This is a genomic window from Rickettsia aeschlimannii (genome assembly GCF_047973405.1).
Classification (GTDB): domain Bacteria; phylum Pseudomonadota; class Alphaproteobacteria; order Rickettsiales; family Rickettsiaceae; genus Rickettsia; species Rickettsia rickettsii.
In genome coordinates, this window is the sequence record NZ_JBFQGO010000005.1 from 1 (window position 1) to 57,671 (window position 57,671).

Sequence of the window (57,671 nt, forward strand, 5' to 3'; positions counted from 1 at the left end):
ACACTCGTAACCTAGTGATTATCAGCTATACAACGCCTTTATTAATACGAAACTCATGTTATATGGAAGAAAAAGCGGCAGAATATAAACTACAGCAAGAAGCAGAAGCAAAAAAGTTAGATAAAGCTGAATGATGCAAGCTATAATATTTCAGCAATTCTCAAATAATCTTGAGGGGCAAGATTTTCAGCACGATAATTATCATTGATTTTCAACTGAGTTAATATTTCATGTATATTAGGTACAAGATTTTTCAATGATGATTTGATCATTTTCCGTCGTCCTGCAAAAGCAAGCTTTGTTATTTGCTCAACTTTATTTATCAGAGCAATAGACGGCAGATTTTCTAAAGGTATTAGTTTAACTATCGCAGAATATACTTTAGGAGGTGGATAGAAAGCAGTTGGCACTACGTCAAAGCACTTTTCCACTTTAGCTATTAGCTGACATATTACCGATAATCTGCCATATGCTTTAGTTGAGGGCATAGCACAAATACGTTCTACTACTTCCTTTTGTAACATTAGCGTCATACTAGTAATTAACTGTGCTTCTTTCAGCCATCTAATTACTAACTCAGTACCTATATGATACGGTAAATTAGAGATTATAGTTACTTTATAGTCAATTGATTTGGACTCGCCTACATCGTTACTCGTCGCTCTCCTATTAGTTATAGGCTTTGCTTCTAGCTTCTTGTATGCAAATCCAACTGAATTGACTATATCATAGCTTAAATCGGTTAAATTTATTTTAAGAGCATCTTGTTTAATAATATTTAGATTAGGATAATATTCTTTAATCTCATTAAGGAGCGGGAGGCATCTCTCATCTGTTTCTATAACAGTTAAGGATTCAGGATTTTTCTGCAATATTGACCTAGTTAACCCTCCTGTGCCGGGCCCTATTTCTAATACTCGGCTATTTTCTGCCAGGTTACTTGCACGTACGATTTTATCACATAGACTACTGTCAAAAATAAAATTTTGTCCGTGCTTTTTAAGAGGATTAACTTGATGTAAAGCTGCGTGTTTTGCAATTGAAGGAAGCATAGGGTATGTCATTCCCGTGAAAGCTGGAATCCAGTAAAACATATAAAAACTTGTTTTTATATGTTTGTTTTTATCAAATATAATTCTGTATTAATAATCAAGGTTATTTTTCTGGATTCCCGACTACGTGGGAATAACATAGAATAACGCACACTAAGACGACAGCATTATTTTTATAGCTGCTTTCTTACGCATATTTTCAAACATTTTTTGTGCTTTTTGCGAAATCTTTTTATTGGTTAGGAAATTTACTACATAATTATTTTCATCTTCATTAACATTTAAGATTTTTTTGCTGCACACTAATGTTATTTCAAATTTGTTATTTACTTCAAAAACATTACTTGCTTTATCAGGAGTTAAGTCCTTTACAATAGTTTGTTTTACGCCTTCTATCTTGCTAAGCTTATCGGTAATAATTTGCATAGTAGCAAAATTATCATAAAGCGATTTTTTAACATCTGCACATTTTTTTAGTCGATTTCTCAAATTATTCATCTGCGTAAACGCTTTATTGCCACCATCTTTAGATGTAAATACTTGCATTGAAATTTCTACGTCTTTTTGATCGCTAGATAAAATTGCGACATCTATTTCTTTATTACTTACTTGTACCGATCTTGATAGACTTGATAAAATATTCATTTTAATCAACTCGGATTTAATTTGGGAAATAAAACTATTAGGATTAACCGATCTGCTTTTTAGATACTGAAGAAGAGAACCGTGAGGCATTTTATTACGATCTTCAATAGACTTAATAGCGTTATCTATCTCTTCTTGCGGAATTTCTCTATCTCCTGCATATTGAAAAAGCAAAGATTCGTCAATTAAGCTCTTGAGTGCTAAGTCACTTAGCTGCTTATCTTGAGCAGGCGTTAGACTTTCAACATTATTTAGTGCCATAATCATTTTTTTTCTAGCACGGAACTCATTAAGAGTAATAGGTTCATCATTTACGGATGCTACTATATTCGGTAATGATGCTTGTGCTACATTAAAAGTAAAAAAAACGGTAATGATTAATAATAATTTTCTCATGTGATACTCTGAATAAGTGACCAGTAAGTAGACGAAGTTTTATTTGGAAAAGAGCAAGGAGTCTACAAGTCAAGGAGCGGAGCGTACATATTTAGTACGTGAGCACCGCAGAACTTATAAGACGACGTAGCCAATTTTTCAAATAAAACAAGTATACTCACATGTTTAAAACTTTTAAACCGATAGAAATAGTCGGCGAAGAGGTAGTCTTTTTGATTCCTCTACTTCCATCGGCTAGATAATCGGAATAAATCTTTGCAGTAATTCTAACACAATCTTTAGCATATGTCATCCTAATAGTTCGAGTAAGTAAATTTGGAGATCGTCTAGAGAGATCAATGCGTGCACCAAAGCCTATAGTCCAATTTTCCACTAGCTGATAATTTATGTCTCCATAAAATTGTCGTACTCTATTATTTGGAACCTTTACACTTTCTACGGAATAATATTTGTTAAGATCGGTAAGCTGAATAAAACTACCTAGAAAGTTAATCTTATCATAGTTAAAATTTCCTCCCACTTCATCTCTAATAGGTCTGAAATATCTATTTTTCCGAAAACTATAAAACACTTCTAAATTATTAGAAAGATTACCTAGTATCTGTCCTACATTTTCCGTATCATCAGCCGGCAAATCTATACTATATCTTGTATTACGGGATTGTCCTAAAAATAATTTTAAATAATTTTCTTCTTTAGCAATACTAGTATTTAAGCCGTAACTTAATCTATTACCGAAATCATGGCAATCAATACCGCTATAACGGTTGGATAAAAAGATATTTTTTTCGGATAATTCATATTTAGCAGGATCAATTATAACAAATTTTTTATCTTTCTTAGATAGTTTACGTCCCATAGTAAAAGAAACTACCGGCTCAATAAGTAAATTTATCGTTTTTGTTATATTGCCTACTAACGGATAACGCCATAAAGTTTGCAATTCCGGTATATTCCTTTGAAATGATTTACTTTCTCTCGGCTTATCTACATAAGCCTGTCTAGCAAGATAAAAATCGCCTCTATTTTTAGCAGCAAAATCAAAAATTTGTCCTGAAGCAGTCAACACATTATGCAGAAAGGATAGTTGCAAAGAGGTTCTAGCAACTTGTTTTTCTATTCTTTCTTTGTACATTAACGTATTATTTTCAACAACGATATGGCTGTTGTCATTATCATTCAAATTTATCACGTTTTTTGTATTGAGTTTTGGTAATACTAGAGGATCGCTATATTTACAATCATTACTACCTAAGCCTTGAAAACTTAATCCTTCCGCCGAAAAATAATCAGCCTCATGAATTTTATTTAAGAATATTTTAGAAGTTAAATATGAAGCGTAGTTATTATAATAATTTTTTAAATAAGCTTTATCCGATGTACGCTCCACCCTGAAACCGTAATCATAAACTTTATCGGTACTAATAAAATTACTGCTTGCTATACAATGATAAGAAGAAACTTTTTTATTTTTCACTATACTTCCGTCTTTTTCTAGAAAATACGGTAATTTACCGTAACTAACTTGAAAATTCATATTATCGGTATCATTCAGGCGATAACGTGCTTCTAGCTCATAAGTTTGATATTTATTAAAAATTCTTGGAGTGAGAGTAAAATCCATATTAGGTTTTGCATGTAGATATAGGGGGATGCCAAACCCTTTATTTTTGACGTCAGGTACCAATAATCCAGAAGTTGCAGGGGCCGTAGGAGTCGGATGGAAAAAATACGGTAAGTAAAAAATCGGTATACCGTATACTTCAAAAAACACGTTTTTATAAACTACTCTATGCTGTGCGGAATGAATATAAGTATCCTTAGCAGCAATTTGCCAAATAGGGTTTCTATTACAAGTAACATCACAAGGGGTAAACTCGGCATGGTGCAGCTTAAGATTATTTTCATCTATTCTTTCGGCAAGTTTAGCAATTAAAAGATTATTATCACCGAAAAGCAAAATGAATTCCGATATGATACCTTTCTTAAATTCATCTTTTAAAACCGCTTTATCTCCCTCTATTATCCGATTTTGTTTATCCTTAATTCGGATATTACCTTCTACCCATAAAATATCGTTTTTTATATCATAAAGTAAATTATCTGCCGTTAATAAATACTCATCCGTGATAATTCTTATATTACCTTTAGCATATATCAAATCCTGATTTCCATTATACTCTACGAAGTCAGATATAATATTGCTTATTTTAATATTTTGACCATTCTTAGAAAGAGCGGCAAAACTTACCAAAGAAAATATTATGATAATAAGCAAACATATTATTCGCAGTAGCATTTATATTAATAAATATATTTTAATAGTAAAAAATAATAGCAAGCTATTAGCAATATATCAAATAATAAAAAATTTTGCTTGCTCTTTTGTAGTGCAAGGTTATTCTATGGAGATGATAACCGGTCATTGCGAGGAGATGCATAGCATCGACGTGGCAATCTCATGAAGTAGGATAAACTCCTGAAATTGCTTCGTCAAAACTTATAGTTTCTCCTAGTAATGACGAGTAATGTGCTACCCTCAGCGCAAAAAACCAAGTACTAATAAAATGCTAGACAATTTCATTGCGCATCAAGCAACCAAAGAGTTTTCAGTTAGTGAGATTTCTAATAAAATCAAAGAGCTATTAGAAAATAATTTTGGTTATATTAAGGTAAAAGGCGAAATTTCAGGCTTAAAAATAGCAAGCTCAGGTCATGCTTATTTTAACTTAAAAGAAAATACCGCCATTTTAGCCTGTACTTGCTGGCGTCCTATTCTTGCTAAAATCAAATTTCCTTTAAATGACGGCATGGAAGTAGTAATTAGCGGTAAACTCTCAAGTTATGCAGGTAATTCACGTTATCAATTATCGGTAGATAATTTGCAACCAGCAGGGCTTGGAGCTATGCTGCAAATTCTAAATGAGCGTAAAGCAAGGCTCGAGAAAGAAGGCTTATTTAATAAAATACGTATTCCTATACCCTTTTTACCTGATAAAATAGGCGTTATCACTTCAATAACAGGTGCCGTTATTAAAGATATTATTCATCGTATTCGCGAACGTTTTCCGACTCGGATAATAATATGGCCGGTTAGCGTACAAGGCGAAAATTCCGGCAATGAAATTGCTGAAGCAATTGAAGGATTTAACAATTTAGAAGAGGTAAATAAACCACGTGTTATAATCGTTGCTAGAGGTGGCGGTTCTATAGAAGATCTTTGGTCATTTAACGATGAGATATTAGTACGTGCTGCTTATAACTCAAAAATTCCTATTATTTCCGCAGTAGGTCATGAAGTGGATTATACTTTAATAGATTTAGCAGCCGATAAAAGAGCTCCAACACCGACTGCTGCCGCAGAATTTGCCGTACCGGTACGATCTATTTTAAATAATACGCTACAATCTTATGAAAAAATATTATTGAATAATACTAGCCGGTTAATTAAATATCACGAACAAAATATAGTAAATTACGATAAAATACACAGATATCTCTCTCACTATATAAATAATAGGCAGCAATTACTGGACGAAACCGGTTTTAATTTACTAGATTCTTTACCGCACTTTATTGAACTACAAGAAACAAAGATTAAATCTTTTTCTAAAGAAAGAGTTAACCCTGCTAAAATAATCAATTACAAAACATTAGAATTAACACATCAAACAGCTTATCTATCAAAATCGGCAAATAATACTTTGAAAAACTTTGAGTATAAATTAGAATTAAATAGTACGTTACTTGCAAGCCTTGATTATCACAACGTATTAAAACGAGGTTTTGCTATAGTTAAAGGAGAAACTGGTAATTTTTTATCTTCTAAAATTACTGCTGCGAATGAAAAAATTTTTAATATTAAATTTTCTGACGGTGAAATTAAAGTAGTGCGTGATTAGAGGCTTTGGTTTTTATCGTCATTGCAAGCAGCCGTAGGCTGCGTGAAAATCTCATGAAATAATGATAAGCTCCTGAGATTGCTTCGTCGCATTACTGCGTAATTCTTCTTGCAATGACGATAAAATATTGCTACGGGATGATATTTTAATTCTAAAAAATACAGACCATGAAAATTTTAAAGCTTTTTATTTTTATACTTCTCATTTCTAAAAATTTGTGTGCTTTAAGCATAGGCACGAACGAACAACAAGCAATTTTAGAATGCGAATGGACAGCTGATAAAAAAACTTTGATAAATGCATGGTATGTAAATGAGCCTTATCAATACTTAATTGCTGCTTCAAACGGTCATACTACCATTTCCGGTATGGATATAGAATTAATTAACGCTATTGCTGCAAAAATAGGTATCAATATTGAGTACAATCAAGGTAGCTGGTATCAAGATCAATTAGATATTCAAAGTGGCAATGCCGACATGACAGCAGGAGCTACTTATACTACTACTGAGAGCAGTAACTAGGCTTATTTTTCAAAGCCTTATCGTCTTAAAGAATTATCATTATTTATTATTGAACCACTTGCTAAAAAGTTAAATTTCCAAAATGTTAATGAACTAACAACACAAATACGTCTATTTAATCTTCAGTTAGGAATGGTGAAAGGTACTATATACAGAGATCCTAAATTTACAGAGTTTTTATATAATGAGAAAAATCAAGATATAATTAGAATATATCAAAATAATATGGAATTGATAAACTGGATAATCAAGAAAGAAATTGACGGTTTCATTAGTGATCGAATTGTCGGTGCCGTTAATATTTTAGGAAGAACAATAGACAGGAATATATTAGAAGTTCCCTTAAATATTAAAACTCCTCTACATTTAATGTTTAGCAAAAAAACCATATCTTTAAATATAGTTGAACAATTTAATTTTGCTATAGATGATTTTCTTGCAAGTAACAAGTATAAAAAAATTATTAAGACATACATACATCATATTCTATTGCCTAAATCTATAGATTCTCGTTGGTGCCATGTTATAGGCTTACTTGGTTGCCTTGCTTTTGCTTTTTCGGGAATTATTTTGAGTAGCAGAAAAAATAGTACTTTATTTGGTACATTTTTATTTGCGGTATTACGTCTGTTTAAGTAGCTGTATAATGGCTAGATTTAATAGTAAAACATGATACTGGACATTTAAACTTCTATTTTACTCCTTCTTATTTCTATTATATATTTGTAGTAGTTTTACTCGGTTTTACAATTATTAAATTATTCAGCTATTATAATAATAAACAGATTGCTGAAGATAATTATTGAGAACAATCATTATAGTAGCAATTTGCGATTCATTTGGACAAGCAACTTTTATAATTATAGGAGTTGCAATGGTTATTATTTACAAAATTGAGCCTCTAAGTTTTTGGGAACCGTTTTTTGCTTTCATTACGGCTAATTGCAGTGCAATATTATGAGATTTTATTATGAAAGAAAATTCAACTAAGAGGATACTAAGAGGAGTTAGTATTGAAATCACCGTATTATGTGGTATAGCTTTTAGCGTATTATTAGATATGTACAGTAGTAATCCAAATTATCATACAATAAAATATTCAATGAGTATAGTAATTTTTGGAGCATTTATTACTAGTCTCTTAGTTTATCATTTTGGTTTTCTTGAGTGGCGATTCCGTAATAAAAAATTAGAAGATATAGAAAAACAAACATGAAGATAGCTACTTGGAATATTAATTCCATAAAAACAAGACTTAATTTATTGCGTAATTTTTTATCTAAAGAAAATCCGGATATTTTATTATTGCAAGAAATAAAATGCGAAACCACAAAATTTCCTTTTGATGCATTATCCGATCTACCTTATAATTCTTATGTTCACGGACAAAAATCATATAACGGCGTTGCTATAATTTCAAAATTTCCTGCCGATGAAATAATTAAGGATTTTCCCAATAATTACTGCAGTGATCAAGCAAGATTCTTAGAAATAAAATTATCATTACCTATAGGGTTTTGTAATATAATCTCGCTCTATGCTCCTAACGGTTCATTTGTCGGTAGCGATAAATTTGCAGCAAAACTAGCATTTTATGATAATTTTATCAATTATCTATCAACTAAAAAATCTTTTGACGAAAAAACTATCATAGGCGGTGATTTCAATATTGCACCGTTCGATATAGATGTATATTCACCTAAGCTACTGGCTGAAACTACTTGTTTTACTGAGGTTGAACAAAAAAAATTACGCACTATTCTAAATTCCGGATTTGAGGATTTGTACAGATTAATGCATCCGAGTAAACAAGAATTTTCATGGTGGGATTATAGAGCCGGATGTTTTGAACAAAATAAAGGTATGAGGATTGATATGATTCTTGGTTGTAATAATACTATTGACTATTTAGAAAATTGCTATATGGATTATAATTTAAGGACTCAAGAAAAACCTTCAGATCATATACCGGTAATTGCGAGTTTTAAGGGATAGTCAATGTGGTGTGGGATATTGCTATCTTAGGATGCCGTATGTCATTCCCGCATAGGCGGGAGCCCCAAAAAATAGCTTTAATATTGATATAGAAGTTACATAATTTGATAAAATAACCATATAAAAACAAGTTTTTATATGATTTTAATGGATTCCCGCTTTCGCGGGAATGACATAGACCACTTTTTAAAAATAAATATATGTTTCCAAAATTCATGACATTTTACGAAAAATATATGACGATTGTCGGTACAATCGGCAATTTTATGTTTTATGTACAGGCTCATAAGATTTTCACCTGCCAATCTTCGGCTTCTGTTTCTATGCCCGCCTTTACTATAAGTGCTATTGCTCTTTGTAGTTGGCTTATATACGGCATATTAATAAAAAATACACCTATTATAATAGCAAATATAGTAGGTTTTATCGGGGCATTATTAGTTCTCTTAACCATAATAATATATTAATAATGACTAAGAAAATCATTACTTTAGTTGGTCGTCCGAACGTAGGCAAATCAACGCTTTTCAATAGATTAAGCATACGTAAAAAAGCTATCGTTCACGATTTGCCAGGCGTTACTAGAGATAGAAAATATACAGACGGCAAAATCGGCTCTTTTGAATTTTTGTTAATTGATACCCCAGGACTTGATGAGAATCCTAATAGTATGGGAGAAAGGTTAATAGAGCAGACTACTAAAGCAATTTTAGAGGCAGATTTAATTTGCTTTATGGTTGACGGTAGAAGCGGAATATTACCTGATGATAAGCTACTTAGTAGTTTTATTAGAAAATATAATAAGCCTGCTATATTGGTAATTAATAAATGCGAGAAAGCTTTTGATTTTGATAAAGAGTACTACAAATTAGGGTTTGATAGTATGATGGCTATCTCTGCCGAGCATGGCACCGGCTTAATTGATTTATATGACGAAATTATTGCCAAGTTACCTGAAGAAGAAGCAATCGAGACAAATATAGCCGATCCAATTAAAGGAGATTGTTTGCAGATAGTAGTTAGTGGCAGACCTAACGCCGGGAAATCTACTTTTATAAACGCTCTTATTAATGATGAAAGATTATTAACCGGTCCTGAAGCCGGCATTACTCGTGAATCAATTGAAATTGATTGGCAATATAAAAATAATCATATTAAATTAATTGATACGGCAGGACTCCGCAAGAAATCTACTATTACAGAGTCTTTAGAAAAATTATCGGCATCGGATACTATTAACAGTATTAAATTTGCTAATACCGTAATCTTAATGATTGATGTTTTAGCTCCTTTAAAACAGCAAGATTTAAATATTGCAAGCCATGTGGTAAATGAAGGAAGAAGTATAGTTATAGTAGTGAATAAATGGGATTTAGTTAAAGAATCCGAAAAAGAAGCATTTCAGGAAGAATTTTATTATCAGATAAATACTCATCTGCCTCAGGTTAAAGGTATCCCCGTTCTATTCATTTCAGCAATAAATAAACAAAATATTGAACAAGTGCTAGATACTTGTCTTAAAATTTATAAAATTTGGAATAAGAAAATAACTACTAGCAAACTAAATGAATGGCTTAATTTTACTACGGAAGCACATCCGCTGCCTTTACAAAAAGGTGGCAGAAGAGTGCGTGTAAAATATATGACTCAAACAAAAACCCGCCCCCCTACTTTCAAGCTATTCTCCAATAATCCGGAAAAAATTACCGATAGCTATACTAGGTATTTAGTAAACAATATGCGTGAGGCTTTTAACATGCCGGGCGTTCCTATTAGATTCATTTACGTAAAAACTAAAAACCCGTATGTGTAGTTTAAAATTAATTAATAACAGTTTAGTTATTAGCACCGAAAAATCTGAATTAGATATATTACTAGATAATATTACTGATTCTAATTGTCATCATGAATTATTAAGTAATGATAAGACTAAAGGTAATGAAATATGGTAACTTATATACTTTAACCAAGCTGTAAATTAGATAAGTTCGCTATTCCAACTACACTTATTTTTTCTGTTTTTTCATATATTCCCGGCGGTAACAATATATAAATGTTCTAACTGCAAATCGGCAAGAACGGTATGCATTAATTTAGTAATACTAGGAGCATCAGCATTTTTTACTTCAAAGCCGTATTTCTTACCATTCTTAATAATTAATAAATCTAATTCTGCTCCTGTTTGCGTTCACCCCCAAAAAAATACTCTGCATCCGTTTTAAATTTACGTATTAACTTCGCTATTACAAACCCTTCAAATGAAAGACCGCGTTTTGGATGAACATACCAATCATGTTCATGAATCCCTAATAATGCATGTAGTATTCCGCTATCTCGTATATAGACTTTCGGTGCTTTCACTTGACATTTTGAAATATTTTCATACCAAGGTTTTAATAACCGAATCATAAAAGTTTGCTCTAATATTTCAGTATAATGTTTGATAGTCACATCCGTTAAACCGAGCGACCTTCCAAGCTCGCTATAATTTAATAATTGCCCATGATTATGAGTAAGCATCATCCATAACTGCCTCATGACACGTGCATTAAGAGATATTCCTAAACTAGACAAATCACGCTCGATAAAACTAGTGATGTAGCTATTACGCCATCTAAGACTTTGGACATAATTTTTTGCTAAATATGATTTAGGAAAACCACATCTTAACTATAACTCCCTAAAATCATTTATCTCTATTAAATTGAACGGAGTAAGCTCCGTATATTCAATACGGCCAGCTAATGATTCTGAAGATTGTCGCAATAATTCTCCAGAAGCACTACCTAATATTAAAAATTTTTTGTTTGAATAGTCAGCAAGAACTCTTAAATAAGGAAAAATTTCAGGTTGTCTTTGAATTTCATCAATTACTATTAAAACCGTTTAAAGGCTCAAGAGTTGTTTTAAGATTCTTAAATTGATCTAAGTGAGCCTGATCCTCAAGGTCAAAAAAGTAGTTCTTTTCATCTTCTTTAAGCTGTTTAATATAAGCGTAAGCTAAAGTAGTTTACCACATTGCCTCGGACCGAGAATGGCACAAATAGGGAATATCTCAAGGGCACCTGTGATATGTGTTAAATAATAATTTCTTTCTATCATCCTTGTAATTTCATAATGACACTTTGAATTTACAATATAATTTTAATCAAATAATAGCAAGATGTTTCTAGGTCCTGTGCACTTTTGATTAATGATATGATTATTCTATTAAAAGTGCACAGGACTTAGGCTCCTCTACCGGATTTTCCTATCTCTCTTTGTCTTTCTTCTAATACCTTACTTGTATGCGGTCCTACCGCTTCTTTATCTTTACTAAATTTACTTTTTCCTAAATTAACTATAGTTTCTGCTACTACTCCTAGCACTTTTGGATCTGATAATAATTTTAACGCCAGCAATATAATTTTACCGTATTCATGTTTACTAAATTTATCGGCAATTTGAATTAATTCAGGTGCATGTTGTTTACCGGCTATCTTTACTAATTTTTCACCGTCTAATCTTAATTTTTGACCCTTAGGCATTTTATTTCAAAACTCATCTACAATTGTATCAAAGGACTAATCAATTCCTTTACCTCTTTTACCTTTTCTTCTTTTGATTTCTCTTCCTTTGGAAGTGGCTTAATTAACTGAAATTTTTGTATTATATCAGCAACTTTATCGCTATCGGAAAAAGCGAGGCTTGCAAGTTTAGTAATTGACGGCAGAGCATCTTTTAAAAAAGGCGTAGATGCATCTCATGCCTTATGTATAAACTCCCGATCTTTCCCTTGTGATTCTATTCTTTCCGTTACTTTAGGATGTTTTAAAACATCTAATATATCCTATTTATTACTATCTAAATATCGCGGTAATTCTTTTTCTAAAACAGGAGATAAATTATCAATAATTTTTTTGGCATTTTCAACTAACTCTACTATTGGAGATTTTTTGCCTTTTAATAACTCTTTTTTAGTTTCAGTATCTAAAACCCTTCCATATTTAGGTTAATTTTAGTCCAACGTTGATTTTCTTTAAGCTGACTATAAGCTTTTATAGCTGAAGGAGTACTTTCAATTAATTTTTCGCTAGAATTTACAAGTAGTGCTACTGTATTTGCAATTAATTCAGGTTTAGCGATTTTTTATGCTTTATTATTTATTATATTTTCCGTAATTTGAACTAACCCCTTTTGATTATCAGGATTTTTTAAAATTGTACTAAATCGTGATTAAGAAGGGGTTTTACCTTGTCTGAAGTAATAATGTCATGTATATTTTTAATATAGCACCTTGAGATGACACGTTTTTTTGTTTAATATTCTTATATATTTCTTGTACTTTTGGGTTTAAATCGCTTTCTAGTGCTTTAGATATTAAATCTACTCCTAGTGTAGATAATTCTCTGATAAATTTAGGACTTATTTTGTCTAATACATTTATTTTTTCCGTTTCGGAAGTTTAAAAGTTTTTTGTTATTTTGCTAAGCCTCTTATTTAAAATAGGCGTGAGAAGATATGGAATAACTTTAAACTGTAAAAGAGTTTCTTTTGAACCATTGGATATAGTTTCGGAATGTAAAACAGAAGCACATTTTTTTATAAGCGATTCTGCATCTGCTATCATCTTGCAACCAGCTTCAATAAAACCTACACTAGTAGTAGCACTTCTCGCTTTTCTGAGGTTATTAAACTCCAGTGCAAGATTAGGTCAAACTTGAGAAGCCTCCCAGGTAAACTGCGATGCACTAGAACATTCCTGACTGCTTGGATAACACTTTGTTATTATACCTAAATTATCTTTATTAAGATCTAAATATCTTTTATTTAACTCATCATATTTTTTGTTACCTGTTTCAGCTCCAAGAGCTAAATATCCAACTTGAACCCACGAAAGGTTTTTATATTCTTCATCAAGCTGTTGCCTTATATTATCAATGGATTCCTGCTCTTGTTCTTGGCTTTTAGATATTTAAATACCTTTATATAATTTAAAGGTTTATAAAATTTTACTTTTTAATTTTTGTTAATTTTAAAAGTCATGGTTATCTTGCAATGGTTTTTTACTATAATTTTTCATTTACCGGTAAATCCATACTAACCTCTCCACACAATAAAACGATATTCTCCATTACCTGAGGATCTATATCCTGGTTGTTATACTCTTTATTTTTCTGAGTTGTAATAGTAATAAGGGTCAGGCCATAATTCCGTGATTTTCGGTAAAGATTTTTGCTGTATAGTACCGACATTATACTCGCATTTTAAAACTTCAGCCGGCATTCACCCTACATTACTGATAAAATATATTTCTGAGAAATGCAAAATCGTTTAATATTATTATTATCGTGATCTATATCGATTTATACATCATTAAACAATTTCGCTACTATCAGTGGTTTATCGAGATGTTTTTCTATACTTACTAAAGCTATATTTTCTACGGGGGCATTGAACAATTTTATCTAAAGCCGTTAATTTTTCAAACTCTTCCTCTCCTATTGTTTCTTTTAGGTCTCTTTTATATTTTTGTTCTTTATCTGAAGAAAATACTAATTTATCATTTTTACAATCAACCAAAAAAGGAGTAGTAATAGGATATTTAATAAATAAATCTTTTTGTTTCATAATAATAAATTTCTTAAAATATAAGGCTATAATCTTAATAATTTTTTATATTTCAAATAATATCGTCTAGACTATCTAGGTCATGCTTTACCAATCGTAACAACTTCGCTTCAGGGCTTAGATTTTTCACGGCCCATTTTTTAATCCAAGGTTCGGCGAGCTGCCACATATTAACATTACCGTCTAACTGTCTGCCTATCCCTTCCACCATTATTAAAGTCTTTTGCAATAGCAACAACTCCGGTTGTACTTCCATGCCGAAATCTTCTGTGATTTTAAATAAATGTGCAAGCAGCTTACCTATAGAAATATTTTTTATGGGTGTCCCTACTATAGGCTCGGTAACTGCTCTACAACTTTGAGCAAATAAATCTAAATCGGTATTTGGTGGGATGTAGCCGGCTCTTAAATGTACTTTAGCAACTAATTTATAATCACGCCTTAAAAAGCCAAATAGACTTTCGGCAACGGCTAAACGATCTTTTTCTTTAAGTCTGCCCATAATACCGAAATCAAGTAAAATTATCTTACCTTGCTTATTCACTAAAATATTCCCTGCATGTAAATCAGCATGAAAAAATCCGTCTCTATAGGCTTGATTGAAAAACATTACGGCAAAATCCTGAGATATTTTTGCAGGCTCTAACCCCATTTCCTTTAGTAGCAAAGTATCATATATAGAAGTGCCGTCTAACCACTCGGTGGTTAGTATATTTTCTGATGTTAAATCCCAATATATTTTAGGGATTATCACGTTAATATCATTTCGCATATTATCCGTAAGCTCAGAAGCTGCCGCCGCCTCTAAACGTAAATCAAGCTCAAATTTCATAGTTTCATGAAATTTATCGACTATTTTAATCGGTTTTAGCCTTTTTGCTTTAGAAAATTTTGAGATAATTTTTGCAAGAAAATATAGCAGCTTAATATCTCTGTTATATTTTTTATGAATACCCGGACGCAAAATTTTTACCGCAACATATTCACCGGTTATAAGTTGTGCTTTATGTACCTGCGAAATTGATGCGGCAGCGATGGGGGTATCGTCGAAATATAGGAAAGGGAGGGCATCATGGCTCACAGTCGTAGACTGCGTGGCAATCTTTTGTTTGCTTGCTAAGATTGCTTCGTCGACATAAATGTCTCCTCGCAATGATGTTATCAACCTTCTAGCCACCCCACCATCAAACGGAGGTAGCTTATCTTGCAGTAACCTTAAATAACCTGCTATCTCTGCTCCTACTAAATCGGCTCTTGTCGAAAGAGTTTGTCCGAATTTTATATAAATAGGTCCAAGATCACTTAAACAATCTATTAAGCGTTTACCGTAATCTTCCCGTGATTTTTTTATTAACGAGACCGGAGCAAAAAATAAGGCTAATATATAAGCAATAAACCTGAAATACTTAAGGCTTCTTGAATCAATTAAGATTTGCTTTTTACTGATGATACGAAAAATACGTATTAAATTAAAAAAATTACTTATCATCTATTATATACTCCGAAGTAAAATAAAGAGTAGTATACGAAGATCAACTTCAAAAAGAGCAAGGAGTTCACAAGTCGAGGATCAGAGCGTATACTTAATACGTGAGTACCGCAGATCTTGTAGAACGACGTAGCCAATTTTTGCAGTTCATCGAGTATAAGCACTGTGGATAGCAATTATTCCGCCACTTAGATTTTTATAACTAACTTCCTCAAAACCGGCGTCTTTAATCATTATTCTAAACTCGTCTTGTGAGGGGAATAAATCTATACTTTCGACCAAATATTCATATGCCTCTTTATTACCCGCTATCATTTGACCAATACTCGGTATAATATTAAATGAGTAGAATTTATAGAAATCTTTTATATACCCTTCCTTTACTTTTGAAAACTCAAGACATATAAACTTGCCCATTGGCTTTAAAACCCTACATGCTTCCTTTAAAGCCTTATTTATATCAGGTACGTTTCTAATACCGAATGCTATAGTATAATAATCAAAACTATCATCTGGGAACGGTAGTTCTTCAGCACTTGCTACAGTAAATTTAAGATTTTGAAATAAATTCAGATCTATTGCTTTTTTCTTAGCTTGCTTTAACATTTCTTCATTAATATCACTTAAAGTTAAAGAGATATTATTAACTCTATCTCTTGCTTTTTTAGCAAGTTTTAAAGCAATATCACCGCTACCGCTAGCAACATCTAATATATGAGAGTTAAGATTTGGAATTTGCCTAATAAATTCATCTTTCCATAAGCGATGTAATCCCAAACTCATTAAGTCATTCATTAAATCATACTTATCAGCAACATTAGAAAAAATGTTATTTACTAAACCTTGTTTTTTAGTGTAGTCTACTTTTTTAAGGCCAAAATTTGTTTGGTTCATAGTTTTTTATTATAAATGTTAGTATCAAATGCCGGAACTTCCTGAAGTAGAAACTCTTAAAAACTCTCTAAAAGATAAGCTAATCGGGCTTATTATAGAAAATGTAGAGTTAAAAAGAGATAATTTACGTTATAAGCTATCCCCGCTTTTAGCTACAGAAATCTTAAATACTAATATACTGGATGTTAGGCGTCGTGCAAAATATTTAATTATAGATTTTAATAATGATTACTCTTTAATAGTTCATCTAGGCATGAGCGGTAGGTTTACTCTGCAATCTGCTAATTATAAAACTCAAAAACACGATCATGTGATTTTTGATTTAAGTAATGGCGAAAAGTTAATTTTCAACGATACTAGACTATTCGGTATGATTTATAGTTTTAAGACTGATCTCTTAGAAAAAGAATTTTTTAATGATTTAGGCATAGAGCCTTTTTCTGATTTATTGACGTTAGAATATCTAAAAGATAAGCTACAAACTAAAAAAATACCGATAAAAAACTTGATTATGGATAATAGAGTTATAGTCGGAGTCGGTAATATCTATGCTTCCGAAAGTCTTCATTTAGCTAGAATTCATCCGGATAAATCAGGTAGTGATTTAAGGGATGATGAAATAGAAAATTTAATTAAATCGATTAGAGATGTGTTAACTAAAGCTATAACTGCCGGCGGTACTACTCTTAAAGATTTTGTAAACGGCGATAACAAACCTGGTTATTTTACTCAGCAACTTATGGTTTACGGTAGAGAGGGACAAAGTTGTTTAAGCTGCTCTAGCACTATTATCAAGACAAAACATTCAGGCAGAAGTACTTTTTATTGTAAAACTTGCCAATATAGTTAATTCACTTGACATATTTTTTAAAACTATTTATAAAGATAAAGCTCTTTATTATTTATTTAATTAATAGTTGTAAAATATATGAAGGTAGACTACTTGCATAACATATCTTATAAAGAGGAGTTTGAAGGAGACACGAAACACAGCACTGCAGTGTACAAAAAGGTACGTGAGAATGCGAGTATTGGATCGACGTATATCGCAGATGCTTCAAAAGTTGGAAGTCAAATAAGTGGTGAGCCTACACAGCGTATAAAAATACGTGAGCACAGACAAATCCCGAAATTTAACGTACCAAATCTTGAAGTATCAAAGGTATACAAATTACCTTTAGAAGGAGGTTATGCAAGGAGTCTAATAAAGCCGGTGATTATGGCAGGAGGTAAAACGGTAAAAGACTATGGCCTTTGTCATCTAAGGATAAACCGAAACAGTCTAAAAAAATATTAAGTGATCTAACTTTACTTCAGCAAACATTAAACCGAAATAATTACTTCCCCCAAATATGAAGCAATCACTAAAGAACAAACAGCAAGAATAGATGTAGAAATAGCATTAATTACCGAGCCTTTACAAAAAAAAATACTGCCGTTTGTGCCATTATTACGGCATTATCGGCTAAAGCACAAGGATTTGATATTGTAGTGTTACTACCTTCAGACCATCATATAGCGGATGATATAAATTATCTTAATACTATAAATAAAGCTTTACATTATGTTAATGAATTCAGCATTTGCACTATAGGTATTCTATTGCTATATAAACACAGGATTATCAATTGCAGAAAATGTTTATCTAGTTGATCATTTCATTGAAAAACCTATATTAGAGCAAGCAAACAAACATTTTCAAAGTAATGAATATTTTTGGAATTCAGGAATTTGTGTATACGATGTTAACTTCTTCTTAAACTTAGCAATGAACCTTCAACCTGATTTATTCTGTATTGCAGAAAAAGCATTTAATACTGCCGTAAAAAATGAGAATAGTTTGGCAATAGACAATGAGGCTTATAATGAAATTGCAGCAATTTCTATAGACAATGCCATAATGGCATATATTTCGGGAATGGTCATGATAAAAGCCGATTTTGCTTGGAACGATCTTGGTACTTGGCATTCCTTATTACAGGTAAAACACCGGAATATAATAGAGCAAAAAATGAATGATCTAGAGAAAGCTAAAATCCTATTTACTGCTCTTTTTAACGGAAAATCTGATTCATCACCGAATTATGAAATATATGAAAAAGCTTTTCTAAATAAGATTTTATCTTCTGAAGAAATAAAATTAGAAACTATGAAGGGCAATAACGAAGCTTGTTATATTCTTGCTAAAACTTACGAAATAATTAATCGTAACCCCCAAGATGAATATAACTCTATGTTATTAATATTGATTGGAAGTAAATTAGGAAATACAGAATGTACACAGCTTATTTATTCATATCCTAAAAATATACAAGCTTTGAATCTACTGTTAACAATTTTATTCAAGACTATATAGGACAGCCTAATATCACTTTTGATGATGCTATATTATCAGCTGCTTACTCCGATATTTTAAATACTTCAATGTTAGAAGACTCAAATTATAATAATATGTATAACCTTGGTTTGAACACAGCTAATATTCAAGACTATTGACATAGCGTTATTGCTTATATATCCTATTTTTATGAGTTTAAACCTCATCATTCAAATATAGCTAATCTTATAAACTTCAAAAATCTGTAAGTTATAGGAACAACTTAGTAATAAAGCGGTTCATTTTAGTTGAGTTACAACATGGAAAATACTACAGAAGAACAAATAACAACATCTGAAGTCAAAAATGATGAAGACATAGATGAAGAAGAGAAAAGGTTAAAAGCAGAAGACTCACGAAAGCAACTTAAAGCAATACTAATAACATTTGGTATTATTTTGGCCGGTTTTTTAACTTTTACTTATTTCTTTTTTAATTACATAGAAGAAAAAGCGGAAGAATACAAACAACAGCAACAACAAGAAATTCAAAAAACTAATAAGAGTTGAATATTAGATTACCACACTTCTCCTCTAATTATGATCTTGTTGTATGGCTACGATATCATTCCAACAAGGCATTGTTGCGTGGATACCACCCCGTCATTACGAGCGACTGAAAGTAGCGTGATGTCCCGCCATGGGTGCTACTATTAATAATTGAGGTAATTCTTTTTTTTTCTGAAAATGCCTTAGTTCACAAAAAGACTTTTTTAGTATAACTTTTTCATTAATGTTATAGGTTTTATCATCAATAATTGCTTCAAGGATATTAAATTCGGGTTTTTCATATTTTCTAGTCATGCGTTCACAAAGCGTTAAATAAGCATGAATAATTCTTGCAAAACCGTTATCTTCTAACGACTCATGTTCATATGCTTCTTTTAGAATGTTTATACCTAAATGCATTGGAGCAATTTGTGCTCTAAGCCCCTCTAATATATATATGTATAACTTAGTACTTAAATCACAGTTAATCATAATTTATCCACAAATTTAAAAATAATTAATATAAATTTAGTTTAACACTAAAACTCAGTACATTAATTTTAGGATTCACGATTTAAATTTTTTTTTATAAATGCGTGATAATACTGGTTAAATATGTTTATTTTTTCTTCTTATTTTGCTTAGGAATTTTATTTACGTGGTCATTAATATTAAACCAAGTACTATTCATTTACTTTCTGTTTTTTATAGAATGTATCAATATTATTTATATAATTTTCAAAATCTTTATTCTCTTCTGCTAACCTATTAGCCATATTCCAATCTATTTCCGGTCTTTCTCTAGCAGGAATTGATATTTTACTATCTTCAGGATTTTCTATATCTACTAAAATAAATCCTATACCATGCCTAGTACAGTACAAGCATTTCAAGTTCATGCCTAGTATCATTTTATCTACTTTCAATTAAATCAGCAGCAACTAAATAACCATAATGTGCCCATGAGGAATTTGATAAAGCCTAAAAAAAAGATTCTCGTAAATTACTACGATTGATAATTTTTTTTGCTTCAAAAGACCAAAGCCTTGCTTGTTTTCCTGCATAATATTTAGCACAATCTTTAATTAGTGAACTCCACTTTTCATTAAGAACTTCCATACCTACCCAATCTGGGTGTAACCATTTATTATTACCTTTAGTTGCTTGTTTATTTGAAGAAAAATTATGCTTAATAGGTATATTATGAATCTTCAATTTGTTTTGAAGATATAATGTAAGTGCATCACATACTTGCACTGCGGTTATTTTATCTTCTTTATTTGCATTTATTTCAGATTCTGTGGCTTGTTCATTATTGACATAGTAATCAGGGTTTTGCGAATAATAAAACTTTAGCTTAGGTTTTAGCTCTATTCTAATATTAGGTTCTTGTCTTAGTTCAGTAGAAAGCTTACTACTGCTAATTTCACCTGCATCAATTCCTATAATCTCCTTATCTTTTTCTTCTTGAGTCTTTGCTTCTAACAATCTCTTATTTGTACTTGCATTTGCTTTGAGTCTTGCTTCGTCAATGTAATTTTCTACAAGTCATTCAGCTATGCCATAAGAGGTAAATTTCTGATCTTCATGTGCTTTTAAAAAACCAATTACTATAAAATATACATATTATTTTAAAAATTTCAACTTTAAACTATCAAACTTGATGTTTTTATAAAGTATTATTTATATATTTTTCAAATTTAGAAAATAATGTTTTGAAGTTATGAGTAGTAACATTTGCTACTTCTTTTGATGTTATATTTTTGAGTTCGGCAACTTTTTCAGCGACATACCTAACAAATGCCGGTTCGTTTTGTTTGCCTCGCATAGGCGTAGGAGCTAAGTAAGGAGTGTCGGTTTCTATTAATAACCTATCAAGCGGTATATATTTGACTATTTCTTGTAAATCAGTAGCATTCTTGAAAGTTATAATCCCTGACATTGAAATATATAAACCGATATCTAGCATTTTTGCCGCTAGATTTTTTGAAGAGGTAAAGCAATGTATTAAACCTGGAAATTTGCTGTTACGCATTTCTGAGGTTAAAATGTCAATAGTATCTTCGTCTGCTTCTCTTGTATGAACAATAACAGGCAGGCGTGTACTAGACGCCGCATGTATATGTGCTACAAACGAATCTTTTTGTAATTTTTGATCGTAAGGCTGATGATAATAATCAAGCCCCGTTTCACCGATTCCGATAATTTTCGGATGCTGGGTTAGCATAATAATTGCCTCAGCATCTGAGTTCGGAAAGACGTAGTCTTGACGTAGCAATCTTGTCCAAGCTTCCTGAGATTGCCACAGCACTTGCAGTGCTTCGCAATGACTAATAAAAGAATTCACTTCACACGGATGCACCCCAACACTCGCAAAAACATTTTCATATTTTTCAGCTATCTCTAAAATAACAGGTAAATCTTCAATTTTAGTGCAGATAGTTTGCATATACTGTACATTATTTTCTAATGCTCTTTGAATAACAGAATCTAAAAGCACTGCGTCATACCATGGCTTGACTAAGGTATCTAGAAAACAACTAATATTAGTTATTTTAATACCCTCACTAGATCCAGCTATCGCATCGCGGGATGATAAGTTACTACGTAAATTAAGATGACAATGTGAATCTATTAACATATTATACTCTTAGTAGGTGTGTCATACTGCGGTCTCGCCACGGTATGACACACTATTCAAATTTTGGAAATATTATGGTAGGTTCTAAAATATTGCTACCCGCTGTTAAAGTATAATCACGTATTAAATGCTTAAATAGACGTTCTTCTTTATTTACCCCTAACTGATCAAGCATTTTATTTGCTGAACTCGGTATAAAAGGCAGAAGCATTATCGCAATATAGCGTAAAACTTCTAGTAAAGCGTATAACACTTCTAACGTTTTATCTGGATCGGTTTTTTTCAAATTCCAGGGTGCTTCGCTATCAATATAGATATTTGCCTCTTCGGCCAAATTAATAATATTTTCAAGAATTTTATTAATCTCTGTTTTGTCCATCAATAAAATATTCTGCTCGACAAATTTACTTGCGGTTTTTAAAATCGGTAGCTCATATATTTTATCTATAACACCTTGCGTAAGCAAAGGCACTTTGGCGTCATTATTCTTATAAACAAAAGATGTAGTACGCTGTAATAAATTACCTATTTTGTTTGACAACTCGCTATTAATACGGGTAATTAAATTACTACGAGCAAAATTGCCGTCCGTACCAAAAGTTACTTCACGCATCAGAAAATACCTAACTTGATCAACACCGAATTCATCAATTAACTTAATCGGATCAATGGTATTACCAAGAGATTTAGAGATTTTCTGCCTCTCATTCGTCCACCAACCATGAGCCATAATTGTTTTCGGCAGCGGAACTTCTGCAGCCATTAAGAAAGCAGGCCAATAGACGGCATGAAAACGCAAGATATCTTTACCGACTACATGTAAATCAGCCGGCCAAAACTTACCGTAATTACTTTGTTCATCAGGATAACCGAGTGCTGAAATATAATTAGCTAGTGCATCAAGCCAAACATAAATTACATGTTTTTCATTATTTGACACTTTTATTCCCCAGTTAAAAGTAGTACGCGATACCGATAAATCTTTTAAACCAGATTTAACAAAGCTAATTACTTCGTTACGCCTTGATATAGGTCTGATAAAATCAGGGTTTGCTTCATAAAACTCAAGCAATTTATCCTGCCATTTTGAAAGATTAAAGAAATAGCTAGGCTCTTTAACCCATTCAACTGGAGCACCCGTCGGTGTTAAACCGTCACTCGTAAGTTCCGACTCATCAAAAAAAGCCTCATCTCGCACTGCATACCACCCTTCATAAAAACCTTCATAAATAGTGCCATTATCTAGTAATTTCTGCCAAAAAACAGCTACAGCTTCTTTATGCCTGTGTTCCGTTGTTCTGATAAAATCATCATTGGAAATATGCATAGCAGTCATCAGATGACGAAAACTCTCGGATGTTTGATCGGTAAATTTTTGTGGGTCAATATTTTTATTAATAGCTGCTTTTTCTACTTTTTGCCCATGTTCGTCAGTACCTGTTAAAAACATTACATCGAAACCTCGAAGTCGCATGAAACGAGCGATTACGTCACTTGCAACGCTAGTATAAGCATGACCGATATGGGGAACATCGTTAACGTAATATATAGGGGTAGTAATGTAGTAAGTATTGTTCATAAATGCTTTTTTATTAACTCATGTACCTCAAGTGGACTTAAATCTGAAGCTTTAATTGTTTTTATTCTCTCAGGAAATCTATTACTTAATTCTTTAAAGCAATCATAGATTTTTTTATAAAAATCTATACCTCTTATGTCAAATTTATTGCTCATATTTCGTGAATTGACTCTCTTAATAGCAGTATCTGGCTCTACGTCAATAAAAAACGTAATATCAGGCATAAGAGAAGGCATTAAAGTTTTGTGCAGATTATAAACTAAATCTATACCGTTTTCTAGCTCTAATCCTTGATAACATGCAGTTGAGTCAATAAACCTATCACATATTACAATATGTCCCTCTTGTAGAGCTGGTATAATCTTCCGTGCCATATGATCATAACGTGCTGCTATAGCTTGTAATAGCTCGGACATGGGTAGTAATTCTTCATGTACTAGAATTTCACGCATTTTTTCGGCTACAATAGTACCACCAACTTCACGAGTTAAAATAACGGAAGTATTTTGAGATTGTAAATATTCATAGAGCATTTGAGATTGAGTAGATTTGCCTATCCCTTCCCCTCCCTCAAATGTAATAAACTTTCCTTGTTTCAAATTATTCATTCATTACAATTACTTTAAGCTATAACTTTATAATCATATCTCTTAAAAAAATATTTACAAGGAAGATTACATACTTATATACTCCTACAAAATGAAGAGCTGTTATACGAAGATCAACTTGGGAAAGAGTAATCGGTCTGTAAGCCGAGGAGCGGAGCGTATATTAAACGTTCAGCATCCGAGGACTTACAAAGACATTGTCACCAATGTTCCAAGTTCATTGAGTATAATCCATTATAAATTTTAAATTATTAATATATGAATAATTCATTAAGTAAAAGGGATTTTTCGATCCTAATCGGTAATGCGATGGATCATTTCGATACTGCACTTTATGGGTTTCTTGCTCCGCTACTTGCTGGTATTTTTTTTCCGAATCATGATAAAGTCGTTGCTTTAATACTTACCTATAGTGTTCTTGCTACGTCTTTATTGACACGTCCCATAGGCTCTTATTTTTTTGGCGTAATTGCTAAAAAATACGGCGGTGTTTTTGCTTTATCTTACTCTTTAATCGGCGTTGCTTTAACAACTAGCCTAATCGGTTTAATACCTTCACATGCTCAAATAGGCTGGCTTGCACCGCTATTATTAGTGTTACTTAGAACGTTGCAAGGAGTATATTCCGAGGGTGAATGTGCCATTGCTAAATTATTTATTTTAGAGAATAAAGAAGAAAAAAAAGCGTTTAAAGCTTCTTACCTTTATCAAACATCTACTATGGTCGGTATTATTCTTGCTTCATTTATCAGTACTATAGTTTTAAATGTAGAGTACAATACATATTGGCGTTTATGTTTCATATTTGGCGGGCTTACAGCACTGATAGGTTATTTTTTAAGAAAGAGCGAGGATATTGTAGTAAAACCCTCATTGTCATCCCACAGCTTGACCGCGGGATCCAATAAAAAAGATAAAATTACTTTACGTAATTTTTGGATACTGTGGTCAAGCCACGGTATGACACCCAGGTCCTCTCCTCGCAATGACGTAGTATCATCACTATTACAAGACTTAACTACAATTTGGAACTGTAAACTAAGTATCTTACGCATTAGTTTTGCCATAGGTTTCTCATATATGACTTATATAGTGCCTTTCGTCTTTATGAATAGTTTTATTCCACTTATCACTGATATATCACTCGAAATAATGATAAAATTTAATACTGAGTTTCTGATTTTTGATATGATTATGATTCCGATAATAGGGCATCTAACAAAAAAGCTACATTACCTTAAAATACTAAACGGTACTCTTATTTTAATGAGTTTAAGCATAATTCCTTTATGGCTCTACTTGAATAATTCATCTATATGGTATGTTAATTTTGTACGTATTTGGATTATAATACTCGGTGTCGGGTTCTTGGCACCTTTGAACTGCTGGCTAAATGATTTATTTAAAAATACCGATAAATATATGTTAGTTGGTATCGGCAGTAGTATAGGTGCTTCATTAATCGGACATCTTACTCCGTCAATCTGCCTAATGCTATGGTATGTAACCGGCAACTCTTTATCAATTGCGATTTATATAACCGCAATATCGATGGTAACTTTATGGGCTGTTAGAGGAGTTGTTGCAAAGGTCAATGTCATTCCTGCGAAAGCACGAATGACATCAAGAACATTATCTAATCCCTAACAAGACTGTTATTAGGAAAAGAATTTAATAAAACACCATACTCAAAACTAATCCGATATAATTATTAGCTCTGAATCTTGTCATACAATTGGCAGGATTTTCAATATCAAGAGTTGCTACTTGCAATATCAGTAAAATTAAAGCAGCTAAAATAGGTAAATAGTCGATATTATGGTTAGCCATTTTTGTTGCTAGAATAAATAACAATATAAAACCTATATAACATATATAAAGCCAAAGCTTAGAATGCTTGTTCTCTAAATATATACTTAACGATTTCACTCCTATTTTCTTATCATCTTTTATATCCATATATCCGTAAATCGTATCATAACCGATGGCCCAAAAACAGCATGCTAAATACATAATAATCGCTGCTATATCAAGTGTATCCTGAACTGCTGCATAAGCTATTAAGGTCCCTATCTTAAAGGTAAATCCCAAAAAGATTTGCGGGAAATAAGTAATACGTTTCATTAACGGGTATAGGCTAATCATTATTACCGCAAAAAAACCTGTATATATGGCTGTTTTGTTTAAAAGTAGCAAAATACAAAGTGAGATAACGCTAAGAATAAAGAGTATCAAAATAGCATAAGAAACAGATAAAGCCTTGCTAGCTAAAGGTCGCTCCTTAGTCCTTGCGACATGCTTATCAAATTTTCTATCATATATATCGTTAATAATACACCCGCTACTTCTAGCTGTTATACTACCTAAAATAAATAACGGTAATAAATGTATTAACTCCATTCTTGAAGGGTTTGCAAGCAGTAACCCAAATAAAGCAGGAAAAAAAACCAGCAAATAAGCTACCAGCTTATCTGCACGCATTAATTTTAAAGTAAGTAAAAGTTTGTCTAAAATTATCATATTAAACTTTAAATTTAAATAAATATGGATATTATAGATAATTTAAGATAAAATACGCCACGAAATAAAGCTACTAGATTTTTATGGCTAAAAAATTAAAACATATAGTAAAAATAATAATGAACGACCCGTTAGCAGCATAAGAATTTTTGGAATATTATTTACCCGATGATTTTAAGAGTTTAGTAGATTTATCAAAAATAACGGTAGAGCAAGAAAGCTACATTGAGGAATCTTCAAATAAGAAATATAGTAATATAACATATAAAATTAGCACCAATAATAAAGAAGAAGCATTTATTTATGTATTAGTAGAGGCCCAATCAACAATTGATTATTGGACGACTTTGCAGTTATACACTATATATTATGTGAAAGACATAAGCAAGGAAAGGATAAATTACTGCTAGTTTATAATTTAGTTATTTACAACGGTAAATTTATAATGCTCCAAGAAATCTGTGGAGTTTATTTACTGATAGTGTGATGGCAAAGAAATTAATGGCGGAAGATTATCAATTAGTAGATTTGCAAGCTATGACAGATGATGAAATCGTCAAGAAAAAACATTTAGGTATGCTAGAATATATGATGCAGCATATCCATATGCAGGATATGATAAAACTATGGGAGAAGTTTTTAACAGAATTTAAGCATATTATACATATTGGATAAAGAAAAAGGTTATATTTACCTAAGATTGTTCTTATGACGCAAAATTATCAAAACAAAAACAACCGGAATTAGTAGAAGTATTGGATACACATCTATTACCGCAAGATAAGGATACTATTATGAAAACTATCGCTGATACATATAGAGATGAAGGAAGGGGACAGGGTATTGAGATAGGCAAAGCTGAGGACGAACATAATAAGGCAGTAATTATAGCGAAGGAAATGTTCAGTCAGGGCTTTAAAATTCCTGTTATTGCCAAAATTACAGGTCTTCAAGAAACTTTTGTTCGCTCAATTGTAAATAAGTAATTAATCATGCAAGCACCACTTGCACAAATCCTAAATATCCATATCCTTCCAAAGAAAAGCATCTATTGTCATAATCACATATAACCTTTATAATAATATTCTTGAATCAACTACAAAATCTATGAAAGAATTTCCAAAAAATTATAATTTTACCGAAAATGAAAAAAAGTGGCAGCAAATTTGGCAAGAGAAACAAATTTATGCTTATAATCCAAACGTTGCAAAAGAAGAAACCTATGTAATCGATACTCCGCCTCCGACAGTTTCAGGACAGTTACATATTGGTCATGTTTATAGCTATACGCAAACCGACTTTATTGTACGTTTTCAGCGTATGATGAGTAAAAACATCTTTTATCCTATGGGTTTTGACGATAACGGGCTACCGACCGAGAGACTTGTTGAAAAGCAGAAACAGATCAAAGCTTATAATATGGATCGATCTGAATTTATAAAAATTTGCGAAGAGGTAGTAGAACGTGAAGAAGAAAAGTTTAGAAGTCTATTTAACCAAATAGCTTTATCGGTTGATTGGAGTTTAGAGTACCAAACTATTAGTCCGTTATCACGAAAAATATCACAAATGTCTTTTCTTGATTTAGTACAAAAAGAGGAAATTTATCGTGCTAATCAACCGATTTTATGGGATACGGTAGATGGTACAGCTCTTGCCCAAGCCGATATTGAGGATAAGGAAAAAACCTCTTTCATGAATTATATTACGTTTAAAACCGAACAAGGAGACCCGCTTACTATAGCCACTACCAGACCTGAGTTATTACCGGCTTGCGTAGCCGTATTTTATCACCCTGACGATGGACGTTATAAGCATCTAGCAGGTAAATCAGCTATAACCCCACTTTTTAATGAGAAAGTTCCACTGCTTGCTGACCCTTTAGTACAACAAGATAAAGGTACGGGGCTGGTAATGTGCTGTACGTTTGGTGATCAAACGGATATTACTTGGTGGAAGACGCATAATCTACCTTTAAAAACTATTATCACTAAAAAAGGTACAATAGACTTCCAACATGAAACTTCTATAGATGGATTGAAAATTAAAGAAGCTCGAACAAAAATAATAGATATTTTAAAAGAACAAGAGTTGCTTATTAAACAAGAAGACATCACTCATACCGTTAAATGTGCCGAGAGGTCAGGTGCTCCTCTTGAGATACTAACTGTACCGCAATGGTTCGTTAAAACTATATCACATAAAGAAGAATTGCTTAAAAGAGCAAATGAGTTAAATTGGCATCCTAAAAATATGAAGATTCGTTTAGAGAATTGGATTAATGCCATTAGTTGGGATTGGTGTATAAGTAGGCAGCGTTATTTTGGTGTGCCTTTCCCTGTTTGGTACTCTAAAAGAGTAGGTGAGGAAGGAAAAATCTTATATGCCGATGTTACGCAGCTACCTATCGATCCGTTAAAAGATTTACCTATGGGTTATAGTAAAGAGGAAGTAGAACCTGATTATGACGTAATGGATACTTGGGCAACAAGTTCCGTTTCGCCTCAACTTTCTACTCATGGGATTTCTGACGATTCCGCTGTTAATAAAGATAGGCACGATAAATTATTTCCGATGGATTTAAGACCTCAAGCACATGAAATTATCAGAACTTGGGCGTTCTATACTATTTTAAAAGCTCATTTACACCAAAATACTTTACCGTGGGAAAACATCATGGTAAGCGGTTGGTGTTTAACTGAAGATCGAAGTAAAATGTCAAAATCTAAGGGCAATGTTTTAGTTCCTGAAAAACTGCTAGAACAATATGGTTCCGATGTGATACGTTATTGGTCGGCAAATTCAAAGCTAGGTGCTGATACCGCCTATTCTGAAGACGTTATGAAAAACGGCAAAAGGCTTGTTAACAAGCTATGGAATGCCGCTAAATTTGTTTCTATACATTTTGATAAACTGAAAGGTGAAGATAAAAAAGCGAGTTTGCTCGATATTAAAGAAAAAATCACTAACGAGTTTGATAAGTGGATGGTTAATAAGCTAGTGGAATTAGTTAAGCTAACTACAAATGAGTTACAAAACTACGAATATGCAAATGCTATGCATCTGACGGAAAAATTTTTTTGGGTGGTATTTTGTGATAATTATTTAGAAATAAGCAAAACAAGAAGCTATGATGAGGAAAACAAAAATCCACAAGGACAATATAGTAGCATATTAACTTTATATCATGTTATGCAAACGTTACTGAAACTATTTGCACCTTTCATGCCACATATTACCGAAGAATTATACCAAATATTATATAGTAAAAATTCCATTCATGTTAAAGGTAGCTGGGTTAATTACAGTGACTTAAATTATGAAATCGATGCAAAAAGAGCAGAAGGGCTGCTTGAAATACTAGATATCGTCAGAAAATTCAAAGCTGAGAAGAATCTATCTATAAAAGCTCCAATAAAATTGCTTGAAGTTAGCGGCATAGTATTATCTGCAGAATTAGCAGAAGATTTAAAAAACGTCACATCGGCAGAAGAAATACAATTTGAGATGAAAGATGATAAAATTAAAGTCAATATTATTCTTTAAAAATATTATAGGTTTAATATTAATTATATTTGCCGGGATATTTTTTTATGCTTATATATTAGAACATGACTGGCGATATGTCACCTTAAGTGATGAACAAGTAAAAAAATACAGGATTAGTGAGAAAAAAGCTATTGCCCTTTATCAGTTAATGAAAGACACTCATGAGCTACTTGGTAAGAATAATATTAACTATTGGATAGACGGCGGCACTCTGCTTGGAGCCGTTAGACATCAAGGCATAATTCCTTTTGACGATGATTTAGATATCGGTATTATGCATGAAGACGAAATATTTCTGCAACAAATATTACCGCAATTTGAGCAACTCGGTTATACTGTTTCCTATGAGAGAGCTTATAATATATGCAAAAAAGCTTGTTTAGATATTTTCATTTTTCATAAAGAACAAAACAAATTTATATATACTAATTTAGCGGCTCGAAATAAGTATCCGAAGAGTTCATTTTATGATAATGAATTATATCCTTTAAAAAAATATAAATTCGGTAGTATAGAGGTTTACGGTCCCGCTGATCCTATAGGAAATCTAAATAGGCAATATCCAGAATGGGATAAGTATGCAGTGATAGAGCAGTCCCATAGCTTACATTTACCTTTTTTATCGAATATCGAGAAAAAAACTAAATTTATATTAACGCCGGAATTGTTAAAACCGGCTCAGCCTTTTAGTCCTTTAGAGGATAGAATAAGCTTTTAAACAAATTGAGATAAAAAAATCATAACCGGTTGTTTTATATAGATTAAAAAAATATTATATCAGCAGGGAAAATGTAATTTAAGGTTCAAGGTGATAAAATTAAAGTCGATATTATCCTTTAAAAATATTTTACGCTTAATTCTTACTATTTTCGTCGGTATATTGTGTTATGCTTATATATTAGAACATGACTGGCGATATGTCACCTTAAGTAATGAACAAGTAAAAAAATACAGGATTAGTGAGAAAAAAGCTATTGCCCTTTATCAGTTAATGAAAGACACTCATGAGCTACTTGGTAAGAATAATATTAACTATTGGATAGACGGCGGCACTCTGCTTGGAGCCGTTAGACATCAAGGCATAATTCCTTTTGACGATGATTTAGATATCAGCATTATGCATGAAGACGAAATACGTTTGCAACAAATATTACCGCAATTTGAACAATTAGGATATCGTGTTAAACATAATAAAATTTATGTAATTTGCGGGGAAAGATGCTTAGATATTTTCGTATTTCATAAAGAAAATGATAAATTTGTTCATTTTAATCAAAGTATGCGTAATAAATATCCAAATGATTTTTTTTATGATTATGAGCTATATCCTTTAAAAAAATATAAATTTGGTAGTATAGAAGTATATGGTCCATCTGAATATAAAGAGAATTTGAATAGACAATATCTAGAATGGGATAAATATGCAATAATATACAGCCCTCATAGCTTACATTTACCTTTTTTATCGAATATCGAGAAAAAAACTAAATTTATATTAACGCCGGAATTGTTAAAACCGGCTCAGCCACTCGGACCGCTAGAAGATAAAGTGAATATAGTCAATTCAGCTACATTTAGTGGTATGTGCAAGGATACAGCTTATAATTAAATGTCGAATTGGTAATGACTATTTCGATATAAGCAACGAAATAGTCATATGATTTACATTTGCCTAGATTACCTTTTGTGCAAAAATTCATATCAAACAAGTTGAGATAAGAAAGTAATAGCCGGTACTATCCATAAACCCGGTTTATCAAAGCAAGAGGCCAAAATAGCTTGTTTATTTTGAATTACTTGAAAACTAAACTCAGGTTTAAGTAATTCATGAAAATATTTTAAGCTTGAAGAAACGGTTGAGTCACTTACTTTTGCTTCCACTAAAATCCACGGTTGGTTATCTTTTGTTATTACTAAATCGACTTCACGTTTTTGTTTATCACGAAGATAGTATAAACCAAAATCACCAAGCCCTGTTTCATTCGAAAAAATATACGACTTTTAAAAGGTGAGAAGCTATAAGATTTTCAAATCTTGCTCCTATATCTTTTATTTGCGACCAATCCCAAAGGTAAATTTGGGGCTCTTTTATCAAACTTTTTACAACATTTTTAGACCAAGGTTTGATAGCAAAACAATAATAATGCTTTTCTAGCAAAGAGAACCATCTTCTTATTGTTTGGTCTGAAACTCTAACTTTGTTAGCAAGGTTTGTATAGCTTATTAATGAGCCTGCTTGCTCATTTATAATGCTAGCAAGTAATTCTAACGCATAAATATTGTTGATATCTTCAGTATTTCTTACATCTTCTCTAAATAATTGCTCGAATCTTTGATTACTCCATATTCTATGAAATTTAGCAGTTGCTTTTAAATAACTTTCCGCAAATCCTCCAAAATTTATTAAAGCTTCAAATTCATCTATAGTGATATTTTTTGGGCTTTTTATATAATCAATGTCATTATCAAAATTTTTAGCTATTTCAGATACCGATAACGGATGCACGGTTAAACTTATATAACGTTCCATTAGGCATTAGGCTATCACTGCCTTTTTTATATATATTTAATTTGGCACTACCTGTTATAATAAATTCAATATTTTCTCCGAATTTATCATAAAATCCTTTTACAAGATTTTTCCAATCTTTATATTTATGAATTTCATCTAATATTAAGCACGGTTTCTTATAGGATATAGTAGAAAGTAGATTTTTAAAAAGTTCGGTGTGTTTGTTTAAGATTTTATTTCTATCTTCTAGAGATAATCCCAATTTAGGTAAATTGAATTAGGATTAGGCTTAATTACTTGTTTTGATATTGTAGTTTTTCCTACTTGCCTTGCTCCGCTTATAATTATAAATACAAGCTTACCCTAATTTGTTAGATATTCTTCAACTTGCTTTTTATATAACCTATCCATTATAATATTTCTATAAGTTTATAAAAATATAATAGGCTAATATCGAAATGGTCAAGACTATTTCGATATCAGTAACGAGATAGTCTTATTTGTAGTATTGAAATTGAGCATTGCCTAGAAAAAGTTGTTTTATAGTCTAGCCTTCCGATCTCATTCCCACGAAAGCGGGAGTGCTTTGTTGCGTGGACCAGTTTCCTAATTGTCATCCCACGACTTGATCGCGGGATCCAGTTTAAAACATTAAAATTTTAGTATTTTAAGTTGTTTTTTTGGATATCGTGGTCAAGCCACGGCATAACACCAAACGGGTTTTTCGGTCCACACAACACAACCTGCGCAGCCATGACATAAAACGAGCCATGCAACAACACCTGCAGTAACTCGCAATGACTATATCAACCTTTTCTAGGCAATGCCAAAATAATTAGTGCAAATTATGCGGTACTTTAGTATTATTTAACATTAAACTTTGCTTCATTCTATGCCTTATTTATTACTAACTATTATAACTACACTACTTATTTTATTAGCACTAATAATTTGGTTTTATGTAAAAACTAAAACCTTAAGGACACAGCTACAATTTTTATCAGAGCAGAATCTAGAAATTAGCAATAACAACCAATTATTAAATCAAGAAAAGATAGGATATTTACAGAAAATTGAGCAATTGAAGTGTAAAATAGAATATCAAGAACAGACTATTAAGGATTCAGAAAAAATAAGAGAAGAGTCATTTTCATCGGCTAAAGCTGCGTTATTTGATTTAGGTCAAGATTTGTCTAAGCAATTAATAGCGATACATAAAATGGAAAACACGGCGGCAAGAGAGCTAGCCGAGAAAAATATCGCTACTGCTTCAGGAAAATTTAATAGTGAGTTTGAGCGGTTAATTACGATGGTGGGAGCATTAAATAAAGATATAGAGCAATCAAAAGGTACGGTTGATTTGATAAAACAGTCTCTGCTTTCTCCGATCGGGGCGGGGCTACTTGCTGAGATTACCCTTGAGAATATCTTAAAATCTTCGGGCTTACGTCCTAATTTAGATTTCATTATGCAATACGGTCTAACTATATCAGATAGCGGCAAGCTAAGACCTGATGCGCTCATTTTTCTTCCTTCCGGTAATTTAATGGTTATTGATTCTAAAGCTTCAAAGTTTCTTGTAGACGAGCAAGATAATAACATGAGTCTTAATAAAACTATGAATTACCATTTAAAATCTTTAGCGAATAAAGACTATGCCGCAAATATTTTAACTAATCTAAACAAAAAGGATCAGAGCTTTAACAATGTTATTACTTTAATGTTTTTGCCGACTGAACAAGCGGTTGAGAAAGTTATTGCAGCCGACCCTGAATTTTTACAAAAAGCTTGGGGCTGTAATATCTTTCCGGTAGGACCTAGCGGACTTATGAATATGCTATCATTTGCAAAATTTCAAATTACCGATCATCGCCGCTCAGAAAATTATAAGTTAATCATTGAAGAAGTGAGAAAGCTATTAAGCTCCATCGGTACTATGGCAGATTATTCTCAAAAGATCGGTAATAATCTGCATAATATGGTTACTAATTACGATAAATTTGCTGCCTCATTTAATCGTAATTTTATGTCAAGAGTAAAGAATATTCAAAAACTCGGTATTGATTCAGGGAATAAAGCCATGCCGGCTACCTTAGAGCGTTATCAAATCGTTTCCTCTAAATCTGAGATTATTGAAGTGGAAGCAGAAAATTCACCACAAATAGCAGAAAAATTATAAATAAATTTTTAATAGGTAATTTAAATGTTAAAAAAACTTTCCATAATTTGTATAGCCATATTGTTACTATGTGTAAGCATATAAAATTAAAGCTCCTAAAAAAGAAAACAAACATGCTATAAGAGTGAGCTTTATTAATATGCGACCGGGCTTTACAATAGAGAAGCCACCGATGATAAAAGAAATCATTGAAGAAAACGGACGAACAATTGTTATAGATCATAACAATTATGACCTTATTATTGATAGTGTTTTTGGTCAAAGAACTATTAGTAATAAAGATAGTATAAAGATATTTTTTGCCGGTGAATCTGTTAGACCAAAGCTAGAAAATTATTATATATCTATAGGTTTTGATTATATAGATCATCCAAATTATATAAGAATACCTTTTATTATATGTATTGTACTAATGACGTCAGTACTGAATATAAACACTCAAAATATAATCCGAACAAAACATATTTTGCTTGTTTCTTAGTCTCTAATGGTATAGAAGATCCTGAAAACGACGGCTGCATAGCAAGAAATCGATTTTTTCATAAATTGTCGCTGTATAAAAAAGTAGTAAGCGTCGGTAAATATTTAAATACTGAATCTACAATTATACCAAAAGAAAAAACTCGTGCATGGTTATCTAAATGTAAATTTGTTATTGCTTTTGAAAATAAAACATATGAGGGGTATGTTACTGAAAAACCTTTTCAAGCTTATTTAGCAGGAGCAGTACCTAAATATTATGCAGATAAAAGTTATATAAAAGATGTAAACCCTAATTTAGTAATATTTGCTAAAGATTATTCAGAAGAAGATTTATATAATTATATTATTTCTGTTGATAAAGATGATGAAAAATATTATAAGATATATAATAATAAGATTATACCGAATTCAGAAAATAATTACCTTTATTAAATAACCTATAATGTGACAAATTAAAAACTATTTTTATAATATCAATTATAATTATTTGTTTATCATTGTTTTTTATATTTTTAAAAACTTATCAAATAGGTTCTGCTCCACTTGAAGAAAAAGATATTTAAATTTTTCTGATAGATATAACAATATTAGTAAACAATTCGACAATAATAATTTATTCTATGAAAGGTTTAGTGTAGTAGACGGTTATAATTTATCGATAACAGATGCAAGGGGAAAAAGATTTACCGGCTTAGATGTAAAAAATAACCCTACTCTTTATATCCCTTGATAACGGTTATACTGTACTTTGTCCTTCGGAAAATATAAATTATTATTCCGATAGCAAAATATTAAATCATACTTTAATAGCAGGTGAACTCGGTTGTTATTGTAGCCATAGAGAAATTCGGCTTAAAATGGTTAAAGACAATATACCTTATGCTCTCTAATAATAGAAGATGATGCTATACTAAATGACGATTTCCATAATAAATTTTTAACAATGCTTAAGCATTTACCTACCGACTGGGATTTAATTTATTTGTCCTTGTCACATTCTAAAAACAAAATATTTTATAATATTTACAATAATCCGTATTTAAAGAAGATAGGTCATGGTGGTTACTTTAATACAACTACAGGTTATTTGATACACTTAAAAGCTGCTCAAAAACTTCTTGAATATAGCAAAAACTTTACTTTAGAGATTGATAATGTAATGTACCAAGCTTTTATGCATAGCGAAGTGCAGTCCTATATCACCTCGCATTTTTTAATACATGCAACACTTAATTCTGAATATTCAATTATATTTGAAATGGGAAGAGCACATTAAATAACGTAAATTTTACAACCTTAATCTAGGTTTTGTGGACATTTCTAAAAAGACTTAATTTTGGCTATTTTTTGCTGCAAAATAGCAAATCAATTAGCAGTGTCCACAAAACCTAAGCATGGTACTTCTTCTGTAGGATCAATATCAATCATCGTTTGTGCCTGAGGCAACCTTATTAAGCCAAGTAAGGGTAGTAGTGATTTTCTCGGCAATATTCTTGCCTGCACTACTAATTGCCTTGCCGACATTTAAATCCGATATAGCAGTTGTTAAAACATCTATTAAAGTTGCAAGACTTAAGAATTTTAAATCTTTAATAGACTCAAACATTATTAAAGGTACTATTGCTACGGTCAATCTTGCCACATCATTATAGTAAAACTTTTGAAAAAACACATCATTAGTCAATTTTTTGCTGGTGATATTTTCTATAACTTTATTGCCGCAATATATTAATACTAATAAAGAAGCAAGATGCATGAATTTAACAGAAGTTGATGCATAAAACATTGGATCTTCATAAAATTCTAATGCTGGATTACGAAAATAAAAACAGATATAATCCAAAATCAGTGTGGCTATTGCCGAACATATAGCAGTACTCTTCCATCCATGATAGGTACTAATGTCTGATTTAATATTGTTAAAATCTATATCTTGATTGGTAAGTTTATTATATATTGCCTGAAGTTTTATTTACGTATTCTTATCTTTTTTGGAATGTTTATATAGTAACTAAAAATATGGTTTAATTTCTTCAGCTGTAAATTTCTTATTCTCAATTAAAGCCGGTACAATTTTATCATGCAAAAATTTAATTAATTTATTTTGCATAAAATTTGTAGCATCGCAAGGCTAGTGGTCGGTAAAGCACATAATTCATACCAAGGATCCTTTTCGTCAATTACATATGAACGTAAAGCAATTATACCAACTATAAGAGAAACATAAGTAATTGCTATTTTACCTGAATGATTACTAACTAAAGCTGATTTTTCAGTTAACCAAGAAGCAATTTTGTGATCTTCATTATACTTATCAGTAGCTTTTTCTATTCTAGTAAGACTTCGCTCTAATGAATTAAGATAATTTGCAAAATTTAAATGAGCTTTTTTTACTATATTAAACCCGTTTTCATAAGAGGAAGACACATTTAAAGTGTTTGTAAGTAATATTGCTTTAGCTATATAGCGATATAAAAAATACTCTCTCGTCAGATCTCGTCAGAGGATATGCCATAGCATTGATTTCTTTGGCTGCTTTAATCAAGTGTTCAGATTGATCTAAATTATTTTTTAAAAACACTCGGACTTTAGTAACTAGGGTACTAAACTCTAATGAATTTATATCACCTATATTCATCTAGCATAGCATCAATGATATTCTTGTTTTCTACTCCTATTAACTTCTGTAGCTTTATACATAAAAAATGATCTCGATTATTTAGCTCTTCAAAACAATTGCTCCATTGAGAATGATCAATATTATTATCTTGATACTTTCCGGTAGCAGCTACTTTACTTAACATTGTTTCTAAATATTGAGTATAAATCAAACTTTGATCTAGTGTCGGTAGATCTTTAAAATTTTTATCACAGAACCATATTTCCTCACCTAAATTAAAACTAGCAAGTGCTGTAGTTTCCATAATCTTACGCCTAAATTTGATATATCATTATAATATTTTATTATTACTTCTAGTTTATTACTCATAATTTCAATTAAATAAATATTAAAAAATATAAACATTTCTTAATATTTATTCAAATCTTTTATATATAATCATTTATAATCTTTAATTATTTTATTATGAGATAACATTAAAGTCACACACGAGCAACCCCAGTTTATAATAAGAGAGAAGAGTATTAGGTTATAGAAGTTTTTAACCAAAAAAACAATAGTTGTGGACATAACATATCCTTTTTTATCTTCTATTTGCAACAGGATCTGATTAATGATATAAAAAATGTCAGTACCTGAATCGTTTATATTATAATGAGAATACTAGTAACAGGAGCTAACGGCTTTATTGGATCATATATTACAGCTGAATTATTAAAGAATAATTATAAAGTAATATGCTGTGTTAGAGATGTTGAATCGACCAGGGAAAATTCCCTACTGCAAAAGTGATATACTGTGATTTTAATATAGACCTAACACCACAAAGCTGGATAAATAGATTAAATAACATAGATATAGTTATTAATGTATCAGGTGTGTTAACGTCTAGTCATGCTAATAATATTGACAATGTTCATGTTAATGGTCCACAAAGGCCGTATTTAAGGCTTGCACCCTTACTAACGTACAAAGAATTATTCATATTTCAGCTCTTGGAATAGATGATGAAAAAAACACTGCTTATGCTTTAACTAAAAAAGCAGCTGAAGAATATTTACAAAAATTAGAAAATATAGACTGGGTAATTTTACAACCGTCTCTTGTTTACGCAAGCGGTTGTTATGGTGGTACCTTGCCATTTAGGGCTCTTGCAACATTACCGTATTTTATTCCTTTAATAGGTGATGGTTTACAACAATTTCAACCTATTCATATTGATGATTTAACGAAAGTAATTATTCACTGTATAGAAAGGGAAGGAAAAATCCACACATTATTAAAAATAGTTGGACTAGACATAGTGACCATGAAGGATATCTTGCTTGGATTTAGAAGATGGCTTGGAGTCAACCCTGGAAGACTAATAAAAATTCCTTTAATATTCATAAAAATAGCAGCTAAATTAGGGGATTTTCTAAAAATAGGCCCCATTAATTCTACTGCGTATAATATGTTACTTCAACCTAATATTGCTGATAAAAAAGATTTTATCGATTTTACTTCTATAATCCCTAGAAACTTGCAACAAGGTTTTGCAACCGAACCTTTAACCGTACAATCCATATGACACGCTAGACTTTATTTTTTAAAACCTATAATAAAAATTGTCTTAGGACTATTTTGGATAATGACAGGAATTATTTCAAGCATTTTTGCTTATGATGCTAGTATGCAAATTATAATATCACTAGGATTTGATAAACAAATAGCACCTTACATATTATATGTAAGCTGCTTTACAGATATTATTCTTGGAATTCTACTAATTATCAAAAATAAAATAAATAGGGTATGTAGTTTACAAATTTTATTAATACTAGCTTATACTCTACTATTAACATATCTTAAGCCAATATTGTGGCTAGATCCGCTTGGTCCAATATTTAAAAATATTCCAATAATATTACTTACTTTAGTATTCATGGCGGTTTTTTTTATGCGGTGGGCAAATAAAACCGGTGATTTGAATGCAACGGCATATACAGCTCGCACTACAGTTATAGCTAATCTTCGTTTTACTACTTTATAGCTTACCTTAACTTATATCGGATACATAATCGCCGGTAGTTGTTGGCTTCCGGTGGTATGGATTCAAATTCAACTACGAAATATGGCACTTGAAGCATTAAAACAGCGAATTCCCCTACCGGAAAATATTATAAATTATTTAAATTATGGTTCTCTACCTAGGCTGGCCGGCATTTATCAGTTTGAGTATTATTTTTTTATGGTATTTAAACCGCTATAACTAAATTAGTATTGTCCCGTGGTCAAGCCGGCGTTGTTGTGTGGATACCAACCCATCATTACGAGCAGTCGTAGGTCTTGTTGCAGGCTCGTTTATGTCATTCCCGCCTACGCGGGAATTACATAGAGAAGAAATAATATTTACGCCGGTATATCTTCAATAATCGGTTGTTTTTTGTTTGATTTTGTAGAAATGAGAGAGGTCATTACCGGTTCGACTAAGCCATTAACTACCTCTTTTGTAATAGTAACACGCTGTTTTTTTAGCTCGGCAACTTTATACATACTATCAAGCAAAAGATGCTCAAGTATTGAACGAAGTCCTCTTGCTCCCGTCTTTTTAGCTAGAGCTTTTTCGGCAATAGCTTCTAAGGCTGAATCGTCAATTACAAGCTCAGCATCATCAAGCTCAAATTGTTTCTGATATTGCTTTACTATGGCGTTCTTAGGCTTAGTTAAAATTGTAATTAAAGCTTCGTTATCTAACTCATCTAAAGTAGTGACGATGGGTAATCTACCGATAAATTCAGGGATTAAACCGAATTTAGTTAAATCCTCAATTTCTAGGGATTTAAGAATCTCACTATTATTTTTCTCTTTATCTATATTTACGTTAGCTGCAAAGCCTATAGAACTATGATCAGTTCTTGAGGTTATAATGCTATCAATCCCCATAAAAGCACCACCGCAAATAAATAAGATATTTGAAGTATCTAACTGTACGAAATCTTGTTGTGGGTGTTTCCTACCACCTTGAGGAGGCACAGAAGCAACTGTTCCTTCCATAATTTTAAGTAATGCCTGCTGTACTCCTTCACCCGATACATCCCGTGTAATAGAAGGATTCTCCGATTTACGGGCAATTTTATCAACCTCGTCAATATAAATTATACCTTTTTGTGCTTTTGCTATATTAAACTCAGCTGCTATCAATAAACGTAGTAATATATTCTCAACATCTTCACCGACATACCCGGCTTCCGTTAAAGAAGTAGCATCCGCCATAGTAAAAGGTACGTCTAAAATTTTAGCAAGCGTTTGAGCAAGTAAAGTTTTTCCTGAACCGGTAGGACCAATCAGTAAGATATTCGACTTATTAAGCTCAACGTCATTATTGCCGGATTGTACATATTCAAGCCTCTTATAATGGTTATAAACCGCGACTGCTAAAATCTTTTTCGCTTGATCTTGCCCAACTACATAATCATTTAGAATTCCACATATTTTTTGCGGCGTTGGAATTGAAGAAGTAATTTGCTTTAAAGCAACTTTACTTTCTTCTTTCATAATATCTGTACATAAATCTATACATTCATCACAAATAAATACTGCAGGACCTGCTATCAGTTTTTTTACTTCATGTTGTTTTTTACTACAAAACGAACAAATCAATTCTTTCTTATCAGCTTCTACTACCATTAACTTTCTTTTTTATGTTCATTTTAACAATTCTTACTATAATACTCTTGCGTACATATAATAATCTTTATGCTCATTTGCAACTATTTCGTATTTTTTAAGAATTCCTTCCCTAGCAAAACCGCATCTCTCAAGAAGATTAATCGAACGAAAATTATCAGTAATTACTGTTGCTTGTACTCTTATAATACCAATATAATCAGCAAATTTTAAAATATTCTTTATAGATTTTAACATCATACCTTGACCCCAAAAATTAGGATCTAGATCATAACTTATTTCTGCTCTATGATGCTCTAGATTTATTATATTAAAACCAGCAGTACCTATTAATTTATTATCGTCTTTAATGGCAATTCCCCAATAAAAACTCCTATGATTTTTATATAAACTAGACCAATAACGTATTTCCTCTCTGGCTTCTTCTACGTCTTTAGGCCTATTGCTATCAGTTATATAAATAGCCATTTCCGGCTTACTCATATAATTAAAATAATCTTGTGTATCCTCCGCGACTAACTCTCGTAAAACTATATCATTTAAATCAAGCACAGGAAAAGGGGCATATAAATGTCCTCTATTTATCATATATACTAACTATTTTTCTGTATAATATAAATATACTCATATTATACAGAAGATTTTTAAATAATGAGTACACAAGGTGAAAAAGTTTTCACCTTGTATACAAATTTACTTCATATTATTTTATTATTAATTTTACTTATGAGTATATATCTATAATTATACATACTTAATCGGGTCTTGTACATTATTCTTTTTAAAAGCATCAAGTCGTGCAATGCATGATAGACATTGACCACAAGATAAACCGGCTTCTGTTGGATCATAACATGATATTGTTTTACTATAATCTACTCCAAGCTCAAGCCCTTTTTTAATTATTTGCTCTTTGGTCATATTTATTAAAGGAGCATGGATAGTAATTTTTTCTCCATTTACTCCTACCCTAGTTGCTAAATTTGCCATTGTTTCAAAAGATTTTATATATTCAGGACGACAATCAGGATAGTTAGTATAATCATTAGTGTGTACACCAATAAAAATATCTCTAGCTCCTATAACCTCAGCAACTCCTAGTGCATAGCTTAAAAATATTGTATTACGTGCCGGTACATAAGTAACCGGTATGTCACTTGGTAATTGATCTGTGTTTTTAAATTTTGGTACATCTATATTATCATCAGTCAATGCAGAACCAATAAATGACTGCAAATCAATATTAATAACCCTATGTTGTTTTACATTATAATCTTTAATTAATCCTTGGATTTTTTGGACTTCCAGACTATTGCGTCTATGATAATTAAAACTTAGAGCATAAATTTCATAATCCATTTTGCTAACTATCTCAAGAACCGTAGTAGAATCAGGTCCACCGCTTAATAAAATAACTGCTTTTTTTTTCATTGTTTTACCGATAAAGTTAATTTTTGAGATACTAAAGCATTTAAACTAATTTTTGCTCTAAGTGCTTCAAGTACTAAAGCTCGATGCACACGTTTATCTACTCTAACATTAAACTGTCCACTATACTCTTTCCTAGACGGAGCTAAGGGAATAGATTGATTATGACTTATATAACTTTCTTTCATTAAAGTCCAAGCTTGTTGTAATTCTTGCAGTGCTTTTTCAGGCGAATTACCAAAAGCTGATACATTCGGTAGCTCTTCAAATCTTGCTAGCCAATCTTCATCCGTATCTTTAAAAAGTTCTATAGTAAACCCGTCAAATGTATCATTTGTTTTCATCTTCATTTCCTTTTGCAAAGTTTAAAAATTGTCGAACTTGATATTCTTTTACCATATTTCCAAAAGTATGAATAGATAACCTATTTCCTTTGGACGAGTACCAAATCTGATGGCTACCTTTTTGCCTATCTTTAACCCAACCGCACTTCATTAAAGTATGAATCAGAGAAACTTAATCCTTTAGGATTTTGTTTAGCTTTATTTATAAGTTTTATATACTGATTCATGTTGTAACTATATATAGTTATAATATATAAGTCAAATAATATATGTTAATACAATAAATATTCTTGACTAACTCCTTCTGATAATCTAAATTTACGTTGTTAATTTATGGCGGGTGTAGCTCAGTTGGTTAGAGCATCAGGTTGTGGTTCTGAGGGTCGCGGGTTCGAATCCCGTCACTCGCCCCATATTTTGGAATTGTTGTGTGGTTACCAAATCATCATTGCGAAGAAAATTACAAAGTAATTGACGAAGCAATCCAGTAAAAAAATGCTAAAATTAGTACTTTTTTATTATTTTTCTGGATTGCCACGTCGCTTCGCTCCTCGCAATGACATTTTTTTCTTATGGATATCAAACTTTTATATAGACTAGCTAAATATCTAAGGTTCTATAAAAAAGATTTGATCATCGTTATGATCTCTTTACTTAGCGTATCAGCTTCATTATTACTAATCGGTAGTGTTTTTAGAAATTTAGTTGATAAAGGCTTGGGCAAAGACCATATTTTATCGGTTGATAAATCTATATTATATATTTGTTTATTAATTATCATCTTAAGTATTGCTAGTTTTTTTCGTTCATATTTTATCAATAATGTTGCTGAAAAGGCAGTTACTCAAATAAGGAAAGAAGCTTATAGTAATTTAATTAATTATGAAATTGAAGAGTTTGAAGAACTAAAAATCGGCGATATAATTTCACGCCTAACAAATGATATAGATCAAATATCTACTCTCATCATTAATTTCTTATCTTTTTTTATTCGCAATTCGGTGATGCTAATTGGCGGCATTACATTAATGTTTTTTGAAAGCTTTAAACTCGCTTCTATAGTAATTATTACCATTCCTATCTTATTAATTCCTTTAATTAAATTCGGCAAGCATGTTAAGGTTTTATCTAAAAAAGCTCTAGAATCTAAGTCACTTTTAGCATCGGATATTGATGAAACTTTTAATAATATTAGAGCTATTTATGCTTTTAACCATCAAATAAACAAAATTGCCGATTTTGACACTAAATTACAAAACTACTTAATATACTGCAAAACCCGTTTAAAAATTCGTGCTTTATTCTTTGCGATTTCAATAGCCGTTATATTTCTTGCGATTACTTTAGTCGTTTGGATCGGAGCTTCAGATATAGTGAAAGGTCATTTATCTGCGGGACAAATTATCTCGTTTATTTATTATGCGATTATCGCCGGAGTTAGCTGTGGCGGTATTTTTGAACTACTAAGCGAAATGCATTTACCTGTTACAGCCCTTGAGAGAATAATTACAATTATAGATAAGACACCTATAGCACATAATAATTATTTAGAATTAAATAATTCCGATCCAATCTCGATAGAATTCAAAAATGTTGATTTTACCTATCATTCAAGACCTAATTTAAGGATTATTAATAATATGTCTTTGAAGATAAATGCCAATAAGTTTCTTGGTATTGTAGGTAGATCAGGTGCAGGAAAAAGTACTGTGATACAGTTACTGCTGCGTTTTTACCGGCAAGAAAACGGCACTATCCTTATTAACAATCAAGATATAACTCTTTTAAATCCTGCTGAAATTCGTAAATTAATTGGCTATGTTCCTCAAGAGGCTAGCATTTTTTCCGGCACTATAAAATCAAATATTATATTCGGTAATAATGAAGCAAGCGACGACGAAATAAATGAGATAATAAAAATTACAGGAATAGAAGAATTTGCTGCTAAACTTCATGACGGTATAAATGCTAAAATCGGTGAAAGAGGCGTTAGATTATCAGGAGGACAGAAACAAAGAATAGCTATTGCTAGAGCATTACTACGCATGCCGCAAATTTTACTTCTTGATGAGGCAATGAGTGCTTTAGATACGATGAGTGAACAGAAATTACTAGAGTCTATAAAAAAAATAATGAAAGGGAACATTATTATATCAATTGCCCATCGAATTAGTAGTATAGAATCAGCTGATTATATTTTAGTAATAGATAAAGGAGGAGTAGTCGCTGAAGGATCACATAATGATTTATCTAAAAACTCAGAAATTTATCGAAATATTTGCAGAGAGCAGTTAACAATATAAAGGGGTATGTCATTCCTGCGAAAGCAGGAATCCAGTCAACCTTTAATGTCATAACACGACTTGATCGTGGTATCTTAGGGCATAATCTGTGACACAAGATCCCATGGTCAAACCACGGTATGATACTGAACGCTTTTTACTGGATTCCCGCTTTCGCGGGAATGACAATAAAGTATATAATTGATATATTTGTTACAATAAAAGTTCCTTAGTATAAAAAATTTAAATGTTTAATATAATTTAGCTTGAAAGCTGCCGTGACTTTGTTATAATCGTAATTACAAAACAAAAAAGGTTTACAAAATGAAAAATTTATTAAAGATTTTATTAATTCTAGCTTTCGCAAGCCCAGTATTTGCTTCATCAATGCAAATGCCTGACCCAGCTTCAGTTACAACAACCCAAATACAAGCTATGAGTACTGACGATCAACAAGCTTGGGTTGCTAGTTTAACAGCAGGTCAGTATAATATGTTAAGTCCTGATGTCCAAAAGTGGGTAATGGAGAATACTACCGATACTCAAAAACAAGCTTTAGGAATTAATCAGTAATATTTTAATTAATTTTTAAAATTGATAGGGGATTGTTAACAAAATAATTTTAATTGATAATTAAAAAGAATTTTTAGCGAAAATTAATAAGATTTTTGAAGGAATAGTTAATCCTATTTTAAAAAAGCCTTATAATTTGCAGTAAAAATAAATTTAATTAGCTTTAAAATTTATTTTGTTAATAGTCTCACATGTTAGGGATCATTATTCTTAACATATATCACTAAAAGTTTCTGCTTGCACTTCCTTTCAGTCTTCCTGTTATCGTGTCATGGTATATACTCCTGATAAATAAAAATTGCTAGACGAGCATAAATATTCATTTATTCTTTCTTTAGTAAAACAATACACTAATTATTGTAAGCTATAAGAATATAGAAAGCTAATTTGTTGCGTGGCTTTGCTGCCATTCCTGCATCCTTATTTATGTCATTCCCGCAAAAATGTTGTTGCGTGGATCGGTTTTTCCGTCATTGCGAGAAAATTTACAATAGTAAATTGACGAAGCAATTTTGGGGAAAATTCCTGAGATTGCTACGCTCCATACGGTCCCTCGCAATGACGACTTGGTATATATACAACAATACCTCGCAGGGATGACATCGCACAGACTTTCTGATTCAATAATACTTTAAAATAACCTCAAACTAACAATTACTTATGAAATTAATTATTACCGTAATCATCATGGAAATACTCGCTGGAGCGGAAATAGATTTATTCGTTCCAAGTTTTCCTGAAATACAAAATACATTCAACCTTTCAACTTTTATGACAGAGTTACTACTTGGTGTTAATCTAACTGCTTATTGTATTACTTCACTTATAGTCGGTAATTTAGGAGATAGGTACGGACGCAGAACAATTATTATACTCGGTTTACTGATTTTTAATCTTGGTAGTTTATTTTGTGTATTTGCAAATAATTATGTAGTTATATTATTTGGAAGATTTTTGCAAGGATGCGGGATATCGTCGGTTGCAGTGCTAGTATATGTTGTTCTTGCCGATATTTATTCGGTACAAGAACAGCAAAGATTAATGGGCATTTTAAACGGCACTATTGCCCTTTCTATGGCAATAGCACCGGTTATAAGTAGCTACGTCAATTTATTTTGGGGCTGGCGTAGCAATTTTGTTTTGTTGCTTATAGTAGGTTTGATCAGCCTAATTCTTGGTATATTATTTATTCCAAAAAGAAAAGTTAATAAAAAAATACGTATTTCTTTAAAAGAATATATACCTATCTTCAAATCGTCAAAAGCTATGTATTATATACTTACAATGATATTTCTTGCACAAGGATATTGGATATTTATTGGGATTGCTCCTATTTTATATATGCAAGATTTAGGTGTAACTTTAGAATATTTCGGACTTTATCAAGGAGCAATGGCGGCTCTATTCTCAATTATGAGCTTTTCAAGCGGTTATTGCTTTAAAAAATTCGGTATTAAAAATTGCTTCTATTTTGGAGTTATATTTATAATACTATTCCTACTAGGAAATAGCATATTAGTTGTATATAATATTAATAATCCTTTAACCATAACAATAGTTACTTTATTATTATCTCTTGGCGTGATATATCCGATTAATATATTATGGCCATTGCTTTTAGAAGCTATTCCGGACGGTAAAGCTCGTATGATGGCTATTTTCACTGCGGCTAGATTGATTTTAACGGCATTTGGGCTACAATTAGTAGGATTTTTATATAACGGTACTTTTACTCCTCTTGGCATTACTATATCCAGTGTTACGCTATTTGGGTTAGTAACATTACCTAAATTATTTAAGTACGATAAAGTCTTTGAGATTTCTAGTAACGTGTAGATGTCTTTATGTCATCAATTGTGTCGTCATTGCGAGGAAATTACAAAGTAATTGATGAAGCAATCTCAGGAATTTGTTATTATTTCATAAGATTGCCACGCAGCCTACGGCTGCTCGCAATGACAAAAAAGCTGATTCACGCAGGGATAACCTAGAAACGGATGTAAGAAAAAATAAACAAATGATCAATAACAATTTTATCTTCAAGATAGCTTTCAGATATTTTAGAGCTAAGAAAAACGAAAAGTTTGTTTCTATTATTTCTGCCTTTTCTTTAGTGGGCGTAATGATCGGCGTTGCAGCATTGATAGTAGTCATGTCCGTTATGAACGGTTTTCATATAGAGCTTACTAAAAATATTATCGGCTTAAATGGGGATATAGTGATAAATCGGCAAGGTGGTAGTATTGATAACTATGAAGAGATTAAAGCCAAACTCCTAAAACAAGATTATGTAAAGCATGTAACATTCATTGCTCACGGTCAAGCTTTGGCTCTTGGTAAAAGTAATAATAGCGGTGTACTTGTTAAAGGTATGAAATTAAAGGATCTAAGTGTAAGAAATGAAATTTTTAAAAATGTAAATTTTGGTAGTTTTGATAATTTTCACGGCAAAAACGTAATAGCACTCGGAGAACAATTAGCAAGCAATTTAGGCGTAACCGTTGGGGATAAGATTAGATTAATTTCACCGAATTCAGTTTCTACCGCCTTTGGCAGTATGCCAAGATCAAAAGAATTTAAAGTTATAGCAATTTTCAATAGTGGTATGTATGATTATGATTTGACAACGATATTAATGCCGCTTACCACAGCACAAAATTTCTTATCTCTCGGCAACGATATTAATTTAATCGAAATTAATAGTCTAGATCCCGATAAAGCTCTCGCATATTCATATAAAATACAATCACTATTAGATCCAACCCTATATGTATTTAATTGGCAAACCTTAAATTCACAATTTTTAAGTGCTCTTGCTGTTGAGCGTACGGCTATGTTTACTATTCTATCTTTAATTATTACGGTTGCCGCATTTAATATTATTTCAAGCTTATTTATGCTTGTTAAAGATAAAACTTCAGATATTGCAATTCTTAGAACTATGGGAGCAAGCACTAAGCAAATAATGCTTATTTTTATCTATAATGGAATGTTTATAGGATTACTTGGCACAACACTAGGTGTAATCCTTGGTGTTACCTTTTCTTATAATATTCAAACTATCAAGAATTATTTGGAACGTATAACCGGTACTAAAATTTTCGAGGCAGCTATTTATTTTCTTTATAGTTTACCTTCAAAAGTAAGAGCCGAGGATATTATTTTAATTACCTCTTTATCTATAATATTGTGTTTTCTTGCGACAATTTATCCTTCTTATAGAGCCTCAAAATTAAATCCCGTGGATGCCCTAAGATATGAATAATACAGTCCTCATTTTAAAAAATATCTCAAAACATTACAGCCAAGGCAAAACTATTGTTAGAGTACTAGATGATCTTAATCTAATGGTTAATGAAGGTGAATTAATCGCTATAATAGGTTCTTCAGGTAGCGGCAAATCAACTTTACTACATATTGCCGGCTTGCTTGATAAACCTACAAACGGTCAAGTCATCATACCAAATAGCAAATATCAAAAATATCATCTCATTCGTCTTCATTACTTAGGTTTTATCTATCAACAACATCACTTACTTAAAGATTTTACCGCTCTTGAAAATGTTATTATGCCGAGGCTTATTAGTGGTCTTGATCAAAAAGAAGCAATAGAAGATGCAACAAAGATATTAGATGATTTAGGGCTTGGGGAAAAACTCTATAATATGCCCGGAGAATTATCGGGAGGAGAACAACAACGGGTCGCTATAGCTCGGAGCTTAATTAATAAGCCGAAAATTATTTTAGCAGATGAACCTACAGGTAATTTAGATCCCAAAACTACAAATGAAGTATTTAATTTATTTTTAAAAGTAGCAAGAGAACAAAATACCGCAGTTATTATGGTAACACATAACCATGAGTTAGCACATAAAATGGATAAATTATATAAGCTAAAGCACGGATTATTAAATATAGCTTGATTTAAAGCTCAAAAATTCTAATAATTATATGTAGGTTCTGTGAAGATTTCTAAAAAGATTTAATTTTGACTCTTTTTTGCTGCAAATTATAAGATTTTTTTGAAATATGAATAACTATTCCTTCAAAAACCTTATTAATTTTCGCTAAAAAATATCTTAAAATAGTAAATCAATTAGAAATTTTCACAGAACCTAATATTCTTTTAATAAAGGTTAGTAATGGCTGAGCCTATTATATTTACTCTTTTACTTGGAGATGAAGATCGGATATTAGAGACAATAAACAAGCAGGAAGCTCAAAATAAACTGCCTATTATCAGGCTAGAAGTGAATAAAGCATCACATATACCTGATAAAGAACGTATTTTTTCGGAGATCTTACAAGAATCCCACAAAAAGGGCAAAACACCGATTTTTAATATTCAACTTAATAACAATAATATACAACCTATTTTTAAGGTACAAGATTTAATTAATTTACAAAATTTAAATATAAAAACTACTATTACTTTTGATCAATATAATTCATTACCCCAAAATTCTGAACTAGAAGCTTATTGGAAGGAAATTATGAAAAAAGTTGATCATGTTTTTTTTACAAATGAAGCAGATCAAAATTTATCTATAGCCGATGGTATAGTACCAAAAGATAAAGCCACTACAATTACGGATATAAGTTTAGTAACATCTGTTTTTAACAATCTTGTATATGATCGTAAAATTGATCAATTACTTTCCGGTACAATACCTGATAAAGAAAAGCTAGATAAAATAATAAAAAACGCTAAAAATCAAGGCGGTAGAGTGATTATAGAAACTTGGCCTCTTTCTGCAGACGAAGCAACAAATCTTATCACTGCTAAATTCGGTATTACCTCTGAAGATCAAATTTACGGATTGAAACTCGAAATTAATGAAATTTTAAAAGATTCAAATAATGCTGCTGAAAACTTAAAAAAATATGTATCACAAATATCTAGGCAATTTCAAAAAGATTTAGGTAAAACTGCGGTAAATCCTATTGACTTTAATTTTAATACAAAGAAAGTTATGAATGATAGACCTAAGGATATACAAGTAGAGCAAACAACATCATATGAACCTCCAAAAGCAAACCAACCACAACCGCAAGGTTTTTTTAAAAGAATTTTTAACTATTTTAAAGATATAATAACTAGTTTTAAAGAAGCAACATTCGGCAAAAAAGAAGAACCTAAAAAAACTCACGAATCAACAACTCCAACTACGGAAGCAAAGCCGACAATAACAGAAGAACCACTAACCACTGTTGCATCTTCTATAAATCCACCGCAACAGCAAGCTCCCGCTAATAATCAAAAACCATGGGAAAAATTAGGAATTCCACAGAAAATGTATAAGGAATCTCTAAAAGCAGGACAACAATTAGCCAAACCAGTAATAGAGCCAAAACAGCAGATACCTGAAAAAAAATCATCACCAGTTATAAATACTGAAGATAAAGTTGGTGTTTATAATACAGGAAATATAAAACAACCTACTTATTTATACACTGAAGATGATATAAAAAATATATTGGAAACAAATATAGATAAGAATATGTTCTCTATATTTCATCATGTCTCTTTAGAAGAGCCGGAAATACTAAAAGATACTCTTCGTGTTACAGTAGAGGGTTTAATACTAGATAATAAGCCTGCAATTATACCACTAAATACAGGACATAAACATTGGTTACTCTTAATGGCTAGTAAAGATGATAAAGGTAATATAAACTTTATGTATAATGATCCCTATGGTGAGCCATTGGAATCTCGACCAAAAGTAACAGAATATATTACCGAAATTTATCCCGATGCAAAAATAACAGACCTAAATACCAAGCAACAAGAAAATGTATATGATTGCGGAGTTTTCGTATGCGATAGTGCGATAAAACTCTCCAAAGGGCAAAAAATTCTAACTACTGAAGAATCTAAAGAACAAGGTATAAATTTAAGGAAAGCTCAAGCTAATACATTATTAATACAGCAACAAGCAATAGCGATTGGACACAAATCACACAAGACATCATCTACAAATGACAAATTTCAAAATCTTATTAACAGCCGAAAAACAAAAGATACTAAAAGGAGTCATTGATAACAAAAAAACATTAGGCAAAATCTATAATTACTAATATAATTATTTATAGTTAATTTATATTTTAACAAAGAATGACTACCATACTTGTGATCGTTATTATAATAATGATCACCTTATCTGCTTTATTTGCCGCTACCGAAACTGCTATTACCGCTTCTTCCCCAGGGAAGATTCATAAGCTTAAAATTGCCGGTAATAAGCGTGCTAAAACAGTTTTAGAGATTCTTAAGAAAAAAGAAAAGGTCATAGGAACTTTATTAATAGGTAATAGTTTAATCAATACTGTTTGTACCACTATTGCTACTACTCTCTTTATTAGCTTTCTTGGAGATAATGGCCCCATTGTTGCTTCCGGCGTTATGGCTTTTATAATTATTGTTTTTGCCGAAGTAGTACCGAAAGCAATAGCCGTTGCTAAACCTGAACAATTAGCATTAAAAATGGCTTCAACTATCATAATATTTTTAAAGCTTTTCAAACCTATTAATATTGCTCTTGATTACATTACAAAAATATTTTGCTTCATATTTAGTATTAATTTAAATCCTCAAATATCAGGAACGGAAGAAGTAAGAGGCGTGATTGAGCATTACCATCAAGAAGGCGGAGTTTATAAATCTGATCGTAATATGCTCGGCGGGATATTAGATATACGTAATATGACGGTATCAGAAATTATGACTCACAGAAGTAGTATTATAGCCCTTAATATCGACCTACCTCATGAAGTGATAATTAAAACTTTATTATCGGGTGCTCATACACGTATACCTTTGTGGCAAGATAATAGAGATAATATAATAGGGATTTTCAATCTAAAAGATTTGCTTAAAGCATTATATGAAAATAATAATGATGCAAAAAAAGTTGATATTAATAAACTTCTAACCCCACCTTGGTTTATCCCTGAGAATGCACTTGTAGTAGACCAACTACATGCATTTAGAGAACGTAATAATCATTTTGCTTGTGTTGTAGATGAGTATGGTACTCTACTGGGTATTATTACTCTTGAAGATGTTATAGAAGAAATCGTAGGCCCAATTACTGATGAACATGATAGACTTAATAATGAAATTATCAAGAAGTCTAATACCGAGTTCATTATAAAAGGAACTACGACTATTAGAGATATTAACCGAGAACTTGATTGGAATTTATCGGATGAAGATGCAAACACTATAGCAGGATTAATAATCCATAAAATTGCTAGAATTCCAAATCAAGGGGAAGTAATTGAAATATTTAATTTAAAGGTAATTATTTTAAAGAAAATTGCCAATAAGATTGATAGCGTAAAAATTACCGTATTACCTACTACCGAGGGAACAATAAGCAGTGAGTGAAATCGGTAATTTTTTATTGCTAACAACGATGTGCTTGTCGGTTATCGGTTTATCTTTTGTCTTTTATGTAATTCCTGCGAAAGCTGGAATCCATAAAAAATCTCTATTTTATAGACTGGATTCCCGCTTTCGCGGGAATTACAACTACCTCATTACTTTCCCCTTCTACATAGCTGCCTCATGTGCTATACTTGCCTTTTTTACCCTAGTCTATGCTTTTATTATCTCTGATTTTTCATTACAAAATGTTTTCTTAAATTCCAGTACTTTAAAACCTTTAATATATAAAATAGCCGGTAGTTGGTCGAGCCACGAAGGCTCAATGTTATTATGGTTTTGTTTATTACAAATCGTTAGTTACTGTTATATATTTTTACTTGAAGATAACCGTCTTAAATTTTTATCTATTATTATTCTATCAGCCATACAATTATTTTTTAGCAGCTTTATTTACTTTACCTCCAATCCTTTTAACGTGTTTTCTTTCGTTCCTAAAGAAGGGTTAGGCTTAAACCCGATGCTACAAGATATTGCTTTGAGCATCCATCCTCCTCTGCTTTATTTAGGCTATGTTAGCTATGTAGTACCGTTTACTATTGTTTGTGCCTCTATGTCATTCTCATACCCACTTATGTCATTCCCGCGAAAGCGGGAATCCATTAATGACATAAGACTTCTCAAAACATTTTCCAATATCGGTATCTTATTTACTACCATAGGAATTAGCCTTGGTTCTTGGTGGGCATATAGAGAACTCGGCTGGGGCGGATTTTGGTTTTTTGATCCGGTAGAAAATATTTCACTATTTCCTTGGTTATCCGGAATTATGCTCCATCATTCTATAATTGTAACAACAAAAACCGGACGTATGCAAAACTGGACGATAATTTTATCCATCATTACTTTTTTATTAGTAATATTTAGTACTTTTTTAGTACGTTCCGGTTTTATTACCTCAATTCACTCTTTTGCATTCTCACCTGAGAGAGGAATATACTTGCTTGGGATATTTTTGATTATGGGGATTGGTAGTATTGGGTTGTATACTACCACGTCATTGCGAGGAAATGCATTAGCATTGACGAAGCAATCTCAGGAAACTAGCCGAGATTGCCACAGCCACTTTTGTGGCTTCGCAATGACGAATTGTGGAAACTCCATACTCCTCGGTAATATATTCCTCCTTCTTAGCCTTATTGTGCTAATAGCTGTCACACTTTATCCACCAATTTACTCTTTATTCGACGATAAACCTATTATTATTAGTGAAACATTTTTTGTTAATAATTTTATTATATTCGTTATCCCTATTCTTGGTACCATAGGATTATTTACTACCAGAAGCTCTATTAAAAAACATATTATAATTCTAATATTATCTCTAATAATTACTTATTTAATATCATTAAAAGTAACATTTAGTGTTATATCGATTTTAACTATAATCGCATCTATATTTCTTATGCTTCATAATATTCATTATTTTTTGGTTAAAACTAATTATTGTAGAAATAGACTTAAAGCAAGTAACGCTAGTATGATCCTTGGACATTTTGGTTTTGCACTAATTAGTTTTAGTATTACTATGAATACATTATTACAAAGTGAAATGGATTTTACCGGCAGAGTAGGAACAAGTAAAACATTTAACGAATTTAAGGTAACATTGCAAAATATTAAGTTTGCTCAAGGTAAAAATTATTATAGACAAATCGCTGAATTTTGGCTTGAGGATAATAGCCGTAATATAACTATATTAAAGCCGGAAAATAGGCTTTATATAGTTGAAAAGAGTTTATCGCAAGAAAGTGATATATACTCTTACTTATCATATGATCTTTACGCAGTTTTAAGTAATATAGACGGCGATATAATCCATGCTAAAATATATTACAAGCCAACGATGAGCTTTATTTGGCTTGGAATTATTCTTACCGCGTCCGGTTTTTTTATTGCACTAATCAGAAAAAATTCTAGCTAATTTGAACCATCACATTTAAGGTTTAAAATTTTTATACTATTCGGATGATCAGCTCCGAATTGTTCTATCTGATTATTACGGAATTTTTCATACCAAAATTTCTTAGGTAAAGTACAACTAGCTTTAGCGACTACAAAATACATATTACTTATTTCATACACATTTTTCATATTTTCTTTATAGTTATTCCAATATATATTTTCAGCAGTAGCATAAGTATCTACCGCCTCCTCATTTTGATTAAATAACACTAGTGCATCCCCTTCAGCAACAAACGTTTTTGCCAAATCTATATCCGGTGATATAATAATCTCTTTGTTAGGTCTAGTTGGATCATTAAGAAAAATTGCTTTAGCTTTTTTATTTTAGAGCTTCGGTAACATCATCTAAACCTAGTTTTGCTCTTGATTTTTGGGTAAAAATTCGTCCAAATACTTGATTTTCCTTTTTTTACTCGACTTATTCATATCATATACTTGTTCTAATAAAGAAAAAACTTCCTGATGTTTCTTAAGATTATTTAATACATCTAATTTAATGAGATATGAACCGGTAAGAAATAAATCTTGAGGTTTTATCCCGTTTTCGATACAAGCATTTATAGTATCGTTAATTCTTCTTAATGCTTAATAATTTTTACCTTGGATATTAAATAATTTAGCTTTTGCATAATATATAGTTGCTATGTCAGTTTGATCTACTAGATTTTGATTGAACATATCTTCCATCATTTGGATATTTTTTTCTGCTTCTTCTAGATTTCCTAGCTGAATATTGGATATAGCCGAACCGGAAACTACATTACATTTTATGGAATCATATCCTTTCACTTCATCAAATACCTACTTAGCTTTCGTATCATATTCAATTGCTTTTTTAGGATCCAACCAAGTTCTATAATACCCACCCCCTATGCGTCCTAAATATGCAGCATAAGCAAATTTTTCTTCATTATTCATTGTCCATAATTTAAATTTACCTTTTTGATCGTTTTTATCAAACCAATTTACTAATTTTTTTGAGTTATATAAATCGGAAGAATTAGCATATTGCATTAATAAATTTATAACTCTAAAATTTTATATATCTATATATCGTATTTTTCTGCATTTTTTGTAATTAATCCGGTATAGTTTTAGCATTTCTAAAAATACGCCCCTTTACTAAACTTTTAGGTATAGAATTTAAAAGATTAGTAACACTACGTTCAAGATATTCTTTATTTCCTTTATCTTTCCTTTATCTCCATTTATTTGTAATATTTTTTCAGATATAATAACATCATGCATTTCAAATATCGGATTAACTTCATTAGGTTCAATGTTAGAGATCAAAGCAAATTTAGAAAACTGATAAATATCATCGTCTAGACTATGCTTATCTTCAGTAATAGAATTTAATAATTCTTTTGAAAAACTTTGATTATTAAGCAATGCTATCCCATCTAGTAATCTCTTGGCACTGGGCTTTAATTCATTGCTAACAAGTTTTATATTTAGCTCAATTTTATCCTTAGAGGCTTTTATCTTTTTCTTGTATTTCTCTAAGTTTAAACCTTGTGTATTTGTGCTCCTTGAACTACGAGAATCCGATAACCTCCAAATTCTTGAGTCAAAAAATTTATTAATTCCGGATTTTTATTTTCCAATATATTTTTTGCAAGTAATGCAGTTTCCGGCTTAGTGAAAGCGTTTACTTTGATTATGTTAGATAATAATTCATCATCTTGGGAACAAAATATAATATTACCGTTATACTCCCAATTAATAAAATCCTCTATTTTCTTATTCTCACCTATTTTTAAATTATCAAACACCAATAACCATTTATCTTTACTTGCTAGATAAACCATTAAATCTTTCTTCATCACTACCATATCTTCTGAAATTACCGGTGATTTTACCTAGGTATTAATAGCTTTAGATAATTTGAGTAAAT

67 protein-coding genes, 1 tRNA gene and 4 pseudogenes (1 of these 72 running past the window's edge) are annotated in these 57,671 nt (G+C 31.5%); 38 read left to right on the forward strand and 34 right to left on the reverse strand.

What is annotated here, in order from left to right; all coding sequences use genetic code 11:
• Window positions 1-140: 140 nt before the first annotated feature.
• The 3 genes from rsmA to AB4K15_RS04505 all read right to left on the reverse strand — a co-directional run bounded on the left by rsmA (window position 141) and on the right by AB4K15_RS04505 (window position 4,392).
• A complete protein-coding gene (gene rsmA, locus AB4K15_RS04495; protein WP_032073499.1) occupies window positions 141-1,052 on the reverse strand; it encodes a 16S rRNA (adenine(1518)-N(6)/adenine(1519)-N(6))-dimethyltransferase RsmA in 912 nt (303 codons plus the stop codon).
• Between the two features lie 153 nt (window positions 1,053-1,205).
• Entirely contained in the window at window positions 1,206-2,093 is an 888-nt protein-coding gene (locus tag AB4K15_RS04500; protein WP_032073500.1) for a SurA N-terminal domain-containing protein, read from the reverse strand.
• A 157-nt stretch (window positions 2,094-2,250) separates the two neighbouring features.
• Window positions 2,251-4,392, reverse strand: a complete 2,142-nt coding sequence (locus tag AB4K15_RS04505) for an LPS-assembly protein LptD (RefSeq protein WP_032073501.1) — start codon at window positions 4,390-4,392, stop codon at window positions 2,251-2,253.
• Here AB4K15_RS04505 and AB4K15_RS04510 point away from each other — a divergent pair.
• The 9 genes from AB4K15_RS04510 to AB4K15_RS04550 all read left to right on the forward strand — a co-directional run bounded on the left by AB4K15_RS04510 (window position 4,358) and on the right by AB4K15_RS04550 (window position 10,466).
• On the forward strand, window positions 4,358-4,558 hold the full coding sequence (locus AB4K15_RS04510) for a hypothetical protein (RefSeq protein WP_014408940.1): 201 nt from the start codon (window positions 4,358-4,360) through the stop codon (window positions 4,556-4,558). The genes AB4K15_RS04505 and AB4K15_RS04510 overlap by 35 nt on opposite strands.
• Window positions 4,559-4,660: 102 nt before the next feature.
• Window positions 4,661-5,995 carry an exodeoxyribonuclease VII large subunit gene (gene xseA / locus AB4K15_RS04515; RefSeq protein WP_032073585.1) on the forward strand — a complete coding sequence of 445 codons (1,335 nt, stop codon included), beginning with the start codon at window positions 4,661-4,663 and terminating at the stop codon, window positions 5,993-5,995.
• Between the two features lie 167 nt (window positions 5,996-6,162).
• Window positions 6,163-6,519, forward strand: coding sequence for a transporter substrate-binding domain-containing protein (locus tag AB4K15_RS04520; protein ID WP_084698724.1), 357 nt, complete (start codon window positions 6,163-6,165; stop codon window positions 6,517-6,519).
• Between the two features lie 132 nt (window positions 6,520-6,651).
• Entirely contained in the window at window positions 6,652-7,158 is a 507-nt protein-coding gene (locus AB4K15_RS04525) for a transporter substrate-binding domain-containing protein (protein ID WP_500225063.1), read from the forward strand.
• A 331-nt stretch (window positions 7,159-7,489) separates the two neighbouring features.
• Window positions 7,490-7,735: a hypothetical protein gene (locus AB4K15_RS04530; protein ID WP_500225065.1), complete on the forward strand. Its 246-nt coding sequence runs from the start codon at window positions 7,490-7,492 to the stop codon at window positions 7,733-7,735.
• Window positions 7,732-8,514, forward strand: coding sequence for an exodeoxyribonuclease III (xth, locus tag AB4K15_RS04535; RefSeq protein ID WP_032073502.1), 783 nt, complete (start codon window positions 7,732-7,734; stop codon window positions 8,512-8,514). The genes AB4K15_RS04530 and xth overlap by 4 nt, the downstream gene beginning before the upstream one ends.
• 200 nt (window positions 8,515-8,714) lie before the next feature.
• Entirely contained in the window at window positions 8,715-8,981 is a 267-nt protein-coding gene (locus AB4K15_RS04540; RefSeq protein WP_084698726.1) for a SemiSWEET family sugar transporter, read from the forward strand.
• Window positions 8,982-8,983: 2 nt separating this feature from the next.
• A complete protein-coding gene (gene der, locus AB4K15_RS04545) occupies window positions 8,984-10,327 on the forward strand; it encodes a ribosome biogenesis GTPase Der (protein WP_032073504.1) in 1,344 nt (447 codons plus the stop codon).
• Window positions 10,320-10,466: a hypothetical protein gene (locus tag AB4K15_RS04550; protein WP_014365517.1), complete on the forward strand. Its 147-nt coding sequence runs from the start codon at window positions 10,320-10,322 to the stop codon at window positions 10,464-10,466. The genes der and AB4K15_RS04550 overlap by 8 nt, the downstream gene beginning before the upstream one ends.
• Before the next feature lie 10 nt (window positions 10,467-10,476).
• Here AB4K15_RS04550 and AB4K15_RS04555 read toward each other — a convergent pair.
• From AB4K15_RS04555 to ubiE, 6 genes and pseudogenes are all read right to left on the reverse strand, one after another.
• Window positions 10,477-11,616 (reverse strand): annotated as a pseudogene (locus AB4K15_RS04555) (ATP-binding protein).
• Between the two features lie 125 nt (window positions 11,617-11,741).
• A complete protein-coding gene (locus AB4K15_RS04560; protein WP_032073505.1) occupies window positions 11,742-12,041 on the reverse strand; it encodes a hypothetical protein in 300 nt (99 codons plus the stop codon).
• 1,521 nt (window positions 12,042-13,562) lie between these two features.
• A pseudogene (locus AB4K15_RS04565) lies at window positions 13,563-13,779 on the reverse strand (hypothetical protein).
• A gap of 117 nt (window positions 13,780-13,896) precedes the next feature.
• On the reverse strand, window positions 13,897-14,124 hold the full coding sequence (locus AB4K15_RS04570; RefSeq protein ID WP_048751011.1) for a hypothetical protein: 228 nt from the start codon (window positions 14,122-14,124) through the stop codon (window positions 13,897-13,899).
• Window positions 14,125-14,176: 52 nt separating this feature from the next.
• On the reverse strand, window positions 14,177-15,613 hold the full coding sequence (gene ubiB / locus AB4K15_RS04575) for a 2-polyprenylphenol 6-hydroxylase (protein WP_032073506.1): 1,437 nt from the start codon (window positions 15,611-15,613) through the stop codon (window positions 14,177-14,179).
• Window positions 15,614-15,760: 147 nt separating this feature from the next.
• Entirely contained in the window at window positions 15,761-16,507 is a 747-nt protein-coding gene (gene ubiE, locus AB4K15_RS04580) for a bifunctional demethylmenaquinone methyltransferase/2-methoxy-6-polyprenyl-1,4-benzoquinol methylase UbiE (RefSeq protein WP_032073507.1), read from the reverse strand.
• Window positions 16,508-16,535: 28 nt separating this feature from the next.
• Here ubiE and mutM point away from each other — a divergent pair, with 28 nt between their 5' ends.
• From mutM to AB4K15_RS04600, 4 genes and pseudogenes are all read left to right on the forward strand, one after another.
• Window positions 16,536-17,357 carry a bifunctional DNA-formamidopyrimidine glycosylase/DNA-(apurinic or apyrimidinic site) lyase gene (gene mutM / locus AB4K15_RS04585; RefSeq protein ID WP_032073508.1) on the forward strand — a complete coding sequence of 274 codons (822 nt, stop codon included), beginning with the start codon at window positions 16,536-16,538 and terminating at the stop codon, window positions 17,355-17,357.
• Between the two features lie 78 nt (window positions 17,358-17,435).
• A pseudogene (locus AB4K15_RS04590) lies at window positions 17,436-18,160 on the forward strand (palindromic element RPE1 domain-containing protein).
• Window positions 18,135-18,863, forward strand: a complete 729-nt coding sequence (locus AB4K15_RS04595) for a sugar phosphate nucleotidyltransferase (RefSeq protein ID WP_500225187.1) — start codon at window positions 18,135-18,137, stop codon at window positions 18,861-18,863. The pseudogene AB4K15_RS04590 and the gene AB4K15_RS04595 overlap by 26 nt, the downstream one beginning before the upstream one ends.
• A gap of 281 nt (window positions 18,864-19,144) precedes the next feature.
• Window positions 19,145-19,393 carry an RP671a family tick cell line-upregulated protein gene (locus tag AB4K15_RS04600; RefSeq protein ID WP_032073509.1) on the forward strand — a complete coding sequence of 83 codons (249 nt, stop codon included), beginning with the start codon at window positions 19,145-19,147 and terminating at the stop codon, window positions 19,391-19,393.
• 99 nt (window positions 19,394-19,492) lie between these two features.
• On the opposite strand, the pseudogene AB4K15_RS04605 reads toward AB4K15_RS04600, so the two are convergent.
• The 6 genes and pseudogenes from AB4K15_RS04605 to tmk all read right to left on the reverse strand — a co-directional run.
• Window positions 19,493-19,864, reverse strand: a pseudogene (locus AB4K15_RS04605) (polyhydroxyalkanoate depolymerase); the annotation flags it as partial.
• Window positions 19,865-20,055: 191 nt separating this feature from the next.
• A complete protein-coding gene (locus AB4K15_RS04610; protein WP_500225720.1) occupies window positions 20,056-20,271 on the reverse strand; it encodes a hypothetical protein in 216 nt (71 codons plus the stop codon).
• 82 nt (window positions 20,272-20,353) lie between these two features.
• Window positions 20,354-20,860 carry a hypothetical protein gene (locus tag AB4K15_RS04615; RefSeq protein WP_500225074.1) on the reverse strand — a complete coding sequence of 169 codons (507 nt, stop codon included), beginning with the start codon at window positions 20,858-20,860 and terminating at the stop codon, window positions 20,354-20,356.
• 181 nt (window positions 20,861-21,041) lie between these two features.
• A complete protein-coding gene (locus AB4K15_RS04620) occupies window positions 21,042-22,013 on the reverse strand; it encodes a TatD family hydrolase (RefSeq protein ID WP_032073511.1) in 972 nt (323 codons plus the stop codon).
• A 52-nt stretch (window positions 22,014-22,065) separates the two neighbouring features.
• The gene (gene metG / locus AB4K15_RS04625) at window positions 22,066-23,592 is read right to left on the reverse strand and encodes a methionine--tRNA ligase (protein WP_032073512.1); all 1,527 of its coding nucleotides are present in this window, start codon (window positions 23,590-23,592) and stop codon (window positions 22,066-22,068) included.
• Window positions 23,589-24,200: a dTMP kinase gene (tmk, locus tag AB4K15_RS04630; RefSeq protein ID WP_032073513.1), complete on the reverse strand. Its 612-nt coding sequence runs from the start codon at window positions 24,198-24,200 to the stop codon at window positions 23,589-23,591. The genes metG and tmk overlap by 4 nt, the downstream gene beginning before the upstream one ends.
• A gap of 258 nt (window positions 24,201-24,458) precedes the next feature.
• On the opposite strand from tmk, the gene AB4K15_RS04635 reads away from it, so the two are divergent.
• The gene (locus AB4K15_RS04635; RefSeq protein ID WP_032073514.1) at window positions 24,459-25,847 is read left to right on the forward strand and encodes an MFS transporter; all 1,389 of its coding nucleotides are present in this window, start codon (window positions 24,459-24,461) and stop codon (window positions 25,845-25,847) included.
• Between the two features lie 24 nt (window positions 25,848-25,871).
• Here AB4K15_RS04635 and ubiA read toward each other — a convergent pair whose 3' ends face one another.
• Entirely contained in the window at window positions 25,872-26,720 is an 849-nt protein-coding gene (gene ubiA / locus AB4K15_RS04640; protein WP_032073515.1) for a 4-hydroxybenzoate octaprenyltransferase, read from the reverse strand.
• A gap of 149 nt (window positions 26,721-26,869) precedes the next feature.
• On the opposite strand from ubiA, the gene AB4K15_RS04645 reads away from it, so the two are divergent.
• The 6 genes from AB4K15_RS04645 (at window position 26,870) to AB4K15_RS04670 (ending at window position 31,878) form a co-directional block, all read left to right on the forward strand.
• Window positions 26,870-27,130, forward strand: a complete 261-nt coding sequence (locus AB4K15_RS04645) for an Rpn family recombination-promoting nuclease/putative transposase (protein ID WP_500225081.1) — start codon at window positions 26,870-26,872, stop codon at window positions 27,128-27,130.
• A 76-nt stretch (window positions 27,131-27,206) separates the two neighbouring features.
• Window positions 27,207-27,395: an Rpn family recombination-promoting nuclease/putative transposase gene (locus tag AB4K15_RS04650; protein ID WP_500225189.1), complete on the forward strand. Its 189-nt coding sequence runs from the start codon at window positions 27,207-27,209 to the stop codon at window positions 27,393-27,395.
• 80 nt (window positions 27,396-27,475) lie between these two features.
• On the forward strand, window positions 27,476-27,706 hold the full coding sequence (locus AB4K15_RS04655) for a hypothetical protein (RefSeq protein WP_500225083.1): 231 nt from the start codon (window positions 27,476-27,478) through the stop codon (window positions 27,704-27,706).
• A gap of 121 nt (window positions 27,707-27,827) precedes the next feature.
• A complete protein-coding gene (locus AB4K15_RS04660; RefSeq protein ID WP_032073516.1) occupies window positions 27,828-30,266 on the forward strand; it encodes a valine--tRNA ligase in 2,439 nt (812 codons plus the stop codon).
• On the forward strand, window positions 30,235-30,987 hold the full coding sequence (locus AB4K15_RS04665) for a LicD family protein (RefSeq protein ID WP_032073517.1): 753 nt from the start codon (window positions 30,235-30,237) through the stop codon (window positions 30,985-30,987). Before AB4K15_RS04660 ends, AB4K15_RS04665 begins: the two co-directional genes overlap by 32 nt.
• A 90-nt stretch (window positions 30,988-31,077) precedes the next feature.
• Window positions 31,078-31,878, forward strand: coding sequence for a LicD family protein (locus AB4K15_RS04670; RefSeq protein WP_032073518.1), 801 nt, complete (start codon window positions 31,078-31,080; stop codon window positions 31,876-31,878).
• Between the two features lie 92 nt (window positions 31,879-31,970).
• On the opposite strand, the gene AB4K15_RS04675 is transcribed toward AB4K15_RS04670, so the two are convergent.
• Genes AB4K15_RS04675 through AB4K15_RS04690 form a run of 4 tightly spaced genes read right to left on the reverse strand, consistent with a single transcriptional unit; the run spans window position 31,971 to window position 33,129 of the window.
• Entirely contained in the window at window positions 31,971-32,261 is a 291-nt protein-coding gene (locus tag AB4K15_RS04675; protein ID WP_500225191.1) for a DUF4143 domain-containing protein, read from the reverse strand.
• Window positions 32,248-32,799, reverse strand: a complete 552-nt coding sequence (locus tag AB4K15_RS04680; RefSeq protein WP_500225086.1) for a DUF8612 domain-containing protein — start codon at window positions 32,797-32,799, stop codon at window positions 32,248-32,250. The genes AB4K15_RS04675 and AB4K15_RS04680 overlap by 14 nt, the downstream gene beginning before the upstream one ends.
• On the reverse strand, window positions 32,753-33,043 hold the full coding sequence (locus AB4K15_RS04685) for an AAA family ATPase (protein ID WP_500225089.1): 291 nt from the start codon (window positions 33,041-33,043) through the stop codon (window positions 32,753-32,755). The genes AB4K15_RS04680 and AB4K15_RS04685 overlap by 47 nt, the downstream gene beginning before the upstream one ends.
• On the reverse strand, window positions 33,028-33,129 hold the full coding sequence (locus AB4K15_RS04690; protein ID WP_500225193.1) for an AAA family ATPase: 102 nt from the start codon (window positions 33,127-33,129) through the stop codon (window positions 33,028-33,030). Before AB4K15_RS04690 ends, AB4K15_RS04685 begins: the two co-directional genes overlap by 16 nt.
• 544 nt (window positions 33,130-33,673) lie before the next feature.
• Between AB4K15_RS04690 and AB4K15_RS04695 the strand changes: the two genes are divergently transcribed.
• From AB4K15_RS04695 to AB4K15_RS04715, 5 genes are all read left to right on the forward strand, one after another.
• Window positions 33,674-34,960, forward strand: a complete 1,287-nt coding sequence (locus tag AB4K15_RS04695; protein ID WP_032073520.1) for a DNA recombination protein RmuC — start codon at window positions 33,674-33,676, stop codon at window positions 34,958-34,960.
• Between the two features lie 124 nt (window positions 34,961-35,084).
• Complete coding sequence (locus AB4K15_RS04700; RefSeq protein WP_500225722.1) at window positions 35,085-35,441, forward strand: alpha-1,3-fucosyltransferase; 357 nt, start codon at window positions 35,085-35,087, stop codon at window positions 35,439-35,441.
• Entirely contained in the window at window positions 35,360-35,875 is a 516-nt protein-coding gene (locus AB4K15_RS04705; protein WP_500225095.1) for a glycosyltransferase family 10 domain-containing protein, read from the forward strand. The genes AB4K15_RS04700 and AB4K15_RS04705 overlap by 82 nt, the downstream gene beginning before the upstream one ends.
• A 374-nt stretch (window positions 35,876-36,249) precedes the next feature.
• Window positions 36,250-36,333, forward strand: a complete 84-nt coding sequence (locus AB4K15_RS04710) for a hypothetical protein (RefSeq protein ID WP_500225196.1) — start codon at window positions 36,250-36,252, stop codon at window positions 36,331-36,333.
• A 53-nt stretch (window positions 36,334-36,386) separates the two neighbouring features.
• A complete protein-coding gene (locus tag AB4K15_RS04715) occupies window positions 36,387-36,719 on the forward strand; it encodes a glycosyltransferase family 25 protein (protein ID WP_500225099.1) in 333 nt (110 codons plus the stop codon).
• A 144-nt stretch (window positions 36,720-36,863) separates the two neighbouring features.
• On the opposite strand, the gene AB4K15_RS04720 is transcribed toward AB4K15_RS04715, so the two are convergent.
• From AB4K15_RS04720 to AB4K15_RS04730, 3 genes are all read right to left on the reverse strand, one after another.
• Window positions 36,864-37,229 (reverse strand): hypothetical protein, encoded by a 366-nt coding sequence (locus AB4K15_RS04720; protein WP_500225101.1) that lies wholly within the window; start codon window positions 37,227-37,229, stop codon window positions 36,864-36,866.
• 308 nt (window positions 37,230-37,537) lie between these two features.
• Window positions 37,538-37,870 (reverse strand): hypothetical protein, encoded by a 333-nt coding sequence (locus AB4K15_RS04725; RefSeq protein ID WP_500225103.1) that lies wholly within the window; start codon window positions 37,868-37,870, stop codon window positions 37,538-37,540.
• A gap of 197 nt (window positions 37,871-38,067) precedes the next feature.
• Window positions 38,068-38,367, reverse strand: coding sequence for a hypothetical protein (locus AB4K15_RS04730; protein ID WP_500225106.1), 300 nt, complete (start codon window positions 38,365-38,367; stop codon window positions 38,068-38,070).
• Window positions 38,368-38,717: 350 nt separating this feature from the next.
• Here AB4K15_RS04730 and AB4K15_RS04735 point away from each other — a divergent pair, with 350 nt between their 5' ends.
• The 4 genes from AB4K15_RS04735 (at window position 38,718) to AB4K15_RS04750 (ending at window position 40,314) form a co-directional block, all read left to right on the forward strand.
• Window positions 38,718-38,855 (forward strand): NAD-dependent epimerase/dehydratase family protein, encoded by a 138-nt coding sequence (locus AB4K15_RS04735; RefSeq protein WP_500225108.1) that lies wholly within the window; start codon window positions 38,718-38,720, stop codon window positions 38,853-38,855.
• A 193-nt stretch (window positions 38,856-39,048) separates the two neighbouring features.
• A complete protein-coding gene (locus AB4K15_RS04740; RefSeq protein ID WP_500225198.1) occupies window positions 39,049-39,633 on the forward strand; it encodes a Rossmann-fold NAD(P)-binding domain-containing protein in 585 nt (194 codons plus the stop codon).
• A gap of 60 nt (window positions 39,634-39,693) precedes the next feature.
• Window positions 39,694-40,095: a DoxX-like family protein gene (locus AB4K15_RS04745; protein WP_500225111.1), complete on the forward strand. Its 402-nt coding sequence runs from the start codon at window positions 39,694-39,696 to the stop codon at window positions 40,093-40,095.
• A gap of 51 nt (window positions 40,096-40,146) precedes the next feature.
• Entirely contained in the window at window positions 40,147-40,314 is a 168-nt protein-coding gene (locus AB4K15_RS04750; protein ID WP_500225113.1) for a hypothetical protein, read from the forward strand.
• A gap of 140 nt (window positions 40,315-40,454) precedes the next feature.
• Here AB4K15_RS04750 and clpX read toward each other — a convergent pair whose 3' ends face one another.
• The 5 genes from clpX to AB4K15_RS04775 form a co-directional block, all read right to left on the reverse strand.
• The gene (gene clpX, locus AB4K15_RS04755; protein ID WP_032073522.1) at window positions 40,455-41,732 is read right to left on the reverse strand and encodes an ATP-dependent Clp protease ATP-binding subunit ClpX; all 1,278 of its coding nucleotides are present in this window, start codon (window positions 41,730-41,732) and stop codon (window positions 40,455-40,457) included.
• A 36-nt stretch (window positions 41,733-41,768) separates the two neighbouring features.
• Entirely contained in the window at window positions 41,769-42,320 is a 552-nt protein-coding gene (locus AB4K15_RS04760) for a GNAT family N-acetyltransferase (protein ID WP_032073523.1), read from the reverse strand.
• Window positions 42,321-42,476: 156 nt separating this feature from the next.
• Window positions 42,477-43,163 carry a 7-cyano-7-deazaguanine synthase QueC gene (queC, locus tag AB4K15_RS04765; protein WP_032073524.1) on the reverse strand — a complete coding sequence of 229 codons (687 nt, stop codon included), beginning with the start codon at window positions 43,161-43,163 and terminating at the stop codon, window positions 42,477-42,479.
• Complete coding sequence (locus AB4K15_RS04770; protein WP_500225724.1) at window positions 43,160-43,504, reverse strand: toxin-antitoxin system HicB family antitoxin; 345 nt, start codon at window positions 43,502-43,504, stop codon at window positions 43,160-43,162. Before AB4K15_RS04770 ends, queC begins: the two co-directional genes overlap by 4 nt.
• Window positions 43,491-43,655 (reverse strand): type II toxin-antitoxin system HicA family toxin, encoded by a 165-nt coding sequence (locus AB4K15_RS04775; protein ID WP_084698729.1) that lies wholly within the window; start codon window positions 43,653-43,655, stop codon window positions 43,491-43,493. Before AB4K15_RS04775 ends, AB4K15_RS04770 begins: the two co-directional genes overlap by 14 nt.
• Before the next feature lie 185 nt (window positions 43,656-43,840).
• On the opposite strand from AB4K15_RS04775, the gene AB4K15_RS04780 reads away from it, so the two are divergent.
• The 9 genes from AB4K15_RS04780 to AB4K15_RS04820 all read left to right on the forward strand — a co-directional run bounded on the left by AB4K15_RS04780 (window position 43,841) and on the right by AB4K15_RS04820 (window position 55,733).
• Window positions 43,841-43,917, forward strand: a tRNA-His gene (locus AB4K15_RS04780).
• Window positions 43,918-44,076: 159 nt separating this feature from the next.
• Window positions 44,077-45,807, forward strand: a complete 1,731-nt coding sequence (locus tag AB4K15_RS04785) for an ABC transporter transmembrane domain-containing protein (protein ID WP_032073525.1) — start codon at window positions 44,077-44,079, stop codon at window positions 45,805-45,807.
• 303 nt (window positions 45,808-46,110) lie between these two features.
• Complete coding sequence (locus AB4K15_RS04790) at window positions 46,111-46,359, forward strand: DUF2673 domain-containing protein (protein WP_014365492.1); 249 nt, start codon at window positions 46,111-46,113, stop codon at window positions 46,357-46,359.
• 660 nt (window positions 46,360-47,019) lie between these two features.
• The gene (locus AB4K15_RS04795; protein WP_500225725.1) at window positions 47,020-48,195 is read left to right on the forward strand and encodes a multidrug effflux MFS transporter; all 1,176 of its coding nucleotides are present in this window, start codon (window positions 47,020-47,022) and stop codon (window positions 48,193-48,195) included.
• A 181-nt stretch (window positions 48,196-48,376) separates the two neighbouring features.
• A complete protein-coding gene (locus tag AB4K15_RS04800; RefSeq protein WP_032073593.1) occupies window positions 48,377-49,624 on the forward strand; it encodes a lipoprotein-releasing ABC transporter permease subunit in 1,248 nt (415 codons plus the stop codon).
• On the forward strand, window positions 49,617-50,282 hold the full coding sequence (locus AB4K15_RS04805; protein WP_032073527.1) for an ABC transporter ATP-binding protein: 666 nt from the start codon (window positions 49,617-49,619) through the stop codon (window positions 50,280-50,282). Before AB4K15_RS04800 ends, AB4K15_RS04805 begins: the two co-directional genes overlap by 8 nt.
• 219 nt (window positions 50,283-50,501) lie before the next feature.
• Window positions 50,502-52,403, forward strand: coding sequence for a Ulp1 family isopeptidase (locus AB4K15_RS04810; protein ID WP_032073528.1), 1,902 nt, complete (start codon window positions 50,502-50,504; stop codon window positions 52,401-52,403).
• A gap of 74 nt (window positions 52,404-52,477) precedes the next feature.
• Window positions 52,478-53,752, forward strand: coding sequence for an HlyC/CorC family transporter (locus AB4K15_RS04815; protein WP_032073529.1), 1,275 nt, complete (start codon window positions 52,478-52,480; stop codon window positions 53,750-53,752).
• A complete protein-coding gene (locus AB4K15_RS04820) occupies window positions 53,745-55,733 on the forward strand; it encodes a heme lyase CcmF/NrfE family subunit (RefSeq protein WP_084698730.1) in 1,989 nt (662 codons plus the stop codon). Before AB4K15_RS04815 ends, AB4K15_RS04820 begins: the two co-directional genes overlap by 8 nt.
• On the opposite strand, the gene AB4K15_RS04825 is transcribed toward AB4K15_RS04820, so the two are convergent.
• The 6 genes from AB4K15_RS04825 to AB4K15_RS04850 form a co-directional block, all read right to left on the reverse strand.
• On the reverse strand, window positions 55,730-56,020 hold the full coding sequence (locus tag AB4K15_RS04825) for a hypothetical protein (protein ID WP_032073530.1): 291 nt from the start codon (window positions 56,018-56,020) through the stop codon (window positions 55,730-55,732). The two genes, AB4K15_RS04820 and AB4K15_RS04825, sit on opposite strands and share 4 nt — an antisense overlap.
• A gap of 339 nt (window positions 56,021-56,359) precedes the next feature.
• Window positions 56,360-56,563: a hypothetical protein gene (locus AB4K15_RS04830; RefSeq protein ID WP_048751012.1), complete on the reverse strand. Its 204-nt coding sequence runs from the start codon at window positions 56,561-56,563 to the stop codon at window positions 56,360-56,362.
• Between the two features lie 12 nt (window positions 56,564-56,575).
• Entirely contained in the window at window positions 56,576-56,788 is a 213-nt protein-coding gene (locus AB4K15_RS04835; protein ID WP_500225128.1) for a hypothetical protein, read from the reverse strand.
• Window positions 56,789-56,917: 129 nt separating this feature from the next.
• Window positions 56,918-57,166, reverse strand: coding sequence for a hypothetical protein (locus AB4K15_RS04840; protein ID WP_032073531.1), 249 nt, complete (start codon window positions 57,164-57,166; stop codon window positions 56,918-56,920).
• 116 nt (window positions 57,167-57,282) lie between these two features.
• Window positions 57,283-57,600, reverse strand: a complete 318-nt coding sequence (locus AB4K15_RS04845; RefSeq protein WP_500225131.1) for a hypothetical protein — start codon at window positions 57,598-57,600, stop codon at window positions 57,283-57,285.
• Between the two features lie 36 nt (window positions 57,601-57,636).
• Window positions 57,637-57,671 carry the 3' portion of a hypothetical protein gene (locus AB4K15_RS04850; RefSeq protein WP_500225133.1) on the reverse strand. Its footprint extends 160 nt past the window's final position, so the window shows 35 of its 195 coding nt (coding positions 161-195); the start codon falls outside the window, past its right edge; the stop codon is at window positions 57,637-57,639.

Excerpts from the sequence above, each read along its gene's own strand:
- rsmA (WP_032073499.1), bottom strand. The coding sequence starts at position 1,052 with ATGCTTCCTTCAATTGCAAAACACGCAGCTTTACATCAAGTTAATCCT.
- AB4K15_RS04500 (WP_032073500.1), bottom strand. The coding sequence starts at position 2,093 with ATGAGAAAATTATTATTAATCATTACCGTTTTTTTTACTTTTAATGTA.
- AB4K15_RS04510 (WP_014408940.1), top strand. The coding sequence starts at position 4,358 with ATGATAATAAGCAAACATATTATTCGCAGTAGCATTTATATTAATAAA.
- AB4K15_RS04505 (WP_032073501.1), bottom strand. The coding sequence starts at position 4,392 with ATGCTACTGCGAATAATATGTTTGCTTATTATCATAATATTTTCTTTG.
- xseA (WP_032073585.1), top strand. The coding sequence starts at position 4,661 with ATGCTAGACAATTTCATTGCGCATCAAGCAACCAAAGAGTTTTCAGTT.
- AB4K15_RS04520 (WP_084698724.1), top strand. The coding sequence starts at position 6,163 with ATGAAAATTTTAAAGCTTTTTATTTTTATACTTCTCATTTCTAAAAAT.
- AB4K15_RS04525 (WP_500225063.1), top strand. The coding sequence starts at position 6,652 with ATGGTGAAAGGTACTATATACAGAGATCCTAAATTTACAGAGTTTTTA.
- AB4K15_RS04530 (WP_500225065.1), top strand. The coding sequence starts at position 7,490 with ATGAAAGAAAATTCAACTAAGAGGATACTAAGAGGAGTTAGTATTGAA.
- xth (WP_032073502.1), top strand. The coding sequence starts at position 7,732 with ATGAAGATAGCTACTTGGAATATTAATTCCATAAAAACAAGACTTAAT.
- AB4K15_RS04540 (WP_084698726.1), top strand. The coding sequence starts at position 8,715 with ATGTTTCCAAAATTCATGACATTTTACGAAAAATATATGACGATTGTC.
- der (WP_032073504.1), top strand. The coding sequence starts at position 8,984 with ATGACTAAGAAAATCATTACTTTAGTTGGTCGTCCGAACGTAGGCAAA.
- AB4K15_RS04550 (WP_014365517.1), top strand. The coding sequence starts at position 10,320 with ATGTGTAGTTTAAAATTAATTAATAACAGTTTAGTTATTAGCACCGAA.
- AB4K15_RS04560 (WP_032073505.1), bottom strand. The coding sequence starts at position 12,041 with ATGCCTAAGGGTCAAAAATTAAGATTAGACGGTGAAAAATTAGTAAAG.
- AB4K15_RS04570 (WP_048751011.1), bottom strand. The coding sequence starts at position 14,124 with ATGAAACAAAAAGATTTATTTATTAAATATCCTATTACTACTCCTTTT.
- ubiB (WP_032073506.1), bottom strand. The coding sequence starts at position 15,613 with ATGATAAGTAATTTTTTTAATTTAATACGTATTTTTCGTATCATCAGT.
- ubiE (WP_032073507.1), bottom strand. The coding sequence starts at position 16,507 with ATGAACCAAACAAATTTTGGCCTTAAAAAAGTAGACTACACTAAAAAA.
- mutM (WP_032073508.1), top strand. The coding sequence starts at position 16,536 with ATGCCGGAACTTCCTGAAGTAGAAACTCTTAAAAACTCTCTAAAAGAT.
- AB4K15_RS04600 (WP_032073509.1), top strand. The coding sequence starts at position 19,145 with ATGGAAAATACTACAGAAGAACAAATAACAACATCTGAAGTCAAAAAT.
- AB4K15_RS04610 (WP_500225720.1), bottom strand. The coding sequence starts at position 20,271 with ATGAACTTGAAATGCTTGTACTGTACTAGGCATGGTATAGGATTTATT.
- AB4K15_RS04620 (WP_032073511.1), bottom strand. The coding sequence starts at position 22,013 with ATGTTAATAGATTCACATTGTCATCTTAATTTACGTAGTAACTTATCA.
- metG (WP_032073512.1), bottom strand. The coding sequence starts at position 23,592 with ATGAACAATACTTACTACATTACTACCCCTATATATTACGTTAACGAT.
- tmk (WP_032073513.1), bottom strand. The coding sequence starts at position 24,200 with ATGAATAATTTGAAACAAGGAAAGTTTATTACATTTGAGGGAGGGGAA.
- AB4K15_RS04635 (WP_032073514.1), top strand. The coding sequence starts at position 24,459 with ATGAATAATTCATTAAGTAAAAGGGATTTTTCGATCCTAATCGGTAAT.
- ubiA (WP_032073515.1), bottom strand. The coding sequence starts at position 26,720 with ATGATAATTTTAGACAAACTTTTACTTACTTTAAAATTAATGCGTGCA.
- AB4K15_RS04650 (WP_500225189.1), top strand. The coding sequence starts at position 27,207 with ATGGCAAAGAAATTAATGGCGGAAGATTATCAATTAGTAGATTTGCAA.
- AB4K15_RS04660 (WP_032073516.1), top strand. The coding sequence starts at position 27,828 with ATGAAAGAATTTCCAAAAAATTATAATTTTACCGAAAATGAAAAAAAG.
- AB4K15_RS04665 (WP_032073517.1), top strand. The coding sequence starts at position 30,235 with ATGATAAAATTAAAGTCAATATTATTCTTTAAAAATATTATAGGTTTA.
- AB4K15_RS04680 (WP_500225086.1), bottom strand. The coding sequence starts at position 32,799 with ATGGAACGTTATATAAGTTTAACCGTGCATCCGTTATCGGTATCTGAA.
- AB4K15_RS04695 (WP_032073520.1), top strand. The coding sequence starts at position 33,674 with ATGCCTTATTTATTACTAACTATTATAACTACACTACTTATTTTATTA.
- AB4K15_RS04705 (WP_500225095.1), top strand. The coding sequence starts at position 35,360 with ATGTATTGTACTAATGACGTCAGTACTGAATATAAACACTCAAAATAT.
- AB4K15_RS04715 (WP_500225099.1), top strand. The coding sequence starts at position 36,387 with ATGCTTAAGCATTTACCTACCGACTGGGATTTAATTTATTTGTCCTTG.
- AB4K15_RS04720 (WP_500225101.1), bottom strand. The coding sequence starts at position 37,229 with ATGTTTTATGCATCAACTTCTGTTAAATTCATGCATCTTGCTTCTTTA.
- AB4K15_RS04730 (WP_500225106.1), bottom strand. The coding sequence starts at position 38,367 with ATGGAAACTACAGCACTTGCTAGTTTTAATTTAGGTGAGGAAATATGG.
- AB4K15_RS04735 (WP_500225108.1), top strand. The coding sequence starts at position 38,718 with ATGAGAATACTAGTAACAGGAGCTAACGGCTTTATTGGATCATATATT.
- AB4K15_RS04745 (WP_500225111.1), top strand. The coding sequence starts at position 39,694 with ATGACAGGAATTATTTCAAGCATTTTTGCTTATGATGCTAGTATGCAA.
- clpX (WP_032073522.1), bottom strand. The coding sequence starts at position 41,732 with ATGGTAGTAGAAGCTGATAAGAAAGAATTGATTTGTTCGTTTTGTAGT.
- AB4K15_RS04760 (WP_032073523.1), bottom strand. The coding sequence starts at position 42,320 with ATGATAAATAGAGGACATTTATATGCCCCTTTTCCTGTGCTTGATTTA.
- queC (WP_032073524.1), bottom strand. The coding sequence starts at position 43,163 with ATGAAAAAAAAAGCAGTTATTTTATTAAGCGGTGGACCTGATTCTACT.
- AB4K15_RS04770 (WP_500225724.1), bottom strand. The coding sequence starts at position 43,504 with ATGAAAACAAATGATACATTTGACGGGTTTACTATAGAACTTTTTAAA.
- AB4K15_RS04775 (WP_084698729.1), bottom strand. The coding sequence starts at position 43,655 with ATGAAGTGCGGTTGGGTTAAAGATAGGCAAAAAGGTAGCCATCAGATT.
- AB4K15_RS04785 (WP_032073525.1), top strand. The coding sequence starts at position 44,077 with ATGGATATCAAACTTTTATATAGACTAGCTAAATATCTAAGGTTCTAT.
- AB4K15_RS04790 (WP_014365492.1), top strand. The coding sequence starts at position 46,111 with ATGAAAAATTTATTAAAGATTTTATTAATTCTAGCTTTCGCAAGCCCA.
- AB4K15_RS04795 (WP_500225725.1), top strand. The coding sequence starts at position 47,020 with ATGAAATTAATTATTACCGTAATCATCATGGAAATACTCGCTGGAGCG.
- AB4K15_RS04800 (WP_032073593.1), top strand. The coding sequence starts at position 48,377 with ATGATCAATAACAATTTTATCTTCAAGATAGCTTTCAGATATTTTAGA.
- AB4K15_RS04805 (WP_032073527.1), top strand. The coding sequence starts at position 49,617 with ATGAATAATACAGTCCTCATTTTAAAAAATATCTCAAAACATTACAGC.
- AB4K15_RS04810 (WP_032073528.1), top strand. The coding sequence starts at position 50,502 with ATGGCTGAGCCTATTATATTTACTCTTTTACTTGGAGATGAAGATCGG.
- AB4K15_RS04815 (WP_032073529.1), top strand. The coding sequence starts at position 52,478 with ATGACTACCATACTTGTGATCGTTATTATAATAATGATCACCTTATCT.
- AB4K15_RS04835 (WP_500225128.1), bottom strand. The coding sequence starts at position 56,788 with ATGCAATATGCTAATTCTTCCGATTTATATAACTCAAAAAAATTAGTA.
- AB4K15_RS04845 (WP_500225131.1), bottom strand. The coding sequence starts at position 57,600 with ATGAAGAAAGATTTAATGGTTTATCTAGCAAGTAAAGATAAATGGTTA.